This is a genomic window from Klebsiella sp. C283 (assembly GCF_048822555.1).
GTDB lineage: Bacteria > Pseudomonadota > Gammaproteobacteria > Enterobacterales > Enterobacteriaceae > Klebsiella > Klebsiella quasipneumoniae.
Genome location: NZ_JBMEZS010000011.1, coordinates 224,980 through 270,645, shown reverse-complemented (window position 1 = coordinate 270,645; position 45,666 = coordinate 224,980). Strand labels below are relative to the sequence as shown.

Here is a 45,666-nt window from a genome sequence, read left to right as displayed (position 1 = left end):
GGGCCGTGTTTTGCACGGACGCTGCCTCGGCCCGACCCGAAGCCTGCAGGGATAAGTCGAAGGCACCACGCAGTGGCGATTTTGCTGGCCGGAGCCCGGGGGTACAGGGGGCGGCGGCGACTGGCCGCCCCCTGTGCGCTCCCTGCGCCATGAGTGACATAACGCAGACAATTAACCGGGAGCGCAATACCCGCTGAAGCCACAGATAACATAAAAGCCTTCCCAGCAGTACTTTCCCGCCCCTGGCCCTCTCCCGGAGGGAGAGGGAACCGTCCGGCAGTCGTTGCCGCTGCCATACTGCTCCCTGCGCCACGGAAAACAGGGTGCAGCAACACGAAGCGGGAGCATAAAGTACGCTGAAGTCACGCGTGATAAACACTTTCCCCGGGCTGAGAACCTGTAAAACCGATAACAGTCTGCCCCGCCGCCGGGCAAGCTATCGCTCCGTGCCCGCCATGTTGCCGGGTGGCGGCTGCGCCTTACCCGGCCTACAAAGACCTCCCGTCAGCTCATATCCCCAGGCCCACGCTAACGCAGCGCCGCCGGGAAGGTATCAGGCTCCGAGCTCAACATGTTGCCGGGTGGCGCTTCGCTTACCCGGCCTACAAAGGCTGCCCGCGATTTGGCGCTCTATCCGCGCCCTTCGTAGGCCCGCGCAAGCGTAGCGCCGCCGGGCAAGGACAGCGGGCACGGAGCCGATTTTGTGCCGGGCGGCGGCTGCGCCTGACCCGACCTACAAAACCAGGGCTGTCCGTACCGTCCTCGCGGTAGACCCCACGTTCAGCGCCGCCGGGCAGTTACTGCGCCTGCTGCTGCGCCTGCGCCAGCTGGCGGACAATCGCCTCGCGCCGCGCATCCCCTTCCGGCAGCCGGGCCAGCAACGCCTGCAGGGCCGCCACGGCTTCGGGGTAATCTTCATTACGCACCGCGCTCAGGGCCAGCATCTCCAGCACCGGCAGGCTGGTCGGCTGTCGCTGATGCAGGTCGCGCAGCAGCAGCTCGCCCATCCGGACCTGACCGCTATCCCCCGCCCGCACCAGCGCGCTGGCATAATCGAAAGCCGCCGCCGGGTCGTCCGCCGCCAGCGCATGCGCCCGGCCAAAAGCGCCGATCGCCGTCTCGCCATCGTTCAACAACAGCCCCAGCCGCCCAAGCAGCTGCCAGCCGGCGAGGTCGTGCGGGGTATTCTGCAGATGGCTGCGCAGGCCAAGCCGCAGCTCCGCCAGTTCATCCATACGCAGCGGCGGCGCGGTCGGGTCCTTAACCTGCTGCAGCAGCGCAGGATAATGCCGCTCCGCCTGCTGCCAGAGCAGCACCTGGCCAATATCACTGGTTTTCAGATACAGGCCCAGGCTCAGGACCACCAGCAGCAGCGCGCCCGGAAACAGCACCCAGCGGCTTAGCGGCCGTTCGCCAGGCTGTGCCTGGGGCGGGATATCCGTCAGCAGCGTGCGCTGTAGCTCGACGACCAGCGCCGGGTTGTCCTCGCCGCGCTCCTGCGCCAGCTCCTGCAGGCGCGACTGATACAGGGCGCGGTTAAGGGTATCGCGGTCCACCGCCCCTTTGCCCGGCCACGGGTAATAAAGCAGCCCCAGCGCGCCAGCCAGCAGCAGCCCGGCGATAACCACCAACAGGCTCATCGTTCTTTTCCTTCTTTCAATAATGCCGCCAGCCGCTGGCGCTCTTCGACGCTGAGCGCCGCGTCAGGGATGTCGCGACGACGCGCGCGGGCGATAATCACCCCCGCGCCCGCCAGCACGAACAGCCCCGGCCCCAGCCACAGCAGCACCGTGCCCGCGGTCAGCGGCGGCTCGTAGCTGACAAAATTGCCGTAGCGGGCCACCATATAGTCAACGATCTGCCCTTTCGTTTTCCCCTGCTGCATCAGCTCGTACACCTTCTGCCGCATATCGGCGGCAATCATCGCGTTCGAGTCGGCGATGCTGTTGTTCTGGCATTTCGGGCAGCGCAGCTGGGAAGTGATCTCGCGGAACGCCTGCTCCTGGGCCTCGTCTTTAAACTGCCAGGTGTCGATGGCGGCCCACGCCTGGCCGGTCAGCATCAGCGCCAGCAGGATGCCTATGACACCTCTCATCAGCCCGCCCCCCGGTTGTATTGATTCCACAGCGGCTGGAGCTCCTCGCGCCACACCCGGTCGTTCAGGTCGCCGGCGTGCCGCCAGCGGATAATGCCCTGACCGTCGATGAGAAACGTCTCCGGCGCGCCATAAACCCCCAGATCCAGGCCGAGCATGCCGTTGCCGTCGTACAGGCTCAGCCTGTACGGATTACCCAGGCGCTGCAGCCAGCTGATCGCCTTCTGCCGATCGTCTTTGTAGTTCATCCCCACCACCCGCACGCCCTGCTGCGCCAGGCCGTTGAGAAACTGATGCTCGGCGCGACAGGTTGGGCACCAGGTGGCCCAGACGTTAAGCAGCAGCGGCTTGCCGTCAATCAGCGTCCGTCGGTCCAGCGTCTGGCCGGGGGTATTCAGCGCTTCAAGGCGAAATTCCGGCAGCGGTTTGCCAATCAGCGCGGACTCGAGGGTCGTCGGGTCGTCGCCATCGGCGTTACGCATCAGCTGCCAGAACAGCGCGGCGGCCAGCGCCAGAAACAGCACCAGCGGGATAAACAGCAGCTTCCGGTTCATGAGACCTCCTGCAGTTTCTTACGCATCCGGTAGCGCGGGTCGAGCATGCAGCACAGACCGCCGAGGGCCATCAGCACCCCGCCGTACCAGATCCAGCGAACGAACGGTTTGTAGTACAGACGCACCGCCCAGCTGCCGTCGCTCAGTTCTTCCCCCAGCGCGGCGTACAGATCGCGGGTCAGCCCGCCGCTGATCGCCGCCTCGGTCATCATCATCCGGCTGGCGGTGTAAAAGCGCTTCTCGGCATACAGCGTCGCTTCCGGGCGGCCGTTGCGGGTCACGGCAATAATGCCTTCCCCGCCGGTCCAGTTGGGGCCGACGATATTGCGCACGCCGTTAAACACAAAGTGATAGCGGTGGATATCGATGCTGTCGCCGGGGCGCATCCGTACATCGCGCTCCACGCTGTAGTTCTGGCTAAAGGTGATGCCGATAACGGTCACCGCCACGCCGACGTGACCGAGCACCATCCCCCACTGGCTGCGGGTCAGCGTCCGCAGGCCGCGCCAGAAGCCGTGGCGATGGGTGGCCCGTTCGTGAACCTCCATCAGGGCGAAGATCAGCACCCACAGGGCCATCATCAGGCCAATGACCGCCATCGCGGTGATACGATCCTGCAGCAGCCACGGCAGCGCCAGAGAAAGTGACAACGTCACCACCAGGGCGACCACCAGGCGCTTAATCTGCCTGCCGATGTCATCGCGCCGCCAGCGGATCAACGGTCCCAGCCCCAGCAGCAGCGCAAACGGCGCCATCAGGGCGGTGAACATGGTGTTAAAGAACGGCTCGCCGATGGAGATGCTGCCGAGGCCCAGCTCTTTATGCACCAGCGGCAGCAGCGTTCCGAGGAGCACCACCAGCATCGCGGCCATCAGCAAGATATTGTTGCCAAGCAGGAACGACTCGCGCGACCACAGCGTATGTTCCACCCGCGCGCGCACCCTGCCGCCCTTCAGGGCGTACAGCAGCAGCGACCCGCCGATGGCGACAATCAGCAGCGCCAGAATGAACAGCCCACGCGATGGATCCGAGGCAAAGGCATGCACCGAGACCAGCACGCCGGAGCGCACCAGGAAGGTGCCCAGCAGGCACAGGGAGAAGGCGGCGATGGCCAGCAGCACCGTCCAGGCGCGGAAGCTGCCGCGCTTCTCGGTCACCGCCAGGGAGTGCAGCAGCGCGGTCCCTACCAGCCACGGCATAAACGAGGCGTTTTCCACCGGGTCCCAGAACCACCAGCCGCCCCAGCCCAGTTCGTAATAGGCCCACGCCGAGCCCAGCACGATGCCGAGAGTGAGGAACATCCACGCCGCCTGGGTCCAGGGACGCGACCAGCGCGCCCACGCGGTATCCAGCCGCCCCGCCAGCAGCGAGGCGATGGCGAAGGCGAAAGCCACCGAGAAGCCGACGTACCCCATATAGAGGATCGGCGGATGAAAAATCATGCCGATATCCTGCAGCAGCGGATTAAGGTCACGGCCGTCAATGGGGTACTGCGGCAGGCCGCGGCTGAACGGGTTGGAGGTAAAGAGGATGAACAGCAGGAACCCAAAGGCGATCATCCCCATCACCGCCAGCACCCGGGCGACAGCGTCGAGCGGCATCCGGCGGCTGAAGAGGGCGACGGCGAAGGTCCAGACGCTGAGCAGCAGGACCCACAGCAGCAGCGAGCCCTCGTGCGCCCCCCAGGTCGCCGCCACCCGATACCACACCGGCAGCGCGCTATTGGAGTTTTCCGCCACGTAGCGGACGGTAAAGTCGTTGACCACGAAGGCGTGCACCAGCAGCAGGAAGGCGCCGCCGATGCAGGCGAACAGCCCGCAGGCCAGCGGCCGGGCCAGGGCCATCAGCCGCCGGTCCTGCCGCGCCGCGCCCCACAGGGGATAGACGCTCAGGAGCAGCGCCAGCCCCGCCGCCAGACACAATAAAAAGTTGCCCAGCTCCGGCATCATGGCTGCGCCTCCGCTTTCGCCGGCGTCATGGCGTTTTTCACCTCCGGCGGGGTGTAATTTTCATCATGCTTGGCCAGCACCTGCTGAGCGGTGATATGCCGCTTGCCGTCCAGAACGCCCTGGGCCACCACGCCCTGTCCTTCACGGAACAGGTCCGGCAGAATGCCCTTATAGCTGACGTCCACGACCCCGCGGGCGTCATACAGCTTAAAGCGCACCTCGAGGGTTTGCGGGTCGCGCTGCAGGGAGCCGGGCTGAACGTAGCCCCCCACCCGCAGGCGCTGCCCGGTATGGGGCAGCGCCCGGGTTTCCGTTTTACCGTAGATAATTTCCCCCGGGGTGTAGAACAGATCGATATTGCTGCTCAGGGCGTACAGCGTCAGGCTGACGGTCAGCCCAAGGCCGGCGAGCACCGCCAGCACGATATACAGCCGGGTTTTACGACGCGCTTGCATCCGCAGCCTCCTTGTCATGTTCGCGAGCGGCCGCGATCCGCCGCTCGCGCGCCTGCTGGCGTCGCACCTCCTGGAATAGCGCCCGCCGCGCCCACAGGGTATGAACCGTCAGCAGGCCAAAGGCGGCGATGGCCACGGCCACCGCCAGCCAGACGTACAGGGCATAGCCGCCCATATTCAGGAAGGCGGCGAACGAAGAAAAAGCGGGACTCATCGGGCGGCTCCTTTGTTAGCCAGCGCCACCACCCACGGCCGACGACGTTCCAGCTGGAGGATCAGGTTACGCAGGCGCATCAGGGTCAGGGTGACCGACAGCGCGAGGAAAGCAAAAATGCAGATCCGCAGCGGCAGACGCATGCTCGGGTCGATGGTTTGCTGCAGGTTGGTCGAGCCCTGGTGCAGGGTGTTCCACCAGTAAACCGAGTAATGAATAATGGGCAAATTGACCCCCCCAACCAGCACGAGGATCCCCGCCGCGCGCCCGGCCAGCCGCCGGTCGTCAAAGGCGTGCCACAGGGCGATGACGCCGGCATACAGAAACAGCAGCACCAGCTCCGAGGTCAGGCGGGCGTCCCAGATCCACCAGGTCCCCCACATCGGCTTGCCCCACGCCGCGCCGCTGACCAGCGCCACCAGGGTGCAGACCGCCCCTACCGGCGCCAGGGCGGCGATCGCCAGGTCGGCCATTTTGATCTGCCACACCACCCCGACGAAGGCCGCGACGGCCATCGCCAGGTACAGCCCCATCGACCACATCGCCGCCGGGACGTGAAGATACATGATCCGGTAGCTTTCCCCCTGCTGATAGTCCGCCGGGGCGAAGCCAAAGCCCCACCCCAGGCCGATGACCAGCAACAGCGCGCTCAACGCCGCCAGCCAGGGGATCCAGCATCCGCACAGGCGATACAGCCGCTCGGGGATCGCCAGTTGATGTAACGCTTTCCACATAGACGCTTACTCACACGGTTATGATGGCCGCGCCCGCAGGCGCAGCGAATTATTGCACGGTCAGCCGCAGCGCGGCGGCGGTGGCGAACGGGCACAGGGTGGCGCTGGCGGTTAAGAACGCCGCCAGCATCGCCAGATAGCCGCCGACCGGAAGCCCGGCGGCGGCCGCCTGGCAGGCCGCGGTGGCGAAAATCAGCAGCGGCACCGCCAGCGGCAGCACCAGCAGGCTCAGCAGGACGCCGCCGCGCTTCAGGCCGACGGTCAGGCCAACCCCCACCGCGCCAAGAAAACTGAGCGTCGGCGTGCCAAGCAGCAAGGTCAGCGCCAGCACGCCGGCGTCGTGCAGATTCATCCCCAGCAGCAGCGCCGCCAGTGGCGAGACGATCAGCAGCGGCAGGCCGCTCATCATCCAGTGAGCGACCACCTTCACCAGCACCACCGCCACCAGCGGCGTCGGCAGAAGCATCAGCTGCTCCAGGGAACCGTCCTGCCAGTCGTCGCGAAACAACCGATCCATCACCAGCAGCGCCGCCAGCAGCGCGGCGACCCACACCACGCCCGGCGCAATCTGCGCCAGCAGCTGCGGCGCAGCGCCGACGCCGAACGGAAACAGGGTGATGACGATCAGAAAGAACCATAGCGGATTGAGGATCTCCGCCCCGCTGCGCCACGCCAGGCGCAGTTCCCGGGCCAACAGCGCTCTCATCATTGCCGCCTCCCGCCGTCGTCTCCGAGGCGCAGGGTGCGCAACGGGCAGCCCAACGGCCGCAGCGGCTGATGGGTGGTGAGGATCGCGCTTCCCCCCTGCCGGGCGTGCTGCTCCAGACGACGGGTCAGGGTTTCTATCGCCGTGGCGTCGAGGGCGGTAAACGGCTCATCGAGGATCCACAGCGGCGCATCGGTTAACCACAGGCGGGTTAACGCCACCCGGCGCTGCTGCCCGGCGGAGAGCTGGCTTAAGGGGAGATCTTCATAGCCCGCCAGGCCGACGGCGGCAAGGGCGCGTTCCCGCTGCTGAAGGCGGCTGGCCGGAAAGAAGAAACGCAGGTTTTCATCGGCGGTCAGCGCCGCTTTGACGCCGGGCTTATGGCCCAGCCACAGCAGCTGCCGGTGAAATGACTCCCGCACCTGGGCCAGCGGCTGGCCCTGCCAGCTCACCACCCCGCTTTCCGGGCGCGCCAGGCCGCAGAGGATCCGCAGCAGCGAGGTTTTCCCCGAGCCGTTATCACCGGCGACCTGCAGCAGCTCGCCGGCAGCAAGGGACAGCGTCAGCTCCGCAAACAGCGGTCGATCGTCAACGATGCAGGTCAGTCGCTCTGCATGCAGCATGAAGGCAAACTCCTTGATTCAGACAGTATTTTACGTCCTGGCTAAGTATGGGTTGCGCCGCGCGGGCGACGCAACCCTGACGGTTACTGTCCGGCCCCCGGCAGCTTCGAGATATCGGCGTTGCCTAACGCCTTCTCATCGTGCGCCGCGGTCTCCTTACGCACCTTCGCCACATCGCTGGCGCTGACCGCCGGCGCGTTGTTGCCCCAGCTGGTGCGGATGAAGTTGACCACATCCGCCACCTGCTGGTCGTCCAGACGCCAGCCGAACGACGGCATGGTCAGGTTGGAGACCGCATCTTTCACCGCCGGCGTGGTGCTCCCGGTCAGAACGATGTGGATCAGCGAAGTGGCATCTTCGGTCTGCACCACCGGGTTGCCCTTCAGCGACGGGAAGGCGCGCTGATAGCCCGCGCCGTCGGTGCGGTGGCAGGCGGCGCAGTTATCGACGTATAGCGCGGCGCCGGTTTTGCTGTCGTTACCCTTCCACAGATCTTTCGCCACGCTGTCTTCCACCGGGGCTGGGGTCTGTTTGCCGCCGCGCGGCGGGAGCGACTTCAGATAGCGGGCGATGGCGGTGATGTCGTCATCAGAGAGATACTGCAGACTGTGCTCCACCACATCGCTCATGCCGCCGAAGACCACCGATTTATCGTTACGTCCGGTTTTCAGGAACTCAGCCAGCTCGGCTTCGCTCCAGGTCCCCAGACCGTCGCGATTTTCGCCGCGCAGGCTGGAGGCGACCCAGCCGTCAATCGGCGCATTGCTGCCCGCCAGGTAATCATCGCCTTCGCTTTCGCTGAGCGCTTTTTCCTGCATCGTCAGGCTACGCGGGGTATGACAGGCGCCACAGTGGCCCAAGCCTTCCACCAGATAGCGACCGCGCTCCAGCACCGGGTCAACCTGCGGGTTGGCGACAAAGTCGCTCGGCGTCGGGGCGAAGATGCCGCGCCAGAACGCCAGCGGCCAGCGCATCGACAGCGGCCACGGGATGTCGGTGTCCTTGTTGGCGACATTCACCGGCTCCACGCCATGCATAAAGTAGGCGTACATGGCGCGCATGTCCGCTTCACTGATCCGCGCGAATGAGGGATACGGCATTGCCGGATAGAGCGTGGAACCGTCTTTCCGCACACCCTTGCGCACCGCGTCGTCGAACTCTTCGAAGGTGTACCCGCCGATGCCGTGTTCTTTATCCGGCGTGATATTGGTGGAGTAGATGGTTCCGATCGGCGTCTCCATCGGCAGACCGCCGGCGAAAGGTTTGCCCGCTTTGCCGTTGGTGTGGCAGGCGACACAGTCCCCCGCCCGCGCCAGATACTCCCCTTGCTTAATCAGATTGCTGTCCGCAGGCGCCTCTTCGGCGAAGGCCGCGCAGCTCAATGCCCCAAGCACCAGGGCCGATAACCATTGCATTTTCATCATCTGCCTTCCTTTATGCCTGCACCAGGGGACCCGGATTTTTCAGATACTGCTCGCGGATCGCCTTCGCTGACCAGTACGCCAGCGCGGCCACCGTGCCGGTTGGGTTATAGCCCAGCCCCTGCGGGAAAGCGGAGGCGCCGATGACGAAGACGTTATGCACGTCCCAGCTTTGCAGATAACGGTTAACGGCGCTGGTTTTCGGATCCTCCCCCATCACCGCCCCGCCGTTCATATGGGTGGTCTGGTAGGTGGTGGTATCAAAGTGGCTGTTGGCGTTTTTCGGGCTGCCGAGGATATATTTCGGCTTCATCGCTTTGGCGATCGGCGCCATCTTATCGAACATAAACTGCGCCATCTTGATGTCGTTTTCCTGCCAGTCAAAGGTCATGCGCAGCAGCGGCTGGCCAAAGACGTTTTTGTAGTTCGGATCAAGATCGAGGTAGTTCTGCCGATAGGACTGGTGCGCGCCGTGAGCATCCATCGACAGGTGATGGGTGTAGGTATCGGCCACCGCCGCTTTCCATTTGCTGCCCCACGCCGGGGTGCCCGGCGGTACCGGGAAACCGGAGATGGGCTTGGTCCCGGCCTGGTTGACCCAGAATGGCGAACCGCCGACAAAGCCCGCCGCGCCGTGGTCGAAGTTGTCGGCGTTGAAGTCGTCGACGCCGACGCCGTTGCCGCCCGCGCCGATAAACGGGTTGGTGTAGGTGTCTTTGTCGAAAATGGCCTTAATGGTGGTCATGTTCTGGTAGGCGAAGTTACGCCCCACCACCCCTTCGCCGGTCTCCGGATTGTAGGGTTTGCCGATCCCGGAGAGCAGCATCAGGTGCACGTTATGGAACTGGAAGGCGCCGATGATCACCAGGTCCGCCGGCTGCTCCATTTCGCGCCCCTGGCCGTCGACGTAGGTCACGCCGGTGGCGCGGGATTTGTCGTCGGTCAGGTTGACCTTCAGCACGTTGGCGTTGGTCCGCAGCTCAAAGCGTTTTTCCTGGCGCAGCGCCGGCAGGATGTTCACGTTCGGCGAGGCTTTAGAGTACATGTAGCAGGCGTAGCCGCTGCAGAAACCGCAGAAGTTGCACGGACCCATCTGCGCGCCATAGGGGTTGGTATAGGAGTCGGAGGTGTTGGCCGACGGCAGGTTGTAGGGATGGTAACCCACCTCGAGCGCCGCTTTTTCAAACAGCTGCGCTGACCAGGTGTTTTTCTGCGCCGGCAGCGGGAAGTCGTCTGAGCGGTCCGGGGCGAAAGCGTTGCCGCCGCGGCCTTTGCCGACCACCTTGCCTTTGATCGACCACGCGGTCCCGGAGGTGCCGAACACTTTCTCCGCTTTATCGAAGAACGGTTCCAGCTCGTCGTAGGTGACGCCGAAATCCTGGATGATCATATCCTGGGGAATGAAGTTTTTGCCGTAGCGCTCTTCATAGTGGCTGCGCATCCGCAGTTCGATGGGATCGACGCGGAAATGGACGCCGGACCAGTGCAGCCCGGCGCCACCCACGCCGGTACCCGGCAGGAAGGCCGCCAGCTGGCGATACGGCACCGCCTGCTGGCTGGTGTTATGCCGGATGGTGACGGTGCTTTTCGACAGGTCCTGGAACAGCTTGCGGCGGATGTTGTAGGTCAGCTCATCAATCACCTGCGGATAGGCGCCGTCCGGCCAGGTGTCGCGCATCGGGCCGCGCTCCAGCGCCACGACGTTGAGCCCGGCTTCGGTCAGCTCTTTGGCCATGATCGCCCCAACCCAGCCGAAGCCGACGATCGCGACATCGGTTTTTTTCAATACGGTGGCCATGATTACGCCCTCTCCCCATTAATTGATACCGGCGGGAAGGGGTAGCGTTCGCCCCGTTCAACCCAATCCATAAAGTCGGCGCGCGCGCCGGGAAAATTAATCAGCGTCCAGCCGACCATGCCTTTGTTACCGCCATGGATCGGGTCGCTGAAGAAGCCTTCGCGGGTGTTCTGCAGCAGATAGGTGAAGAACAGCGAAGCCGGGAGCTGTTTGAACTCGGCTTTGCCCGATTCCCACAGGCCGAGCGCCTCGTCCTGCTGCTCGCTGCTCAGTTCAGCAAAGGTCTTGTGATACTTGTCCTGACACCAGGCCTCGGCATCGGCGATCCCGAGGTTATAGATCTGCTTGGGCACCAGCGGCAGCTGATAGCCCATCTCTTTCGGCACGTCGGGGTTGAAGGGCCCCTGCATATACCAGATGGAGCCGGTGGCGTAAGGGGTATTGAGCTGGCGGTCGATAAACTCCGGCACGCCGGCCTCTTTGGCGCCGGGACCAAGTTCATCCGCCGGGATTAAGCGAGCGACAGCGGCGTTGATAAACGCCCACTCACGATCGTTGAAGAACTGCGGCTTCCAGTCGCTGGCCGCCGCCGTGTTCCCGGAGGCTGGCTCTGAAGCGGGGGCCGCCTGCGCGGTCGCGCTGGTGGCCACGCCAATGGCCCCTGCTCCCGCGCCGCCGATCACCACCGTCGGGATCAGCGCCATCGATTTCACCAGGAAATCACGCCTGGAATTGTTTGTTTTCTCGCTCGACATCATCACATTCCTGTCATTGAAAATTACTGTTTTTGTCGCTGACAAAACCAGTGAATGTCGTGCTGGAACCGATACCATTGCGCTTTTAAACCGCTTAGCGTCTGGCCCGGACCGGCAAGTCGGATAAAACATCGCCAGAGGCGATATCATTTATAGGGTTATCGTTTGGATAGTAGACGATTCTCAACGAAACGCGGGAAATCGGAGAGAAATTCACCGGAATGTCATCGTGAGAAGGGTGCTGCCATAACCTTGAGGCGGTAAACCGGCGGCGTTCACACCGCGCTGAGCTTACCCATGCGCCAAAAAAGAGTGACTTGTATCACAAATGTTATTTTTTGTTTATGGTACATGGCAGATTAAACGTCTGTAAATACTCGTATTAGGAATAATTAAACATTTTGAGCTGTTAAAAAAGTTACTACCCGTTGTTAACTATTTTGCATCTATTTCCCGGCTAACGCGTTCGGCTGGCGATACCCCGTCCACAGGAGAAGAGAAGAGATGTTCGATCATGTGAAATTCGGCGTCAGCGACTATGCCGCCAGCAAAGCTTTCTTTTTACAGGCTCTGGCCCCGCTTGGCGTAACGCTGGTCGATGAAGGCGAGCCGACCTACGGCGCAGAGCTGGCCGGCAGCGGCGATGTCTCTTTGTGTCTCTATCAAAGTGCGGACAAACCGGCGCCGCTGCATATCGCCTTTCGCGCCGACAGCCGCGAGCAGGTGGATGCCTTCTGGCAGGCGGCGCTGGCCGCCGGAGGAAAGGACAACGGCGCGCCGGGGTTACGGCCCAACTACCACGCCGGGTACTACGCCGCCTTTGTGATTGCGCCAGACGGGCACAATATTGAAGCCGTGTGCCATCTGGCGTCTTAACAAACGGTTACCGCTGCGGAAAAATCCACACATCCTCCGCCGGAAGCGTCAGATGGCAGTGTTCAGCATCGCGCAGCGCGGTTCCGTAGGCGCGTAGCGGAAAGTCGTCGCCCTCGGTGCGGAACAGGTACTCCCAGCGGTCGCCGAGGTACATGCTGGTCAGCAGCGGTAACTGGAGACTGTTATCCTGCGCCGCGCCGTCAAGACGCAGGCGCTCGACGCGGATCACCGCCGTCGCCGGCTCGCCGACGCTGACCCCCTCGCCCGCTCGCCCCCACAGGCTCCAGCTGGCGCCTTCGATGCGCGCCCTGCCGTTCTCCAGCGCCATCACCTTGCCGTGCAGGCGATTATTGCTGCCCATAAACTCGGCGGCGAACAGCGTCGCCGGGCTGCCGTACATCTCCTGTGGCGTCCCCTGCTGCTCGATGACGCCATTGTTCAGCAGCAGAATACGATCGGAGATGGCCATCGCTTCATTTTGATCGTGGGTGACCATCAGCGCCGAGAGGCCCAGCTTGATGATCAGCTCGCGCAGAAACACCCGCGCCTCCTCGCGCAGCTTGGCGTCGAGGTTAGAGAGCGGCTCATCCAGCAGGATCACCGGCGGGTTGTAGACCAGCGCCCGGCCAATGGCCACCCGCTGCTGTTGGCCGCCGGAGAGCTGGTGCGGATGGCGGTTGCCAAGATGCCCCAGCCCCAGCTGATCCAGCACGCGCTGCACCCGCTCTTTTATCTCCCCGGCGGCGACTTTACGCAGCTTCAGCGGATAGGCCACGTTGTCGAACACCGTTTTGTGCGGCCACAGGGCATAGGACTGGAACACCAGGCCGAGGTTACGCTCTTCGGCCGGGATTTCGCTGCGCGGCGTGCCGTCGTACACCGTGCGGTTGCCGATGGCGATCCGCCCGCTCGTCGGCTTCTCCAGCCCGGCCACCGCCCGCAGCAGCGTGGTTTTGCCGCTTCCCGAAGGCCCCAGCAGCGACACCACCTCTCCCCGGCCGAGCGTCATCGACACCCCTTTCAGCACCGGGTTGTCGCCATAGGTGAGATGCAGATTTTCTACCGATAACTCAATCATGTAATTTCACTCCAAAGCGCAGGGCGATGCCAAGGCCAATCACCACCAGCAGAATATTGATAAAGGAGAGCGCCGCGACGATATCGATGGCCCCCGCCGCCCACAGCGACACCAGCATTGAGCCGATGGTTTCGGTACCCGGCGACAGCAGATAGACGCCGGTGGAATATTCGCGCTCAAAGATCAGAAACATCAGCAGCCAGGAGCCAATCAGCCCATAGCGCGACAGCGGGACGGTGACGTGGCGGGTGATCTGCCCCCGCGAGGCGCCGGTGCTGCGCGCCGCCTCCTCCAGCTCCGGGCCCACCTGCAGCAGCGTTGAGGAGATGAGCCGCAGGCCATAGGCCATCCATACCACGGTGTAGGCCAGCCAGACGCTGAAGATGGTATTGCGCAGCGCGCGCAGCTGCACGATAAGGTGCTCCCGCAGCCAGTCCGCCACCGGCAGCGCCGAGAGCCAGCCATGCTTCAGCGACTGATCGAGCCACATCGGCACAAACAGGAACACCCACAGGAAGGCCAGACCGGCCAGCAGCCCCGGCACCGCGCGCGGGACCAGCACGCTGTAATCAAGAAAGCGGGTGACGTTGTCCGCTTTGCGGTGCATGGCGATGCCGACAAACAGATAGCAGATCACCGCCAGCGCGCCGCCGACGATGCCGATAGCCATCGAGTTGACGATCGCCCGCAGCAGATTGGGCTGCTGCCAGATATTGTGGAACGTCGTCAGCGACAGCTCATCCCACAGCGACACGCCGACGCCCCAGTTGGAGATAAAGGCGCGCAGCGCCACGCCGAGCAGCGGGACGCCGATGGTCACCGTCAGCCAGGCCACCACCACCGCCCCGGCCACCCAGCGCCATTTGCCCAGCGGCAGCGCCCGCGCCTGCGATGCCTTGCCCTTCATGGTGACAAAGCGGTTGGCGGTGCGCATCAGCCGACGCTGGAGCATGACCAGCGGGATGGTGATGCAGATCAGCACCACCGCCACCGCCGCCATCAGATGGTAGGAGGGGGTGCCAAGCTTATTGGTCAGCTTGTAGAGATAGGTCGCCAGCACCATGTTGCCCTCGGGGTCGCCCAGCACCAGCATCAGACCGAAGACTTCCAGACCAAGGAAAAAGAGCAGCACGCAGGCGTAAAGAATGGAGGGCCGTACCATTGGCAGACTCACCGAAGTCATCACCTGCAGCGGCGTGGCGCCGACGGTGCGCGCCGCCTCTTCCACATCCGAGCCGACGCTGCGCAGCGCCGAGGAGATATAGAGATAGGCGTGCGGCACGTGGGTTAAGCCGGCGATGACCACAATGCTGAACATCGAGTAGATATTCCACGGCACAAAGCCGATCAGCTGCTGCGCCCACTGGGAAAAGAAGCCTACCGGCCCGGCGGCCACCACGTAGCCAAAGCCCAGCACCATCGGCGAGACGAAGATCGGCACCAGGATCAGCGGCTCAATGAACCGCCGGCCGGGTAAATCGGTGCGTACCATCAGAAAGGCCAAAATACCGCCCAGCGGAATGGCGATAATCACCAGGCCAAAGGCCAGAATAAACCCTGACCTTAACGCCAGATAAAAATCCGGGTCGGTAAAAATAAAAGCGAAGGCTTCCAGACTCCAGGATTTGGAGCGGGAAAAGAACGGCGCGGAGAGAAAACTCTGCACCACAATAAATAACAGCGGGACGTAAATCACCAGCGCCGTGATGCACACCACCACGCCGCGCGGCAGCCCCTGCCACTTTCTGCGTAATACATTCATGGTTCATCCCTTTGGTCAGGTGAATAAACCCGCCGGGTGTGAATAAGGGGCATCGGCGATGCCCCGGGGGAGGATTATTTCGCGGCGGCGCTGCGCCATTGTTTAATAAACTGCAGACGTTTTTGCGGCTGTAAATAATCCAGCAGCGTTTCGTTGACCGGGATCGGTTTTAACGCTTTGCCCAGCAGCGTGGTCATGCCGTCGATATCATTTTTGCCTTCAATATCGCGACGAAGAGAGGGAATATCCGCCTGGCTGGCGAGGATCTGTTGGCCTTTTTCCGACAGGACATAATCCAGCCACAATTTCGCCGCATTGGGATGTTCGCTCTCCTGGCTAATAAACGAGACGCGGGAGAGCACCAGCACGTAATCTTTCGGATAGGCGATGCCTAAAGAGGGATCGTTTTTCGCCCGCGCTTCGGCATAGGAGCCAAGAATGTTATAGCCGATCAGGTTTTCGCCAGAGGAGACGCGCTCCATCATCGTGCCGGTGGAAGACTGCACCGTCAGGCCGCCTTTAGCGATATTCGCCAGATCGGTAAAATAGTTCGCGTCGGCCTGGCTGTCCTGGACCGCCAGCATAAAGCCGAGGCCCGATTTTTCGATATCGTAGGTGGTGACTTTGCCTTTAAATTTATCGGCCTGGCTGGCGATCAATTTGGCCAGCGCGGTGTGCGAGTCCGGCACCTCATTCTGCGGGATCAGTCGTTTGTTATAGATAAATACCACCGGCTCGTAGGTGGTGCCATAGGCTTTCTGCTGCCACACCGCCCAGTCGGGTAATTGCTTCACCTCCGGCGAGGCATATTGTTCCGCGTACTCGGTGGCTAATTTCAGCGCGGTATCCATCGATGAGCTCCACACCACGTCCCCGCTGCCGCCCCCGGCGGCCTGCTCGCTGATATAGCGGTTATACAGCTCGGTGCTGTTCATGTCGTTATATTCGACTTTTACGCCCGGATATTGCGCTTCGAATCCTTTAATTAACGGCCCGGCCGCTTTGGTATCGGTTGTGGAATAGATCACCACCTTGCCCTCTTTGAAGGCGGCATCAACCGTTTTTTGATAATCCGCCGGATAGCCCGCAGGCACCTCCGCCCAGGCGGCACAGGCGAAAACGGCCGTCAGTGAAACCACTAAACCACTTATTTTCTTATACATTATACCAACCTTTAATCATCAATTAATAAACACAAATTTAACATATAGTGGTATCAGCTCCCCTTGCAACGCCGGGGCTGGCTTTTTTCTGGCTTTTGTGACAGTGGCAGAATTTAAAAATGTGGTGTTTATGACGTTAATTAAAACGCGATCCCGGACCGGTTTTTTATCGTCTGTCGTATAACCCAGGCGCTGGCGCAGGGGCCTGTCGCCGGGAGAGTCCGCCCTTGACCTTCTGCGCCGGGCGGCGCAGCATAAAACGGCAAACATAACAAAATAACAACAGACTACAGGAGAGAATCAGTGCCAACAGGACACCGCTTTCTGGCGACGGATCTGCATCAGTTTGTCGTCTCACTGTTTACCCATCTCGGCAGCCGCTCAGAAGAAGCGACGCTGGTCGCCGACCATCTCATCGCCGCCAACCTGGCCGGGCATGACTCCCATGGCGTCGGGATGATCCCAAGCTATGTGAAATCCCACGCCGGCGGCTTTCTGCAGCTGAACCGCCACGCCACGGTCACCAAAGACGCCGGCGCCGTGGTCACCCTCGACGGCAACGCCGGCTTCGGCCAGGTGGTCGCCCACGAAGCGATGCAGTTAGGCATCGAAAAGGCGAAGCAGCACGGCATGGCGGCTATCGCCCTGCGCAATGCGCATCACGTCGGACGCATCGGCTACTGGGCGGAGCAGTGCGCCGCCGCCGGGCTGATCTCCATTCACTTCGTCAGCGTGATCGGCGACCCGATGGTTGCCCCGTTCCGCGGAAAAGACAGCCGCTTCGGCACTAACCCGCTGTGCGTGGTGTTTCCCCGCGCGGGCCATCCGCCGCTGCTGCTGGACTACGCCACCAGCGCCATCGCCTTTGGTAAAACCCGCGTCGCCTGGCACAAAGGAGAAGCCGTGGCGCCCGGCTGCCTGATCGACGCCGAGGGGCTGCCCACCACCGACCCGGCGGTAATGCAGACCTCGCCGCTGGGCGCCCTGCTCACCTTCGCCCAGCACAAAGGCTATGCCCTGGCGACACTGTGCGAAGTGCTCGGCGGCGCGCTCTCCGGGGGGCAAACCACCCATCAGGAAAGTCTGCAGACCAGCGTCGACGCCATCTTTAACTGCATGACCACTGTGATCCTGCGCCCGGACGCGTTCGATGCCCCGGACAGCCAGGCGCAGACGGAGGCCTTTATCGCATGGTGTAAACAGTCGCCGCACGATCCCGATGCCCCGGTGCTGGCCCCCGGCGAATGGGAGGCCGCCAACCGCGAAGCGCGCCTGGCCGAGGGGATCCCGCTGGATGCGGGCAGCTGGCAGGCGATCTGCGCCGCCGCGCGCGACGTCGGCCTGAGCGAGTCGCATATCGCCCGCTGCCGCCCTCTCGCGTAGCGGCATTATCCCCTGCAGAGCGTCTGACGTCGGCGCTCTGCGTCATCGTCATTAGTGACGAGGTCACGCTCCCGTCATCCCTCCCCTGTTATTTTTCATTTTAAATCAATAAATTAAATTCTGGCACGAGACCTGCATAGCGCAGCGGGCCTGCGTCCGCATCACCACCAGGCGATACCGCGATCGTTGCCCGTCGGGCCCGGCGCGACAGCGATCCTCTGTTCACTGTTAACAGGTCTGTTACTGATGAAAAAAATCACGAGCGTGTGCCCCTACTGCGGGGCGGGTTGCAAACTTAAACTGGTTGTCGACAACAATAAAATCATTCGCGCGGAAGCCGCCGACGGCGTCACCAACCAGAACCAGCTGTGCCTGAAAGGCTATTACGGCTGGGATTTTCTTAATGACACGCAGCTCCTGACGCCCCGTCTTAAACAACCGATGATCCGCTACCAGAAAGGCGGCGCCTTCACGCCGGTCAGCTGGCAGGAGGCGATTCGCTATACCGCCAGCAAGCTCAGGGAGGTCAAAGAGAAGCATGGCCCGCGCGCCATCATGACCACCGGCTCCTCGCGCGGCACCGGCAACGAAACCAACTATGTGATGCAAAAGTTCGCTCGCGCGGTGCTGAACACCAACAACGTCGACTGCTGCGCCCGCGTCTGCCATGGCCCTTCCGTCGCCGGGCTGCAGCAGGCGCTGGGCAACGGGGCGATGAGCAACTCGATAAGCGACATCGAAAACTCGAAGTGCCTGTTGGTCTTTGGCTACAACTGCGCCGACTCCCATCCCATCGTCGCCCGCCGGGTGATCAAAGCCCGGGAAAACGGCGCCAAAATCATCGTCTGCGATCCGCGACGCATTGAAACCGCACGCATAGCCGACCGTCATCTGCAGCTCAACAACGGCAGCAACATGGCGCTGGTGAACGCCTTCGGCTATGTATTGCTGGAAGAAGAGCTGTACAACAAAGCCTATGTCGAACGCTATACCGAAGGGCTGGACGCCTACCGCGAGGCGGTGAAGGATTACGCCCCGGAAGCAGTGGAAGGGATTGTCGGAGTCAGCGCGCAGGCGATCCGCGAGGCAATGCGCATGTTTGCCGCCGCCCCTTCCGCCACCATTATGTGGGGCATGGGGGTCACCCAGTTTGGCCAGGCGGTGGACGTGGTGCGCGGCCTGGCAAGCCTGGCGCTGCTCACCGGCAACCTGGGACGGGCGAACGTCGGCGTGGGCCCGGTCCGTGGGCAAAACAATGTACAGGGCGCCTGCGATATGGGCGTACTGCCGAACCTGTTCCCCGGCTATCAGGAGGTCACCGACCCAGCCGTGCGGGCGAAATTCGCCGCCGCCTGGGGGATCAACCCGGCGCAGATGGATGACCAGGTCGGCACCCGCATCACCGAGGTGCCGCATAAGGCGCTGACGGGCGAGATCAAAGCCTACTACATCATGGGCGAAGATCCGTTGCAGACCGAAGCCGACCTCGGCCTGGTGCGCAAAGGCATCGAGGCGCTGGACTTCGTGGTGGTGCAGGATATCTTCATGACCAAAACGGCGGAGATTGCCGATGTCCTGCTGCCGGCCACCTCCTGGGGCGAGCACGGCGGCGTCTTCACCTGCGCCGACCGCGGGTTTCAGCGGTTTGAACAGGCGATCCCGCCGGCGGGGAATGTGAAGCGCGACTGGGAGATCATCAGTCTGCTGGCCAGCGAAATGGGCTATCCGATGCACTATGAGAACAACCAGCAGATCTGGGACGAGATGCGCGAGCTCTGCCCGCTGTTCTACGGCGTGACCTGGGAGAAAATGGGCGATATGGGCCATGTTCAGTGGCCATGCCCGACCCTCGACCACCCCGGCACGCCGTGGCTGTATAAAGACAACCGCTTCGACACCCCATCGGGTAAAGGGCAGCTTTTCGCCACCGCCTGGCGCGCGCCGGCGGAGCGTCCGGATGATGAATGGCCGCTGGTGCTCTGCACGGTGCGGGAGGTGGGGCACTACTCCTGCCGCTCGATGACCGGCAACTGCGCCGCGCTGCAGTCGCTGGCCGACGAGCCGGGACGGGTGCAGATGAACCCCGTGGATGCGCAACGGCTGGGGATCGCCGACAAACAGCTGGTGTGGGTTAGCTCCCGGCGCGGAAAGGTCATCACTCGCGCCGACCTCAGCGATCGCATCAACCCGGGCGCGGTCTATATGACCTATCAGTGGTGGGTGGGCGCCTGTAATGAGCTGACCCAGGATAACCTGGATCCGATCTCCAAAACGCCGGAGACCAAATACTGTGCGGTGAAAGTGGAAGCGATTGCCGACCAGCAGTGGGCGGAGCGCTATGCCTGGACTGCCTACAGCGACATGAAGGCGCGACTGAAAGCCGCCGCCGACGTCTGACCTCAGGGAGCGCGCGCTCCCTTCCCTCCTGCCGCTGCCGGCGGGTTACGCCGCCGGCAGCTGTTTCTCCACCAGCGCCACCCACATCGCCACCCCGTGGCTAATCAGCGCGTCGTTAAAGTCATAGCTGGCGTTATGCAACGGCTTCGACGGCGTTTCGCCATCGGTGCCGATCCAGAAATAGGCCCCCGGACAGACCTCCAGCATGCAGGCAAAATCCTCCGAGGCCATCGACGGCGCCTGGTTCCAGCGCACCGCCTCCGCGCCGAGGGTGGCGACCGCCACCTCGCGCAGCAGCTGCGCCTGCGGCGCATGGTTTTTAGTCACCGGATACCCGGGAAACCAGCTAATCTCGCCCCGGACATCGGACACCTGAGGCTGGGTGGCCACATAGCTTTCGATAAGCTCCCGCACGCGGGCGCGAACGCGATTGCTCAGGCAACGGAAGGTGCCGCGCAGCACCACGGTGTCCGGCAGGACGTTGATCGCCTCGCCGCCGTTTATCTGGGTGATGCTGACCACCGCGGAATCCTGTGGCGACAGGCGACGGGAGGGGATGGTCTGCAGCGCCATAATCAGCTGCGCCGCGGCGACGATGGGATCGGCCCCGCTCTCCGGCATCGCCGCATGGCAACTTTTGCCGCGCAGGGTGATCTCGAAGGCGTCGAGGGAAGCCATCATCGCGCCATCGCTGAGCGCCACTTCGCCGAGGGGGATCCCCGGCCAGTTATGCAGCGCGTAAATCGCATCCATCGGGAAGCGTTCGAATAACCCCTCTTCCACCATTTTGCGCGCGCCGCCGAGGTTCTCTTCCGCCGGCTGGAAGACAAAGTGGACGGTACCGCTGAACTGGCGGGTCTGCGCCAGATGGGCCGCGGCCGCCAGCAGCATCGCGGTGTGGCCATCGTGGCCGCAGGCGTGCATTACCCCGGCGCGGCGCGAACGGTAGCTGACGCTCCCCAGCTCGGTGATCGGCAGGGCGTCCATATCGGCGCGCAGGCCGATGACCGGCCCGGGGCCGTTTTCCAGCGTCGCCACGACGCCGGTGCCGGCCAGCCCGCGATGAACCTGCAGGCCAAACGAGACCAGCAGCTCGGCGACGCGGCGCGAGGTCTCCTGCTCCTGATATCCGAGCTCAGGCGCGGCGTGAAACTCACGTCGCCAGCCTGTGGCTTCGGCGATCAGTGACGGCGATACGGCCATGTATTACTCCTTTCCTGCATAGCGTAATGCTGAATAATTGGGTCATGCGCTGCGTTTTTCCCCGTCGCTCACCGGCGCCGGGTCGCTGCCGCTCCCTCCGTTATATCCTGTCGTTAACACGCTGACAACGTCACGAAATGCGGCGGCGGCGCGGCGTACACGCCAGCCGCCGCCGGGCGGACCTTTTTTGGGAGTGATTTCAACGGTGACAACGGCCAGGCGATTAATTATTATGCAACTCAGGACGGCAATTTGCCGAAGGATCCACTACTGACCTCTCCGTCATCGGAAATAAAATGTTTAACCCAGACCAGAATCGTCTTGCCCCCACGCTGGCGATGATCATGGCCGCGTCGCTCGTGGGATTTATCACCGGCTATACGGTGCCGTTAATCAGTCTTGAGCTGGCGCAGCAGCAGGTTGCGCCGCTGTACGTCGGCCTGCTGGCCGCCCTGCCGCCCGCCGGTATGATGATCTCCTCTTTCCTCTCTCCTGCGCTGTGCCGGCGCGTTGAAATGGGCGTGCTGCTGAGCGGCAGTCTGATCCTGCTGGCGCTGGCGACCATCGCCTCATGCATGACCACCGATATGACGCTGCTTCTGCTGCCGCGCCTGCTGACCGGCCTGGCCTCCGGGGTCATTATCGTACTGGGCGAAAGCTGGATCACCGGCGGCGCGGCGGGCAGCCAGCGCGCCACCCTCACCGGCATCTACGCCTCGGCCTTTACCGGCTGCCAGCTGGCCGGGCCGCTGCTGATCTCCGTCGGCCCCGCCTGGCAGGCCTCGGCGCTGATGGCGATCGTCGCGGTCACCGCCGTCTGCCTGCTGATGCTGCGCCATCTGCCCACCGGCACCCGAGAAAGCCTTGGGGAGCGCGCCAGCTGGCGCAGCCTCGGCGCCTTCCTGCCGGTACTGGCCTCCGGGGTCTTCTGCTTCGCCTCCTTCGACGCCAGCATCCTCGCCCTGCTGCCGCTGTACGGCATGGACAAGGGGCTTAATGAAGGAATGGCGGTGCTGCTGGTGACCGTGGTGCTTACCGGGGATGCGATGTTCCAGACCCCGCTCGGCTGGCTGGCCGACCGGGTCGGCATTCGCCGCGTGCATCTGGCCTGCGCGGTGGTCTTCAGCCTGTCGCTGCTGGCCCTGCCGCTGATGCTCGGCTCACGCATTCAGCTGATGGCCATTTGTCTGCTGCTGGGCGCCGCGGCGGGGGCGCTGTATACTCTGTCGCTGGTGCGGGCGGGGAAAACCTTTAGCGGGCAGAAGCTGATTATGATTAACGCCCTGTTCGGCTTTTTCTGGTCCGCCGGCAGCGTCGCCGGACCGGTAGTCAGCGGCATGCTGATCGGCATCACCGGCTACGATGGCCTGATCGCCACCCTGGTGGCCAGCGGCGGGCTGTTCCTGCTGATCCAGTGTCTGTGTAAAAACGAGAAAACCCTGCTCGCCAGCGAGCAGGAAGAGGACATGGACGAAGCGACGGAGTCCGCGCAGTAGTCCTGACGGGCTGGCCTGGCGCCAGCCTTTTTTATGGCCCTTACCGGAGGGTATCCTGTTTTTGCTGGCTCACTGCTGTTAACCATTGCCGGCCCCCCTGCCAGGAGGAAATCCTATGGAAAGCAATACCTTACATCGTGGCAGATTGATCGATCATATTCTGCTGGTTGTCGAAGACTTTGAGGCAAGCAAAAACTTCTATACCGCCGTACTGTCGGCGCTGGAGATCCCGGCGATCGCCACCGCCAATGAATACTTGCTGGCTGACGAACTGGTGGTGGCCTCACGCCACAGCCCGGAGGCCGCCGGGAAACTGACAGGGCGCCACCATCTGGCGTTCCAGGCCAGAGATCGCGACATGGTGGACGCTTTTTACCATGCAGCGCTGACCCATGGCGGCCGCGATAACGGCGCGCCTGGCGAACGACACTATCATCCTGGTTACTATGCCGCTTTTGTGCTGGATCCGCAGGGGAATAATATTGAGGCGGTGTACCATGGCGAGGCTGTGCGCAGCGCCGGGTCTGTTGCCATCCGCTTCACGCAGTAAGCGGGCGAGAGTCACCTTTTTGCCGCTACAGGAGGACACTATGTTTTCATACATTATGCTGGGAACGAACGATCTACCACGCGCCATCGAGTTCTATGACCCGTTAATGGCATTGTTGGGGCACGCCAAAGCCGGCCGTAACGAACAAGGCGCCTCATGGGGCACCTTCAACGGCAACCAGACCTGCGGGCTGTGCGTGGGCGTCCCCTTTGATCAGCAGCCTGCCGGGGTGGGCAATGGAACGATGGTGGCGCTTAACGCTCGCTCCGTCGAACATATTGCGGAACTGCATGCCCTCGCCCTGCAACTCGGCGGGCGTGACGAAGGCGCGCCCGGTCACCGACCGCAGTATGGCGACGGCTTTCACAGCGCCTACGTCCGCGATCCCGACGGCAATAAGCTGGCGTTTGTTTATTATGCGCGGTGAGCCTCATTTCTCACCCTGCATATTCGCGGTTAAGTTTGACCCGGACGTTAAGGGATAAACGCCGTTTATCTCGGTATTCGTGGCGATTTTTGCATCATCCACAACAGCCAGCAGACCAGTCCTGCAGGCGCGTATCGTTGACTGGGAGCAACAGGCGCCGCTGATGTTGTCCAGCTTTCGCCGGGATTTTACCCGCGCCAGCCAAAGTACCGACATTCCTGAACTGGTCAACGATCTGGAACGGATCTCGCCAGCGTTTAAATTATGGTGGCGGCAACATCAGGTGCAGGTCCCGTGCCATGGTGTCCGTCATTGACTGGTCGACGAGCAGCCCGTCCCTTTCGAATTCACCTCACTGACCGTTGATGAAGACCGACACCTGCGGCTGGTGGTGTATGCCCGACAGGAACAGGAAACCGGTCTTTCGGGATAAATGTTTAACAGAAGACAGGCGTTGTGGAGTTTAAAAGCTGATGGCACTTCTGTGAATGATTAAAGCAGAACATAACAAGGTAAAAAACAGTGGGATCGCTCACATCATAAGGTGAAATATTCCCGGTCGCTTAAGGCCATTTCGGTATTTCCATTTGGAGCAAAAGCTCTCCTTCGCGGGCGAAACGGCCATTCTAAAAAAATGGGACCACGCACTCGCTTTGACCGGTGGCAGAAAATCCAGGCGATGGTGGCTTTGGTGAGTTTCAGCGCTGAGCGAAGGGTTGACATTGAAAGGCAACAGGAAACTCAAATTTATAGTGCAATAGACATGTCCATACCGCGTACATCTGTCTGGGCAAGTCTTGATGGATATTTACTTTCCTGATAAACATAAAGCCATGCTTTTCGTAGAAGGTTTGCGCATTGGGTGTTGAGGTCAGGGTTGACTGTTTCAGCCCTCTTTTAATCGCTTCTACGCTTCCCCGGTAAGATCCAGATACCCCGTTGCCACCAATCCGCCATCGGGCATTTCGACAACAAAGAAAGGATTACCGTAATAACCTCTGTAATGTTCAGGCATAGCTTCAGGCGTCCAGTGGTCCCGTCGCCTCTGGTCAGGGTATGATATGCTTCAGGATACTTAAAATACTCAAAGGTAAGTCCGGATGGAAAAGAATTTCACGCCTGAGCAAATTGACTTTATCAATCGCGTTGTCTTCAAGCATATCGATAAAATGACTGCGGAAGTCGCTAATATTGTTGAACAAACAGAAAAAGCCGCACACCAGGAACTTGCGGAGCATGGCATTGATATGACAGAGTTTTATCCTGCCAATCAGCCTTTTTTGATGATGACAATCGTCCAGACGTTGATAGACCGGGTGCACGGTGGGGACATGGCGATTGCGCAAAAAATGATAACGATGGAAGCCAAAAGATTAAATGTCAGCGTAAATGTCGAGGCGGATAAATCACGTGTATCGGGGCGTTAACCATGTCAATGGCCGATATGGTCCGCTCCTGGGCCAACTCTGCCCCACCCTGACTCCCACACCTTCCCCAACCACGCTAAAAGCAGCCTACACTCCCTCACGCTCCCCAGCCCGCTGAGTGTGGGCTGGGCTGGCCTGGCGCCAGCCCGCCCGGTTTACAGCACCTTGCTGAGGAACGCGGCGGTGCGCGGGTTGGTCGGCGCGCTAAAGATCTGCCCCGGCTTGCCCTCTTCCTGAATCACGCCCTGGTCGATGAAGATCACCCGGTCGGCCACTTCGCGGGCAAAGCCCATTTCGTGGGTCACGATCACCATGGTCATCCCCTCGCTGGCAAGGTTTTTCATCACCTCCAGTACGTCGCCCACCAGCTCAGGATCCAGCGCCGAGGTGGGCTCATCGAACAGCATTATCGACGGCTTCATCGCCAGCGCGCGGGCAATCGCGACGCGCTGCTGCTGGCCGCCGGACAGGCTCGAGGGCCAGGCGTCGCGCTTATCGCTTAAGCCCACCTTCGCCAGCAAGGCTTCCGCCAGGTCGACCGCCTGCTGGCGCGGCATATTGCGCAGATTCATCGGCGCCATAATCAGGTTTTCCAGCACCGTCATGTGCGGGAACAGGTTAAAGCGCTGGAACACCATGCCGACGCTTTCGCGCATCTTGTTGAGGTCGGTAGTGCGGTCGAGGGCGGCAAAGCCGTTGACCACCACCTCGCCTTCGCTGACCGTCTCGAGGGCGTTCATACAGCGCAGAAAGGTACTTTTCCCCGAGCCGGAGGGGCCGATGATGCACACCACTTCCTGCGGTTTAATGTCGCAGCTGATGCCGCGCAGCACGTGGCTGTCGCCGAAGCGCTTATGTAAGTTATTAATGTGAATCACTTTTGCCAAACCTCTTTTCCAGACGGTTAACCAGCTGCGCCAGCAGGAAGGTGATCACCCAGTAGACCAGGGAGATGGTCAGGTAGGGTTCCCAGTAGGTGGCGTAGGCGCCGGAGACGGTGCGCGCGGCGTAGGCCAGATCGGCCAGGCCTATCGCCGAGGCCAGCGACGAGTCTTTGACTATGGCGATGGCGTTGTTGCCCAGCGGCGGCAGAATGCGGCGAAACGCCTGGGGCAGGATCACCTTGCGCATGGTTTTCCACCACGGCATGCCCAGCGCGCGGGAGGCCTCCATCTGCCCTTTGTCGATCGACTGGATGCCGGCGCGGAAAATCTCCGACACATAGGCGCCAGCGTTAAGGGTGATCGCCACAATGCAGGAGAGGAACGCCCCGTAGCTGGCGCGCAGCTCGCGGGCAAAGTCGGCGCTCATCAGGCCGCTGGTCACCAGCAGGCCATCGCGCGGGTTAATAAACAGCGGCACCAGCGCAAAGTGCACCACCATGATCTGCACGAACAGCGGCGTACCGCGGAAGGCGCTAACGTAAAAGCGCACCGGAAACTGCACCAGGTAGCGGAGAATATATTTCCATGGCCCGTGCTCGGCCTTCGCCATCCGTCCGAGACCGAGGGTTAACCCCCACAGCGTCCCGAGGATTACGCAGATAATGGTACATTTAATCGTCATCAGGGCGCCGTCCACAAACAGCGGGCCGTACTCCTCGATGATCTCCCAACGGAATCCCGTCATAGTCCTTCCCTAAAAAATACGGCTATCGCCTGGGCGATAGCCGTGGTCACTGAAAAAGGTGGGTTATTGCGCTGGCAGCGTCGGCACGTTGTCGTCGAACCAGGTTTTATAGATTTTGGCGTAAGTTCCGTCGGCAACAATCTTCTGCAGACCGGCGTTGATTTTGCCCAGCAGTTCGCTGTTGCCTTTCGCCACCGCGATACCGAAATACTGGCGTTCAAATTTGGCATCCGGCACCAGCTTGAACTGCTTCTCCGGGTGCTGTTTGATGTAGTACTTCACCACCCCGACGTCACCCACCGCGGCGCTGACGCCGTCCTCGAACAGCTCCTGGAGCATCAGGGGGGTATTGTCGAAGCGCTTGATCGCCGTGCTGTTTTTGCCCAGTACCTCAGAGACCACGATATCGCCGGTGCTGGAGTTCACCACCCCGACCTTCTCGTTTTTCAGGGCCGCCAGGGAATCGACCTGCGAATCCTGGGCGACGACGATAGACTGCTCGGCCGGGAAGTACGGCGCGGAGAAATCGACCATCTGTTTGCGTTTATCGGTGATGGTGATCCCGGAGATGATGATGTCGCGGTCGCCGGTGTTCAGCGTGGCGAAGATGCCTTCCCATGGGGTATTGACCAGTTTGACGTCAAAGCCTTCGGCTTTGGCGATGGCTTTGATGATGTCGATATCAAAACCTTCCAGCTGTTTCTGGCTGTTTTCAAATTCAAATGGCCGGTAGGTGCCGCCGGAGCCGACGGTGTAGGTTTCCGCAGCCGCCTGTCCGGCTGCCGTCAGCGCGGCCATCATGAAACACGCTTTGAGCAAATTCTTAACCATGAGATATCCTTTTTATGCATTTATTTTGCATAAAAATACACACACTTACTTTTGTATGCAACCGGAAACCTTCCCGCTGGTGAATTATCTTATCAACTGGCCCGTTTACCGCCGGATTTACCGATGGCCCGGTGCAGGTCGTTGATTCGCTTCAGGGATTTCACCGTTTTTTGTGGCGTGGTCGAGGCCACCGACAGGACAATCATCTCCAGACAGACCAGCACCGTGCCGTGCAGCGGCATCCGGCTACTGTCCCCGCCGCGCGGGACGTCGATCACCACCTGTGCCTCCTGGCTGAAGCGCGAGTCCACCGCCTGGGTCAGCAGGATGGTCGGAATTCCCAGCCGTTTCGCCTCGCGCAGGGTGGTCATCCCTTCGCGATGGGGGGATTTTTGCCCCATCATGATCAGCACATCGCCGCGCTGCAGGCCGATAAGCTGTTCGGCGAGGCTAAAGCCCGTGCGGTTCATCACGTAAGCCGGCAGGCCAATGCGGCTGAACAGCCGGGCGGTGTACTCGGCGAGGATCCCCGAGGCGCCGATGCCGAAGATCCCCACCTGGCGCGCGTCGCTGAGCAACGCCACCGCCTGGGCCACCGCCGCGCGATTGTCGGCCCGCGACAGGACCTCGCAGACCCGCTGGTGCCCTTCAAGCACAAAATCAATACTGGAATTGACGTCGCTGGCGAGTGCAGTGACCGTCGAGCGCATCTTTTCCGCCGAGGTGACCGAGGTGCCGAACCAGCGCTCCATAGTCTGCTTAAGCTCGCGCAGCCCGGCGAAGCCCAGCGCCTGGATAGCGCGGACCACCGTGGCGTCAGAGGTCTGGGTCGCGGTGGCGATCTCCATCGCCGTCTGCTCCAGCACCACCTCGCGGTTGTCGTTGATATAGCTGACCACGGCCCGCAGGCGGGGAGAGAGCTGATGCGCCCGGGCGCGATAGCGTTCGCCGAACAGGTCGACCCGCCCCTTCTCTTTTTTTACCGCGCTTTTCATTTGGCCACCGCCGGGATCGGCCTGCCGGCAATATGCGACTGCACCTGGGCCACCATCAGAGAGAGCGCGGCGTAGGAGTTGGAGATCACCTCCTCCCGCGGCAGCAAAATATAGCGCCCGGTGCGGCAGGCGCGCATAAAGTCGCACCAGCCGGGCATCACCCCTTCCATCGCCTGCAGCTCATCCTGCGGCTTACCGCCGGTATCCGACCGCCAGGTGGCGAAGACAAAATCGGCGTCCAGCTCCGGCAGTTGTTCCGCGCTGACGTCAATTCGCTGGCCGTCGGGGATCCGCTCAATCAACGGCGGAAAGCGGAACCCGGCGTCGCGCAGCACCCGGCCCAGCGCGTGGTAAGAATGATGCACCGTGACCTTGCCGTTGTTCGCCTGGATCACCGAGACGCTGTACTGCGACGGGTTGACCATCGCTTTCAGCTGCTTGATTTGCTCCTGATAGCGGCGCTCGAGGATCGCCAGCCGCGGCTGGGTGCCGGTCAGCTGCGCCAGCTTGCGGTAAATCTCCGGGGCGCTGCCCTGCAGATGGTCGATGCTCACCGTCGGGGCAATCTTCTCCAGCTGCTCCACCGACACGTGACGGCTGGGCTCGGTGATGATCAGATCCGGCCTGGCGGCGGCCACCGCTTCCAGATCGATATCGGCGGTGCCAATAAAGCGGATATCGCTATTGTCGAAATCGACGCCGGTGAGCTGGGCGCTGGAGCGCAGATAGTGGCTGCCGTCCGGCCGCGTCCGGCCGTGGCTGGCGATGGGCGGCGCCCCGAGCTCAATCAGCGGAATGGTAATGTCGAGATCGTGCATCGAAACGATACGCTGCGGATGGAGCGGGACGGTGACCGTGCGGCCTAAATCATCGGTAAAAGTCTGAGTTTGTGGGTCGGCGGCGCTGACGGCCCCCGTCAGCAACAGCAGCAATGAGACGAACCAACGCATAATACCTTCCTGGTTAAAGGGCATCGCGGCGACGCCAGAGCAAGACAACAAAAAACGGGCAGCCCACCAGGGCAATAACAATCCCCGCCGGGATCTGCAGCGGCGCAAACGCCAGCCGGCCAAGGGTATCGGTCACCAGCACCAGCAAGGCGCCAATCAGCGCGCTTCCGCTCAGCAGCGATACCTGGCCGCCGCGCAGCACAAAACGCGCCATATGCGGCGCCATCAGGCCAACAAAGCCCAGGCTGCCGACGCAGGAGACACTGGCCGAGGTCAGCAGCACCGGGGCGAAAAAGCGCAGCAGCGTGAGCTGCTGCAGACGCACCCCAAGGCCGATGGCGGTCCGGTCGCCCAGCAGCGCCGCGTCCGCCGCCCGGGCGGTACAGAACAGGATGATGGCCCCGGGCAGCGCCCAGCAAAAGGCCACCGCCAGCAGCGGCCAGGTGGCGGCCTGCAGGCTGCCCGCCAGCCAGATCATCGCCGTCTGCACGTCGCGAACGTCGGCGGTGGTCATAAAGATGCCGACCGCCGCCGCCAGGGTCCAGGAGACGCCGACGCCAATTAAAATAAAGCGCGGTCGCGAGCAATCGCGCGCCAGCGTCAGGACCAGCAGGGCCACCGCCACGCCGCCGACCATTCCCGCCAGCGGCCGCCAGACCAGGCCTACCGCCGGGAAAAACAGCACCAGCGCCAGGACCACGATGCTGGCCCCCTCTTTGACGCCGATCAGCCCCGGGTCGGCCAGCCCGTTGCGGGTGATGCTCTGCATCGCCGCGCCGGCCAGCCCCAGCATAGCCCCGCACAGCAGCGCCATCAGGATCCGCGGCAGGCGGATATCAAACAGAATAAAGCGCGGCTGCTCGCCAATCTCCTGCGGCGCCAGCAGGGCCCGCGCCAGCGTCGACGCGGGCAGTGGATAGCTGCCGCGGCTGAGGCTGTACAGCCCCAGCGCCAGCAGCATCAGCAGCATTAAGGCGGCAATGTTAAGCGCCGCCGGGCGCAGCAGCAGCTGGCGGGAAGCGAAAACCAGCGGCCGAAAGCCGGCCCGATGGACGGCGCGCATCATTTAAAAAACCTCGCGGCGATAAAGATAAACAGCGGCGCGCCCACCAGGGCGGTCATCGCCCCGGTGGCCAGCTCCTGAGGGGCGACCAGCGTCCGGGCGGCGATATCCGCCAGGAGCAGCACCAGCGCCCCCACCGGCGCCGCCAGTGGCAGCGCCAGGCGGATATCTTCCGTCACCAGACGACGCACCACGTGCGGCACCACCAGCCCGACGAAGCCGATCGGCCCGGCCACCGCCACCGCCGCGCCGCAGAGCAGCGCAATCGCCAGCAGGCCCAGCAGCCGGGTCTGGATGAGGTTCACGCCGAGGCCCAGCGCTACCTTATCCCCCAGCGCCAGCACGTTGAGGCGCGGGGCAAGGAACAGCGCAACGCCAAGGCCGATCAGCGCCGGGACCAGCGCCGTCCGCAGCGTGCTCCAGTTCAGCCCGGCCAGATCGCCCGCCAGCCAGGTGCGCATCGCCAGCAGCGTTTGTTCATCGAGAATTAATATCGCCGCCGTCACCGCCGACGCAAACGCCGACAGCGCTACCCCGCACAGCGTGATGCGCAGCGGCGTCGCTCCGCCGCGACCGGCAGAGGCCAGCGCCATCACCCCGCCGAACAGCAGCGCCGCGCCGCAGGCGGCGGTCAGCGGCCGCGCGGCGGGGAAAGCGCCGAAGGAGAGCCCCAGCGCAGAGGTCGCCACCACCGCCAGCGACGCGCCGGCGTTAAGGCCGAGGATATGCGGCTCGCCCAGCGGGTTGCGGATCACCGTCTGCAACAGCAGCCCGGCGACGCCGAGCGCCGCGCCGGTCAGCAGCGCCGCCGCCAGCCGCACCAGGCGCAGTTCGACGATTATCCGCTGATCGAAGTTACGCGGGTTGTACTCCAGCAGCGCCTGCACCACCGTCTGCGGGGCGATCCAGCGGGCGCCCAGGCCAAGATGCACCAGCGAGCCGGCAATAAGCAGCAGCGTAAGCAGGAGCAGCGCCAGCCGGGGACGGGCGCGCCGCCGCGCGGGATGCAGGCTAACCACGCTCATTGTGCCGCCGCCTGGCGGGCGCGAAACGGCATAAAGAACGGTTTGCCGGTTTGCGGGTTAATCGACATCTGCACGTCAACATCAAACACGCGTTTAATCAGCTCAGGGCTACAGACTTCACCGTCGCTAATCGTGCCGGCGATGCGCCCCTGTTTAAGGAATACCAGCAGATCGGCATAGTTGACGGCAAAGTTAAGATCATGGAGCACCGTCACCACCGTGCGGCCATGATCGCGGGTCAGGGTCTGTAGCAGTTCGAGAATATCGACCTGATAGCGCAGGTCGAGCCAGGTGGTCGGTTCATCCAGCAGAATGGTCGCCGTTTGCTGGGCCAGCGCCATGGCGATCCAGCAGCGCTGACGCTGGCCGCCGGAGAGGCTGTCCACCGGCAGATGAGCGAACTCGCGGGTGCCCGTTAAGCGCAGCGCCTCTTCCACCGCCAGCTCATCGGCGTCGGACCACTGGCGCATCAGCCCCTGCCACGGGAAGCGACCGCGCGAGACCAGTTCGAAAACCGTTAACCCTTCCGGCGTCAGCGGCGATTGCGGCAGGATGCCGAGCTGGCGCGAGACGGCCTTCGTCGGCATCTGATGAATGGCTTGCCCGTCCAGACGCACGCAGCCGCCGAGCGGTTTCAGCATCCTGGCGATGGTCGACAGCAGCGTGGATTTGCCGGATCCGTTCGCCCCGGCCAGCACCGTCATTTTGCCGGTGGGGATGGTCAGGTTGATGTCGTCAACGATCAGGGTCTGGCCGTAGCCGGCCGACAGGGCATCCAGTACGATCCCCTGCTCTGCAGGTGTCACCCGCTGTGGCATAACTCGCTCCTGCGCCGCAGCGTTCCAGGCGATGGCTGGACATTCTGCAGTCAAATCAAAATAAATCTCATTCTCTTTTGATCATGACGGGGATGAATGTAGTAGTCAATAGTCGCCATCGTCTTCAGGCGCGGACGATGACTACAGCGAAGCCGCGCCAACGCAATAGAATCAAAATAAAATAATATCAAAGAGATAACCACATGACATTCCCTGATGGAGGTGTTTAAAACGCCCTGTTCCCCGCCGCTGATTTTTTATCTTATATAACGTTTACTACTACATTCCTTCATGGTTGAATGATTCTCAATTACACACATAAAGGCGCGTTCAGACGCTAAATCGCGTGTTTTTATTATTCAGGGCAATGATTTTATTGGCTTTATCTGACCGCAAAGGCAGATTCGTTCACGAGAAAAAGATAATGACTCAACCCCATGTCGCCTTCACCTCGTTGCAAGGGCGGGCGCTTTTTTCGCTTCTTTTTTTAGCCTCACCGGGATTAATGGCCGCGGAAAATAACGCGGCGAAAGGTAACAACGACGCGGAAGAGACCATCACCGTGGTGGCCGACGGCGCCCAGCAGAGCGCCACCAGCGGCTATCAACCGCTCAGCTCCTCTACCGCGACGCTGACCTCGATGCCGCTGCTGGATATTCCGCAGGTGGTGAATACCGTCAGCGACCGGGTTCTCGAAGATCAGCACGCCACCTCGCTCGACGAGGCGCTGTATAACGTCGCCAACGTGGTGCAAACCAACACCCTCGGCGGCACCCAGGACGCCTTTACCCGCCGCGGCTTCGGCGCTAACCGCGACGGCTCAATCATGACCAACGGTCTGCGCACTGTTCTGCCGCGCAGCTTTAACGCCGCCACCGAACGGGTGGAAGTCCTGAAGGGGCCAGCTTCGACGCTGTACGGTATCCTCGACCCCGGCGGGCTGATCAACGTCATCACCAAACGTCCGGAGCGGCAGTTCTCCGGTTCGGTTTCCGCGACCTCCACCAGCTTTGGCGGCGGCACCGGCAGCGTCGACATCACCGGCCCCATCGAAGGCACAAATCTGGCGTACCGGCTGATTGGGGAATATCAGAATGAAGATTACTGGCGCAATTTCGGTAAAAACAAAAGCCGCTTTATCGCCCCTTCCCTGACCTGGTTTGGCGACCGGGCGACGGTGACCGCGTCCTATTCGCACCGCGACTACAGCGCGCCCTTTGACCGCGGCACTATTTTCGATCTGAATACCGGCCATGCGGTGAACGTCGATCGCAAAACCCGCTTCGATGAAGCGTTTAATATTACCGATGGCTATTCCGACCTCGCCCAGCTCAACGCCGAGTATCGCCTTAACGACGCCTGGACCGCGCGCTTCGATTACAGCTACAGCCAGGATCACTATAACGATAACCAGGCGCGGGTAATGGCCTATGATTCGGCGACCGGCAACCTCACCCGCCGGGTCGACGGTACCCACGGTTCAACGCAGAAGATGCACTCCACCCGCGCTGACCTGCAGGGCAACGTGGTGGTGGGCGGCTTTTATAACGAACTGCTGACCGGCGTCGCCTATGAGAATTACGATCTGCTGCGCACCGATATGCTGCGCTGCAAGAACGTCAAAGGCTTTAACATCTATCATCCGGTCTATGGCACCCTCGACACCTGTAATACCGTCTCCGCGTCCGACAGCGACCAGCGGATCCAGCAGGAGAGCTATGCCGCTTATGTGCAGGACGCGCTGTACCTGACTGACAACTGGATCGCGGTCGCTGGCGTGCGCTACCAGTACTACACCCAGTACGCCGGTAAAGGCCGACCGTTTAACGTCAATACCGACAGCCGCGATGAGAAATGGACGCCAAAGGCCGGCCTGGTCTACAAGGTGACGCCGAACGTCTCCCTGTTCGCCAACGTCGCCCAGTCGTTTATGCCGCAGTCGTCGATCGCCAGCTATATCGGCGAGCTGCCGCCGGAAGAATCCACCTCCTACGAAGTGGGCGCCAAATTCGACCTGCTGGAGGGCATTACCGCCAATATCGCGCTGTTTGATATTCATAAGCGCAATGTGCTGTACACCGAGAGCATTGGCGATGAGACGGTGGCCAAAACCGCGGGCAAGGTGCGTTCCCAGGGCGTGGAAGTGGATCTGGCGGGGTCCATCACCGATAACCTCAGCGTGATCGCCAGCTACGGCTACACCGACGCCAAAGTGCTGGAAGATCCGGATTACGCGGGGAAACCGCTGCCAAACGTACCAAAACATACCGGTTCGCTGTTCCTGACCTATGACATTCATAACGTCTATAACAGCAACACCCTGACGGTGGGCGGCGGCGGCCATGCGCTCAGCAAGCGCTCCGGCACCAACGGCGCGGATTATTATCTACCGGGCTATGCGGTGGCGGACGTGTTTGCCGCCTATAAGATGAAGCTGCAGTATCCGGTGACGCTGCAGGTGAATGTGAAGAATCTGTTTGATAAGACCTATTACACCTCTTCCATCGGCACCAATAACCTCGGCAATCAGATTGGCGATCCGCGTGAGGTACAGTTCACGGTGAAGATGGATTTTTAAGCCGTACATGGCGTCGCGCCGGATGCTCATTGCCGGGCGGCGCTGCGCTTGCACCGGCCTACGTTCTTTCCCCTTCTGTGGAGATTGCAGGCCCGGTAAGGCGCAGCCGCCACCGGGCAAAACGTGGCGCATGGCGCCGGATACCCGTTGCCGGGCGGCGCTGCGCTTGCACCGGCCTGCGGTCCTTCCCCCTTCCTCTCGAGTTCGCAGGCCCGGTAAGGCGCAGCCGCCACCGGGGAGTGCGTTTACCCTACCAGTCCTCCTCCTGGCCGAGGATGCGCAATATATCCTGACGATGCTGCAGCAGCTGCGGGTTATCGCGGTGGCGGGGAAAGGCCAGCGGCAGCGCGAACTCGGCGATAATCCGCCCCGGACGCGGCGACATCACCAGCACCCGCTCGCACAGCAGCAGCGCCTCTTCGATATCGTGGGTCACCAGCAGGCTGGTATACCCCTGCTGCTGCCAGAGGGCGATCAGCTCCCGCTGCATGCTGATGCGGGTCAGCGAGTCCAGCTTGCCCAGCGGCTCGTCGAGCAGCAGCAGGCGCGGCTCGTTCAACAGCGCGCGCGCCAGCGCGGCGCGCTGCGCCATCCCCCCTGACAGCTGCCGCGGCCACGCCTCGCTGAAGGCCTGCAGACCGATGCGGTCAATCAGCGCGTCGGCCTTTGCTTCCAGCCCTCTTTTGCCCTGCGCCTGCGGGCCCAGCAGCACGTTCTGCCGCACGGTCAGCCAGGGATAGAGCGTCGGGTCCTGAAACACCAGTATGCGCTCCGGCCCCGGAGCGCCGAGCGGCGCGCCGTCGAACTGCATCTGTCCGCTCTGCGGCGCTTCCAGCCCGGCCAGCAGCCGCAGCAGGGTGGATTTACCGCAGCCGGAAGGGCCCAGCAGCGCCACGCTTTCCCCTGGCCGCAGCTGCAGGCTGATATTCTCCAGCACTGGCACCGCCTGTTTGCCGAGCGTAAACGCGTGATGAAGATGGCTTATCGATACCGCCGCGCCGCGCACTATCGTCTGCGAACCTGACGTCGCGGTTACCATTGCATCCCTCCCCGCTGCCAGCTCAGCAGCTTATCGCGCAGCATAAATAATCCGCTGATCAGGCCGGAGCACAGCAAGGCCATCACCAGCAGCGCGGCGTACATATTGGGATAGGCCGCCCAGCCCTGGGCCCACTGGAGGTAAAAGCCGATCCCCGACTTCACCCCCACCATTTCAGCCACAATCAGCACCGAAAACGACGCGCCAAGCCCCATAAACAGGCCGACAAAGACGTTCGGCAGCGCGGCGGGGATCGCCACCCGCAGGATCAGGAAACGCTGGCTGGCGCCGAGGGTCCGCGCCACGTCGTACCACGCCCTGTCAATGCCGATGACCCCGGACCAGGTCAGCACCGTGACCGGGAACCAGGTGCTCAGCGCAATCAAAAACACGCTGGCGCCGAAGCTTGACGGAAAGATAAACAGGCACAGCGGCAGCAGCGCGGTGGACGGCACCGGCCCCAGCAGGCGTAACACCGGATGGACCCAGTAGCCTATCCGTTGCGACCAGCCAATGGCCAGACCGGTGACGAACCCGCTGCTGGTGCCGAGCAGCACCCCAAGCCCCAGCAGCCCCAGGGAGTGCAGCAGGCTGTCGAGCAGACGCGGCCAGTCGTCGTGCAGCACCTCGATCAGCGCCTGCGGCGGCGCGAAAAACGGCACCGGCAGCACGCCGCTCTTGGCGGTCAGCCCTTCCCAGGCAGCGAACAGCACCGGCAGCAGCGCCAGCCACTTGCCGGCATGCAGCACGCGCGCGCCGCGCGCTCGCCAGTAGCGATAGCTCAGCGACAGCAGCAGCAAGCCGCCGCCGAAGGCGAACTGCGCCAGCGCCCAGCCCTCGCTAAACGGCCAGCGCCGCCCGGCATCGGGCCAGGCCAGGGTGAACAGACCGCCCAGCAGCCACAGCGCGGCGGCCAGCAGCCCTTCTCCCCACAGCGGCGCGCGGCCGGTTGGGCGCGCCAGCGCCTGCTCAGGCGAATACGTTGGCATAGATACTCTCCGCAAACTGATGGGGATCGGTGCCCGGTTTGATCACCTGCACCCGCTGCAGGTCGACCGCATACTGCGTCAGCTCTTTCACGAACGCCTCCCCCACCGCGTGGTGGCCGTGCCCCTGTCCGTGCAGAATGCCGCTTACCTCCGCTTCACTGGTGTTGAGCGCATGGGCGAGGAAAGATTGCGCCACGCTTTCCGGGTGTTCGGCGGCATAGCTGTGCGCTTCAAGGATTGCCTGGGTGAGCGCCGCGGCGGCCGGTTTATGATCCCGCGCCAGGCTCCCGCTCACCCCCAGCACGCAGCAGCTCAGATTGGCATAGTCCCCGGTCATATTGCTGGCGATCAGCTGATACTTGCCGGTCTCCAGCAGCCGATAGCTGAACGGCTCGCTGCCGCTGATGGCGGCGATCTCGCGCTTATCCAGCGCCACGCTGAGCAGATCCGCCGGGTAGACTTTCCACTGCACGTCGCTTATCGGATCGATACCGTGGCGCTTAAGCAGGATGGCGAAGAAGTTTTTATCCGGCCCGGCCATGTCGGTGACGCCGATGGTTTGCCCTTTCAGGCTCTCAAGGCCGTTGAACGGCGACGCTTTGGCCGTCAGCAGGTTCAGGCAGCCGCCATGGGTCCCGGCGGTGAGCTTGACGTCAAAGCCCTGCTCCAGCGCCTTCAGCCAGCGCAGCGCCATCCCCACCCCGGCGTCGGCCTTGCCGGTGGCGATCGCCTCCAGCAGCACATCGGTGGAGTTGCCGAAGTTAACAAACTCAACGTCGAGGTTATATTTACTGAAAATCTTTTGCTGCTCGGCGACGGCGACCGGCGCGAGGCAAACCGCGCTTTTGTTGATCGCCAGCTTGATCTTGTACGGCTGCGGTAGGCGCAGCGCCGGATGAGCATCGCCGCTGGCCATCTCCGCCATATCGTGAGCCCACAGCGGCAGGGAAACCCCGGCCAGCACCAGGCCACCGCTGAGCTTTAAAAAACGACGACGGGAAAAAGCGGACGGGGTCATGGCGTTACCTCCGCGTGGGCCGGCCCGGCGGGCACGCTAAAGCTGGGGTCAAAGGTCGGTTTCACGTCCAGCCGGGTGCGGATCAGACCGTTGGCGAGATAAAAGTCGGCCGTCGCCTGCTGCTGGGTCACCGTTTCCTCCGCCAGCGGCTGCCACTGCGACTGACGGTTGGCAAACTGCGCGCGGGCGATCTCCGCCGGGAAGCGGATGATCTCCCCCAGCGTTTTGCCGTAGCTGTCGAGATTGGCGTAGGCCCAGCGCTCGGCGCCGGCAAGGCGCTGGAGATAATCCTGCAGCGCGGCGCGCTTTTGCGGGTCGTTAAGCGCTGAATCCGTTGCCGCAAGGAAGGTATTCCCCGGCAGCAGCCCTTTGCCGCTCACCAGGATCTGCCCCTCGTTGGTCTTCACCATCTGGGTGGTGTAGGGCTCCCAGGTCGCCCAGGCGTCCACCGAACCGTTAAGCAGCGCCACTTTGGCGTCCACCGGACCGAGGAACACCCACTGCACCTCCTTCGGCGAGATGCCCGCCTGCTCGAGGGCTTTCAGCGCCACGAAATGGCCAATCGACCCTTTACCCGTGGCAATGCGCTTGCCTTTTAACCCGGCGGCGGTTTTTATCGCGCTGCCGGGAGAAACCAGCACCGCGGTCCCCGCCGGGTTGCTTTTGTCCACGGCGATCGCTTTTACCGGCGCGCCGTTAGCCAGGGCGAAGAGCAGCGGCGCATCGCCGATGATCCCCGCGTCCACCGCGCCAGCGTTAAGGGCTTCCGCCAGCGGCGCGGCGGCCGGAAATTCGGCCCACTTAATGTCGTAGGGGAGGTTTTGCAGGGCGTTGGCCGCCTCCAGCTGCGAACGCATGCCGCCTTTTTGATCGGCGATGCGCAGGGTAAGCCGCTCCTGCGCCGTCGCGTAACCGCCCAGCGCCAGCAGCATCAGCGCTGCCGCCACCCGGCCTGAGAATGATAGACGCATCGTGATTATCCTTGTGATTGAAAGACGAAGTGGCCGGCTGCCAGCCAGGCGCTGTCGCTCTGCGGGGTATGCACCCGGCCGCAGAGCACATTGCGGTAGTGGCGTTCCAGCGGGTTTTGTCGGCTGAGGCCATGATTGCCGGTCAGCTCGAGCGCGATATCCACCGCCTGAATGGCGTTGTCGGTGATAGTGACTTTCGCCAGGTTGGCCTCAATGGCGGAAAAGCGCAGCGCAGCGGCCTGCTCCAGCAGGCTGCGGTTAACCAACAGCAGTTCGGCGATCTGCCCGACCTTCTCCTGCACCCGCGGCAGGCGGGAAAGCGGATGGCCGAGACCCGCGGGCACCCGCCCCGCCAGCCACCTCACCAGCCAGTCGTGAGCGGCGCGGGCGATGCTGTCATAGATCGCCGCCAGCAATGCCGTCTGTCGGTTGGCGAACAGGCGCAACGGTTCCGCCTGAGCGGCGGGTGGCGCATCGACCGGCCAGACATCCACCGCATGCTCTGCCGCCACCCGCACGTGGCGAAAAATCACCTCATGGCTGCCGGTAGCCCGCATCCCGGCGTGATCCCAGCTTTTCACCACGCTAATCCCCGGGCTGTCGCCAGGCACCAGCCAGGTGCCCACCCGCGGCGGGTTCTCATCGCTTCTCGCCCAAACCGCCAGCCAGCGCAGCCCTTCAATGCCGGTGGTATAGATTTTATGGCCGTTGATGTCCCAGCCGTCCGCGCGGCGGCTCGCCACGGTGTCCGGCAGGCCGCCGCGCGCCGGGGAGCCCAGATCCGGCTCAACGCGCAGACTGTTGATCAGGCCGCCGTGTTCGACGGCATCATGAAAAACCTGCTGGCGCAGCGGCGCGTGCCAGGCGTCGTTTTCCGCCAGCCGCAAATGGTGCAGATACTGCATGCAGACGATCAGCGCCGTCGCCGGCTCACCCCAGGCGATGGCGGCGATGGCCTGCTGCAGCTGGGCCAGGCTGGCGCCCGCGCCGCCGTAAGCACGCGGCACGGCGAGGCTTAACCAGCCCCCCGCGCGCAGAGGGTCGATATTGCGCCAGGGAAAGTCGCCGCTGGCGTCAAGACTGGCCGCCTGCTCCGCCATCTGTTGGCGTACCGCCGTCAGCTGCTGCGCCCAGTCGTCGCGCTCAGGATGGATCACGATGCGCGCTCCGCCACCGCACGCCGCGCGGCTTTTTCACGAGCGATCGGCAGCAGCGCCCGGCCGTAGTCTGCCGCATCGTTCAGCGGGTCGAATCCGCGGATCAGGAAGTTGCGCACCCCGAGGTCGTAGTAGTCGAGCAGCGCATCGGCCACCTGCTCCGGGGTGCCTACCAGCGCGGTGGAGTTATGCCCGCCGCCCACCAGCTGGGCGATGCCGGTCCACAGGCGTTTGTCCACCACTCTGCCCTGCGCGGCGGTGGCCCGCAGCCGCTGGGCGCCGATGCTGTCCGGTTTGGCCTTGAACCCGCCCCCGCGCTGCGCCGCCTGCTCGGTGGCGACGTGCAGGATATGCTCGGCTTTCTCCCAGGCCTCGGCTTCGCTGTCGGCGATAATCGGCCGGAACGAGACGCTGAAGCCAATATCACGCTGGTGTTTCGCCGCTTCGGCGCGCACGCGCTGGATGGTCTCGCCGGTTTGCGCCAGCGACTCGCCCCACAGGGCGAAGACGTCGGCGTGTTTGCCGGCGACAGCGATAGCCGCTTCCGACGAACCGCCGAAGTAGATGGGAAGATGCGGCTTTTGCAGCGGACGAATGGCTGACCAGGCCTGTTCGGCCTGATAAAAATCGTTGTGAATATCTACCGGCTGCTCACTGGTCCACACACGGCGTACGACGTCAAGGAAGGCGTCGGTGCGGGCATAGCGCTGGTCGTGATCGAGGTAATCGCCGTCCCGGCGCTGCTCGGCGTCATTGCCGCCGCTGATGATATGCACCGCCAGCCGGCCCCCCAGCAGATGCTCAAGGGTGGCGAATTTGCGCGCGGCAAGGGTCGGCGAGACAAAACCGGGGCGATGGGCCAGCAGGTACTGAATTTTCTGCGTCGACAGTCCGGCCAGGGCGGTCACCAGAAAGCCGTCGGGTTGATCGGACCAGTGACCCACCAGCAGGCGATCGAACCCGGCGGCTTCATGGGTTTGCGCAAAGCGAACGATATAGTCGCGGTCAAAGATCGGCCCCACCGGGGCAATCGTTTCGGAAGAGAGGCGATGGCCAATCATGCCGAGAAACTGAATGCTCATGAACAACTCCTTGCGTCAGGGTAATGGAGTGGCCGCGACGGCGGCGCTGGTCATTACCCTATACAGGGTGTGTTAATGAACAAAATGCATTTTTATCATATCTTAATATGCAAGACTGGCATTAAACAAAAATACATAGTGCTTTCAGTCGGATACTGTCAGCTGTTGCACCACTTTGCTGGCGAAAAAGGTCAGCGGCGACTGCAGGTTTGCCAGATACCGGGCGTGGATCAGCCACAGCGACACAGCAGGCTGAAAGTCGCTGAGGTTGACGACCTCGAGCTCGTCCCGCCACGGGCTGGCCGCCAGCGCCGCCCGCGGCACCAGACCCAGCCCCAGTCCCTGCGCCACCAGCGCCATCTGCAGCTGGGCGCCCGCGCTCTCGACGTTAAGCTTCAGGCGCAGACCCTGGCTTTGCAGCTCGCGGATGAGCCCGGCGCGTAGTCCACAGCCGTCGGGGTTAAGGATCCAGCCCTGTTCGACGCACTCCCGCAGCGACGACGCCCGCAGATTCAGACGCCGGGCGGCAATCGGCACCACCTCCAGGGGACACAGCAGCCGCCCGCTGTAGCCCTCGGCGAGGGTCTGCTGGGCGGGGCCCATCGCCAGCATGGCGTCCAGTTCGCCGTTTTCCAGCCGGCGCTGCAGCTCTCCGCTCCAGCCGCAGGCGACCTGTGGGGACAGTGCGGGAAACTGCTGGCTCAGCGCCGCCAGCGCCGCCGGCAGCGCGATCTCGCTGATACTCTGCGGTACGCCGAGACGCAGCGCGCCGCGCGGCTCGCCTTGCGGATCCAACAAGCTGTAGAGCTTTTTCGTCTCGCGCTTAATGCTCAGGCACTGCTCGTACACCCGCTGACCGGCGGCGGTCAGGGTCAGCGGGCGGGTCTGACGCGCCAACAGCGTGACGTTCAGCTCCTGCTCCAGACGCTGCAGGCGCCGGGTGATAGCCGACTGGGTGATCCCCAGATAGTCCGCCGCCTGATTGAGGGAAGAAAACTGCACCGTGGCCAGCAGAGCGTCAATATCGTCGATGCGCATAGGATCCTTATGTGTAATTTGCATATTAATATATGCGTAAATTGCATTTAAATAATATTAACGCCTCTGTTAGCGTTTTGACCAGTCCCTCTGACAGGAACCGCACATGACTGGACCACGACTGGAAAAATTACGCCATTTTATTCATGAGGTTGATCGCCTGCACCGTGAACACCACCAGACCGCGCCGCTGCTTGACGCCGTGGCCCAACGGCTGGCGGCGCTGGTACGTCACGACGACTGGCTGCCGGAAGAGTACACCCTGCCGCACCCGCACCATTACCAGCAGTATCTGCTGCATGCCGACTCCGGGGAGCGCTTCTCGATCGTCAGCTTCGTCTGGGGGCCGGGACAGGCGACGCCGATCCATGACCACCGGGTATGGGGGGCCATTGGTATGCTGCGCGGCGCAGAGGAGAATCAACGCTACCAGCTGGATGCAGACGGCATACCGCGGTCGCTGGGCGCCGCCACGCTCCTGCAGGCAGGCCAGGTGGAGAAAGTCTCCGTTGACGATGGCGATATTCATCGCGTCAGCAATGCGCTGGCGGATCGCGTCTCCATCAGCATTCATGTTTACGGCGGCAACATCGGCGCGGTGAAGCGCGCGGTGTATACCCCGGAAGGCCAGCAAAAACCGTTTATCTCCGGCTACGCCAACCGCCACGTGCCCAACATCTGGGATCCCTCCCGCGAACACCAAGGATAACCATTATGTCCACTTACGCTTACCGTCAGGCCGCCGGGATCCGCCAGGCGCTGCTCGACCGTCGTGAACTGGCGCTGCTCGACGTCCGTGAAGAGGCCGATTTCGCCACCGCTCATCCGCTGTTTGCCGTCAATCTGCCGCTCAGCAAACTGGAGCTGGAGGTGCGCCGGCGGATACCGCGCTTCACCACCCCGATCACCGTCTACGACAATGGCGAAGGGCTGGCGGCGATCGCCGTCGAACGACTGCGGACCTGGGGCTATCAGGATGTGGCCCTGCTGGCCGAGGGTCTCGCCGGCTGGCGCCGCAGCGGCGGCGAGCTGTTTCAGGACGTCAACTCCGCCAGTAAAGCCTTTGGCGAGCTGGTGGAAAGCGTGCGTCACACGCCGTCGCTCAGCGCCCGGGAGGTTCAGGCGCTCATCGACAGCCGGCAGGAGGTGGTGATCGTCGACGCCCGGCGCTTCGATGAGTACCAGACCATGAGCATCCCCGGCAGCATCAGCGTGCCCGGCGGCGAGCTGGCCCTGCGGGTGGAGAGCCTGACGCCCTCCCCGCAAACGCCGGTGATCGTCAACTGCGCCGGACGCACCCGCAGCATCATCGGCACCCAGTCGCTGATCAACGCCGGCGTGCCGAACCCGGTCCATGCCCTGCGCAATGGCACTATCGGCTGGACGCTGGCCGGCCAGACGCTGGCGCACCAGCAGCAGCGGCAATACGATCCCTCCGCCCGCGCCTCTGGCGCCCGGGCCGCCGAGGTGGCGCATCTCGCCGAACGGGCCGGGGTGGCGGTCATTGATGAGGCGACCCTGCAACGCTGGCTGCAGCAGAGCGACCGCACCACCTTTCTGTTTGATGTGCGCAGCCCTGAGGAGTACGCGGCGGGCCACTATCCTGGCAGCCTGAGCGCGCCAGGCGGCCAACTGGTGCAGGAGACCGATCACTTCGCCAGCGTACGAGGGGCGCGAATGGTGTTGCTGGATGACGATGGCGTCCGGGCGGCGATAACCGGCTCGTGGCTGGCGCAGATGGGCTGGGAGACGGCGCGGCTGAGCGCGCTGTCGGCCAGCCAGCTGAGCGAGCGCGGGATACCGGCCGCCGAAGTGCCCCCCGCCCCGCAGGCGGAGGAGATAAGCCCGGCGCAGCTGGCACAACAGCTGGACGACCCCGGTACGGTGGTGCTCGATTTCACCACCAGCGCCAACTTTGTCGCCCGCCATATCCCCGGCGCGTGGTGGCTGACGCGCTCGCAGCTGCGCCAGGCCCTGGACGCGATCCCTCCCGCCCAGCGTTACGTGGTGACCTGCGGCAGCAGCCTGCTGGCCCGCTACGCGGCGCCCGAGGTGGCAGTCTTAACCGGTAAGCCGGTACAGGTATTGCGCGGCGGGACGCTGGCGTGGATCGCCGCCGGTCTGCCGCTGGCCCATGGCGATGCCGGCCTCGCTGTCGAGCGCCGGGACCGCTATCGCCGTCCCTATGAAGGGACCGATAATTCCGCAGAGGCGATGCAGGCCTATCTGGAGTGGGAGTACGGCCTGGTGGATCAGCTGGCCCGCGACGGCACCCACGGTTTTCGGGTGTTCTAACGCCAGCGCGACTCAGGCCTCACGCATGATCCACGAGTATTGAAAGCTCTTCGGCGCCGGAAAATGGGTCCGGCGCCGGTAGGAGCCCAGCGACTGCGGCGTGCAATAGGTGCAGCTCCCCAGCCATTCAACGCTCGTTGACGCCATCCCCGCCTCTGCGAAGATCGCTTCAGCGAAAGCGCGCAGATCAAACCACAGATTATCGCTGCCGCGCGCCGCGGCTTTGAGCGGATCGCTGACCGGGCCAGAACGGGAATGGAACAGCCGCTGGCGGTGCCGGGCCACCCGGTCACCGCCGGGCTGGTCCAGCAGTTGCTGATAAAATCCGGCGGAGACTTCGTAACAGCAAGGGTGAATATGCGGCCCCACGGCGATGACCAGATCGGCCAGCGCCGCCCCCTGCTGGCGAAAAGTCGCCAGACTGTTGTCGATAATGCCGCTGGCCAGCCCCTGCCAGCCGGCATGCACGCTGCAGATGAAGCGACCGTCGCGCGAGGCGATCAGTATCGGCAGGCAGTCGGCGGTTACCACCCCCACCTTTTGCCCGGCGACGGCGGTAAACACCGCGTCGGCATGCGGGCGCGTCGGCAGCGGCTGCTGATAATGATGAACCTCATTGCCATGGACCAGCTTCACCGGCGCCATTTCGGCATAGGGAAAGGCGGCGGTTTCGTGGACATCGAGAAACGCGTGGCGGATGCCAGGGATAGCGTCGAGCAAGCGGGAGCGGTAAGCCATAGAGACGATAAGCGACAGAGAATGATGTCTTACCTTAGGCCAGGGCACGCGCAGAGGCAAGGCGGCGGCCCGGCATTTTTTCGCCGGACCGCCGGACAGGCTTCAGACAATGGCCGCGCGCTGCTGGCGATGCATCAGCCAGAACACCGCCACGCCGGCCAGCACAATGCCCGGCGCTGAGGCCGCCATCACCCCGACGGTGCCGGTGCCGAGGGCCAGCATCTTGCCGGCCAGCAGCGGACCGCTCATCGCCCCGAGGCGTCCCACCGCCACGGCGGTGCCGACCCCGGTGGCGCGGATCGCCGCGGGATAGAAGAGCGGCGCCAGCGCGTAGAGCACGCTCTGGCCGCCGGTGGCGAACAGCCCGGCGACAAACCCCGCCAG

General features: G+C 62.8%; 41 protein-coding genes and 3 pseudogenes (1 of these 44 only partly in view). 11 read left to right on the top strand and 33 right to left on the bottom strand.

From position 1 onward, the window contains the following. Window positions 1–797: 797 nt before the first annotated feature. From ccmI to ACOI7Z_RS22010, 12 genes are all read right to left on the bottom strand, one after another. Complete coding sequence (gene ccmI / locus ACOI7Z_RS22065) at window positions 798–1,640, bottom strand: c-type cytochrome biogenesis protein CcmI (RefSeq protein WP_087849294.1); 843 nt, start codon at window positions 1,638–1,640, stop codon at window positions 798–800. Further along, window positions 1,637–2,083 carry a cytochrome c-type biogenesis protein gene (locus ACOI7Z_RS22060; RefSeq protein ID WP_170927849.1) on the bottom strand — a complete coding sequence of 149 codons (447 nt, stop codon included), beginning with the start codon at window positions 2,081–2,083 and terminating at the stop codon, window positions 1,637–1,639. Before ACOI7Z_RS22060 ends, ccmI begins: the two co-directional genes overlap by 4 nt. 11 nt (window positions 2,084–2,094) lie before the next feature. After that, a complete protein-coding gene (locus tag ACOI7Z_RS22055) occupies window positions 2,095–2,649 on the bottom strand; it encodes a DsbE family thiol:disulfide interchange protein (protein WP_023290021.1) in 555 nt (184 codons plus the stop codon). Further along, window positions 2,646–4,598 carry a heme lyase CcmF/NrfE family subunit gene (locus tag ACOI7Z_RS22050; RefSeq protein ID WP_087849296.1) on the bottom strand — a complete coding sequence of 651 codons (1,953 nt, stop codon included), beginning with the start codon at window positions 4,596–4,598 and terminating at the stop codon, window positions 2,646–2,648. Before ACOI7Z_RS22050 ends, ACOI7Z_RS22055 begins: the two co-directional genes overlap by 4 nt. After that, the gene (gene ccmE / locus ACOI7Z_RS22045; RefSeq protein WP_087849297.1) at window positions 4,595–5,053 is read right to left on the bottom strand and encodes a cytochrome c maturation protein CcmE; all 459 of its coding nucleotides are present in this window, start codon (window positions 5,051–5,053) and stop codon (window positions 4,595–4,597) included. The genes ACOI7Z_RS22050 and ccmE overlap by 4 nt, the downstream gene beginning before the upstream one ends. After that, window positions 5,037–5,267 (bottom strand): heme exporter protein CcmD, encoded by a 231-nt coding sequence (gene ccmD / locus ACOI7Z_RS22040; RefSeq protein ID WP_023290024.1) that lies wholly within the window; start codon window positions 5,265–5,267, stop codon window positions 5,037–5,039. The genes ccmE and ccmD overlap by 17 nt, the downstream gene beginning before the upstream one ends. Continuing rightward, a complete protein-coding gene (locus ACOI7Z_RS22035; protein WP_087849298.1) occupies window positions 5,264–6,001 on the bottom strand; it encodes a heme ABC transporter permease in 738 nt (245 codons plus the stop codon). Before ACOI7Z_RS22035 ends, ccmD begins: the two co-directional genes overlap by 4 nt. Before the next feature lie 49 nt (window positions 6,002–6,050). After that, the gene (gene ccmB, locus ACOI7Z_RS22030) at window positions 6,051–6,710 is read right to left on the bottom strand and encodes a heme exporter protein CcmB (protein WP_023290026.1); all 660 of its coding nucleotides are present in this window, start codon (window positions 6,708–6,710) and stop codon (window positions 6,051–6,053) included. Beyond that, entirely contained in the window at window positions 6,707–7,330 is a 624-nt protein-coding gene (gene ccmA, locus ACOI7Z_RS22025; protein WP_087849299.1) for a cytochrome c biogenesis heme-transporting ATPase CcmA, read from the bottom strand. The genes ccmB and ccmA overlap by 4 nt, the downstream gene beginning before the upstream one ends. Before the next feature lie 83 nt (window positions 7,331–7,413). After that, window positions 7,414–8,754, bottom strand: coding sequence for a c-type cytochrome (locus tag ACOI7Z_RS22020; RefSeq protein ID WP_072096551.1), 1,341 nt, complete (start codon window positions 8,752–8,754; stop codon window positions 7,414–7,416). Window positions 8,755–8,764: 10 nt separating this feature from the next. After that, the gene (locus tag ACOI7Z_RS22015) at window positions 8,765–10,549 is read right to left on the bottom strand and encodes a GMC family oxidoreductase (protein WP_002908285.1); all 1,785 of its coding nucleotides are present in this window, start codon (window positions 10,547–10,549) and stop codon (window positions 8,765–8,767) included. A gap of 2 nt (window positions 10,550–10,551) precedes the next feature. After that, a complete protein-coding gene (locus ACOI7Z_RS22010; RefSeq protein WP_004175724.1) occupies window positions 10,552–11,307 on the bottom strand; it encodes a gluconate 2-dehydrogenase subunit 3 family protein in 756 nt (251 codons plus the stop codon). 501 nt (window positions 11,308–11,808) lie between these two features. On the opposite strand from ACOI7Z_RS22010, the gene ACOI7Z_RS22005 reads away from it, so the two are divergent. Next, a complete protein-coding gene (locus ACOI7Z_RS22005) occupies window positions 11,809–12,180 on the top strand; it encodes a VOC family protein (RefSeq protein ID WP_048335932.1) in 372 nt (123 codons plus the stop codon). Between the two features lie 7 nt (window positions 12,181–12,187). On the opposite strand, the gene ACOI7Z_RS22000 is transcribed toward ACOI7Z_RS22005, so the two are convergent. The 3 genes from ACOI7Z_RS22000 to ACOI7Z_RS21990 form a co-directional block, all read right to left on the bottom strand. After that, window positions 12,188–13,258 (bottom strand): ABC transporter ATP-binding protein, encoded by a 1,071-nt coding sequence (locus tag ACOI7Z_RS22000; RefSeq protein WP_002908292.1) that lies wholly within the window; start codon window positions 13,256–13,258, stop codon window positions 12,188–12,190. After that, window positions 13,251–15,020, bottom strand: coding sequence for an ABC transporter permease (locus ACOI7Z_RS21995; RefSeq protein ID WP_004189548.1), 1,770 nt, complete (start codon window positions 15,018–15,020; stop codon window positions 13,251–13,253). The genes ACOI7Z_RS22000 and ACOI7Z_RS21995 overlap by 8 nt, the downstream gene beginning before the upstream one ends. Window positions 15,021–15,094: 74 nt before the next feature. Beyond that, on the bottom strand, window positions 15,095–16,183 hold the full coding sequence (locus tag ACOI7Z_RS21990; protein WP_137916248.1) for an ABC transporter substrate-binding protein: 1,089 nt from the start codon (window positions 16,181–16,183) through the stop codon (window positions 15,095–15,097). 303 nt (window positions 16,184–16,486) lie between these two features. On the opposite strand from ACOI7Z_RS21990, the gene ACOI7Z_RS21985 reads away from it, so the two are divergent. Both ACOI7Z_RS21985 and fdhF read left to right on the top strand, forming a co-directional pair. Further along, window positions 16,487–17,566: a malate/lactate/ureidoglycolate dehydrogenase gene (locus ACOI7Z_RS21985; protein WP_065812952.1), complete on the top strand. Its 1,080-nt coding sequence runs from the start codon at window positions 16,487–16,489 to the stop codon at window positions 17,564–17,566. Window positions 17,567–17,812: 246 nt separating this feature from the next. Beyond that, a complete protein-coding gene (gene fdhF, locus ACOI7Z_RS21980; protein WP_137916247.1) occupies window positions 17,813–19,963 on the top strand; it encodes a formate dehydrogenase subunit alpha in 2,151 nt (716 codons plus the stop codon). Between the two features lie 45 nt (window positions 19,964–20,008). Here the strand turns inward: fdhF and ACOI7Z_RS21975 are convergent, their stop codons facing one another. After that, entirely contained in the window at window positions 20,009–21,166 is a 1,158-nt protein-coding gene (locus ACOI7Z_RS21975) for a M20 aminoacylase family protein (RefSeq protein ID WP_023290035.1), read from the bottom strand. Between the two features lie 296 nt (window positions 21,167–21,462). Here ACOI7Z_RS21975 and ACOI7Z_RS21970 point away from each other — a divergent pair, with 296 nt between their 5' ends. From ACOI7Z_RS21970 to ACOI7Z_RS21950, 5 genes and pseudogenes are all read left to right on the top strand, one after another. Then, complete coding sequence (locus ACOI7Z_RS21970) at window positions 21,463–22,662, top strand: MFS transporter (protein ID WP_137916246.1); 1,200 nt, start codon at window positions 21,463–21,465, stop codon at window positions 22,660–22,662. Window positions 22,663–22,777: 115 nt separating this feature from the next. Beyond that, a complete protein-coding gene (locus ACOI7Z_RS21965) occupies window positions 22,778–23,212 on the top strand; it encodes a VOC family protein (protein ID WP_087849305.1) in 435 nt (144 codons plus the stop codon). Window positions 23,213–23,252: 40 nt separating this feature from the next. Then, complete coding sequence (locus ACOI7Z_RS21960) at window positions 23,253–23,639, top strand: VOC family protein (RefSeq protein WP_086075655.1); 387 nt, start codon at window positions 23,253–23,255, stop codon at window positions 23,637–23,639. Window positions 23,640–23,754: 115 nt separating this feature from the next. Continuing rightward, window positions 23,755–24,072: pseudogene (locus ACOI7Z_RS21955) on the top strand (transcriptional regulator); the annotation flags it as partial. 667 nt (window positions 24,073–24,739) lie between these two features. After that, a complete protein-coding gene (locus ACOI7Z_RS21950; protein ID WP_087849306.1) occupies window positions 24,740–25,066 on the top strand; it encodes a nitroreductase in 327 nt (108 codons plus the stop codon). A 155-nt stretch (window positions 25,067–25,221) separates the two neighbouring features. On the opposite strand, the gene ACOI7Z_RS21945 is transcribed toward ACOI7Z_RS21950, so the two are convergent. The 8 genes and pseudogenes from ACOI7Z_RS21945 to ACOI7Z_RS21910 form a co-directional block, all read right to left on the bottom strand. Beyond that, window positions 25,222–25,944, bottom strand: coding sequence for an amino acid ABC transporter ATP-binding protein (locus ACOI7Z_RS21945; protein WP_087849339.1), 723 nt, complete (start codon window positions 25,942–25,944; stop codon window positions 25,222–25,224). Then, the gene (locus ACOI7Z_RS21940; protein WP_004151161.1) at window positions 25,931–26,695 is read right to left on the bottom strand and encodes an amino acid ABC transporter permease; all 765 of its coding nucleotides are present in this window, start codon (window positions 26,693–26,695) and stop codon (window positions 25,931–25,933) included. Before ACOI7Z_RS21940 ends, ACOI7Z_RS21945 begins: the two co-directional genes overlap by 14 nt. Before the next feature lie 63 nt (window positions 26,696–26,758). Beyond that, window positions 26,759–27,526 (bottom strand): basic amino acid ABC transporter substrate-binding protein, encoded by a 768-nt coding sequence (locus tag ACOI7Z_RS21935; RefSeq protein ID WP_008804504.1) that lies wholly within the window; start codon window positions 27,524–27,526, stop codon window positions 26,759–26,761. A gap of 92 nt (window positions 27,527–27,618) precedes the next feature. Then, window positions 27,619–28,552 (bottom strand): annotated as a pseudogene (locus ACOI7Z_RS21930) (MurR/RpiR family transcriptional regulator). After that, window positions 28,518–29,495: an ABC transporter substrate-binding protein gene (locus ACOI7Z_RS21925; protein WP_072413321.1), complete on the bottom strand. Its 978-nt coding sequence runs from the start codon at window positions 29,493–29,495 to the stop codon at window positions 28,518–28,520. Before ACOI7Z_RS21925 ends, ACOI7Z_RS21930 begins: the two are co-directional and overlap by 35 nt. Next, a complete protein-coding gene (locus tag ACOI7Z_RS21920; protein ID WP_048297701.1) occupies window positions 29,485–30,537 on the bottom strand; it encodes a FecCD family ABC transporter permease in 1,053 nt (350 codons plus the stop codon). The genes ACOI7Z_RS21925 and ACOI7Z_RS21920 overlap by 11 nt, the downstream gene beginning before the upstream one ends. Next, window positions 30,534–31,559, bottom strand: a complete 1,026-nt coding sequence (locus ACOI7Z_RS21915; protein ID WP_087849307.1) for a FecCD family ABC transporter permease — start codon at window positions 31,557–31,559, stop codon at window positions 30,534–30,536. Before ACOI7Z_RS21915 ends, ACOI7Z_RS21920 begins: the two co-directional genes overlap by 4 nt. Beyond that, complete coding sequence (locus tag ACOI7Z_RS21910) at window positions 31,556–32,377, bottom strand: ABC transporter ATP-binding protein (protein ID WP_065881379.1); 822 nt, start codon at window positions 32,375–32,377, stop codon at window positions 31,556–31,558. The genes ACOI7Z_RS21915 and ACOI7Z_RS21910 overlap by 4 nt, the downstream gene beginning before the upstream one ends. A 505-nt stretch (window positions 32,378–32,882) precedes the next feature. Here ACOI7Z_RS21910 and ACOI7Z_RS21905 point away from each other — a divergent pair. Further along, complete coding sequence (locus ACOI7Z_RS21905; RefSeq protein ID WP_087849308.1) at window positions 32,883–34,955, top strand: TonB-dependent siderophore receptor; 2,073 nt, start codon at window positions 32,883–32,885, stop codon at window positions 34,953–34,955. A gap of 250 nt (window positions 34,956–35,205) precedes the next feature. Here the strand turns inward: ACOI7Z_RS21905 and ACOI7Z_RS21900 are convergent, their stop codons facing one another. The 7 genes and pseudogenes from ACOI7Z_RS21900 to ACOI7Z_RS21870 form a co-directional block, all read right to left on the bottom strand. Then, on the bottom strand, window positions 35,206–35,994 hold the full coding sequence (locus ACOI7Z_RS21900) for an ABC transporter ATP-binding protein (protein ID WP_050533327.1): 789 nt from the start codon (window positions 35,992–35,994) through the stop codon (window positions 35,206–35,208). After that, window positions 35,988–36,983, bottom strand: a complete 996-nt coding sequence (locus ACOI7Z_RS21895) for an ABC transporter permease (RefSeq protein ID WP_087849309.1) — start codon at window positions 36,981–36,983, stop codon at window positions 35,988–35,990. Before ACOI7Z_RS21895 ends, ACOI7Z_RS21900 begins: the two co-directional genes overlap by 7 nt. Then, on the bottom strand, window positions 36,964–38,001 hold the full coding sequence (locus tag ACOI7Z_RS21890; RefSeq protein ID WP_072413325.1) for an ABC transporter substrate-binding protein: 1,038 nt from the start codon (window positions 37,999–38,001) through the stop codon (window positions 36,964–36,966). The genes ACOI7Z_RS21895 and ACOI7Z_RS21890 overlap by 20 nt, the downstream gene beginning before the upstream one ends. Then, window positions 37,998–38,972: an ABC transporter substrate-binding protein gene (locus ACOI7Z_RS21885; RefSeq protein WP_048335943.1), complete on the bottom strand. Its 975-nt coding sequence runs from the start codon at window positions 38,970–38,972 to the stop codon at window positions 37,998–38,000. Before ACOI7Z_RS21885 ends, ACOI7Z_RS21890 begins: the two co-directional genes overlap by 4 nt. Before the next feature lie 5 nt (window positions 38,973–38,977). Next, the gene (locus ACOI7Z_RS21880; protein ID WP_170927843.1) at window positions 38,978–40,129 is read right to left on the bottom strand and encodes an acyl-CoA dehydrogenase family protein; all 1,152 of its coding nucleotides are present in this window, start codon (window positions 40,127–40,129) and stop codon (window positions 38,978–38,980) included. Further along, a pseudogene (locus ACOI7Z_RS21875) lies at window positions 40,116–41,211 on the bottom strand (LLM class flavin-dependent oxidoreductase). The gene ACOI7Z_RS21880 and the pseudogene ACOI7Z_RS21875 overlap by 14 nt, the downstream one beginning before the upstream one ends. 144 nt (window positions 41,212–41,355) lie before the next feature. After that, window positions 41,356–42,249, bottom strand: coding sequence for a LysR family transcriptional regulator (locus ACOI7Z_RS21870; RefSeq protein WP_087849310.1), 894 nt, complete (start codon window positions 42,247–42,249; stop codon window positions 41,356–41,358). Window positions 42,250–42,355: 106 nt separating this feature from the next. On the opposite strand from ACOI7Z_RS21870, the gene ACOI7Z_RS21865 reads away from it, so the two are divergent. Both ACOI7Z_RS21865 and ACOI7Z_RS21860 read left to right on the top strand, forming a co-directional pair. Next, entirely contained in the window at window positions 42,356–42,958 is a 603-nt protein-coding gene (locus ACOI7Z_RS21865; RefSeq protein WP_087849311.1) for a cysteine dioxygenase, read from the top strand. 5 nt (window positions 42,959–42,963) lie between these two features. Beyond that, on the top strand, window positions 42,964–44,544 hold the full coding sequence (locus ACOI7Z_RS21860; RefSeq protein ID WP_087849312.1) for a rhodanese homology domain-containing protein: 1,581 nt from the start codon (window positions 42,964–42,966) through the stop codon (window positions 44,542–44,544). Window positions 44,545–44,556: 12 nt separating this feature from the next. On the opposite strand, the gene ACOI7Z_RS21855 is transcribed toward ACOI7Z_RS21860, so the two are convergent. Further along, window positions 44,557–45,282, bottom strand: a complete 726-nt coding sequence (locus ACOI7Z_RS21855) for a polyphenol oxidase family protein (RefSeq protein ID WP_087849313.1) — start codon at window positions 45,280–45,282, stop codon at window positions 44,557–44,559. Window positions 45,283–45,384: 102 nt separating this feature from the next. Beyond that, a protein-coding gene (gene mhpT / locus ACOI7Z_RS21850) for a 3-(3-hydroxy-phenyl)propionate transporter MhpT (protein WP_065881353.1) crosses the window boundary here: on the bottom strand, window positions 45,385–45,666 show its end. 915 nt of this gene lie beyond the right edge of the window; only the last 282 of its 1,197 coding nucleotides appear in the window; its start codon lies off the right edge, out of view — the gene reads right to left on this strand; its stop codon occupies window positions 45,385–45,387.

Coding starts and splice junctions, on each gene's coding strand:
- ccmI (WP_087849294.1), bottom strand. CDS start 1,640: ATGAGCCTGTTGGTGGTTATCGCCGGGCTGCTGCTGGCTGGCGCGCTG.
- ACOI7Z_RS22055 (WP_023290021.1), bottom strand. CDS start 2,649: ATGAACCGGAAGCTGCTGTTTATCCCGCTGGTGCTGTTTCTGGCGCTG.
- ACOI7Z_RS22050 (WP_087849296.1), bottom strand. CDS start 4,598: ATGATGCCGGAGCTGGGCAACTTTTTATTGTGTCTGGCGGCGGGGCTG.
- ccmE (WP_087849297.1), bottom strand. CDS start 5,053: ATGCAAGCGCGTCGTAAAACCCGGCTGTATATCGTGCTGGCGGTGCTC.
- ccmD (WP_023290024.1), bottom strand. CDS start 5,267: ATGAGTCCCGCTTTTTCTTCGTTCGCCGCCTTCCTGAATATGGGCGGC.
- ACOI7Z_RS22035 (WP_087849298.1), bottom strand. CDS start 6,001: ATGTGGAAAGCGTTACATCAACTGGCGATCCCCGAGCGGCTGTATCGC.
- ccmB (WP_023290026.1), bottom strand. CDS start 6,710: ATGATGAGAGCGCTGTTGGCCCGGGAACTGCGCCTGGCGTGGCGCAGC.
- ccmA (WP_087849299.1), bottom strand. CDS start 7,330: ATGCTGCATGCAGAGCGACTGACCTGCATCGTTGACGATCGACCGCTG.
- ACOI7Z_RS22020 (WP_072096551.1), bottom strand. CDS start 8,754: ATGATGAAAATGCAATGGTTATCGGCCCTGGTGCTTGGGGCATTGAGC.
- ACOI7Z_RS22015 (WP_002908285.1), bottom strand. CDS start 10,549: ATGGCCACCGTATTGAAAAAAACCGATGTCGCGATCGTCGGCTTCGGC.
- ACOI7Z_RS22010 (WP_004175724.1), bottom strand. CDS start 11,307: ATGATGTCGAGCGAGAAAACAAACAATTCCAGGCGTGATTTCCTGGTG.
- ACOI7Z_RS22005 (WP_048335932.1), top strand. CDS start 11,809: ATGTTCGATCATGTGAAATTCGGCGTCAGCGACTATGCCGCCAGCAAA.
- ACOI7Z_RS22000 (WP_002908292.1), bottom strand. CDS start 13,258: ATGATTGAGTTATCGGTAGAAAATCTGCATCTCACCTATGGCGACAAC.
- ACOI7Z_RS21995 (WP_004189548.1), bottom strand. CDS start 15,020: ATGAATGTATTACGCAGAAAGTGGCAGGGGCTGCCGCGCGGCGTGGTG.
- ACOI7Z_RS21990 (WP_137916248.1), bottom strand. CDS start 16,183: ATGTATAAGAAAATAAGTGGTTTAGTGGTTTCACTGACGGCCGTTTTC.
- fdhF (WP_137916247.1), top strand. CDS start 17,813: ATGAAAAAAATCACGAGCGTGTGCCCCTACTGCGGGGCGGGTTGCAAA.
- ACOI7Z_RS21975 (WP_023290035.1), bottom strand. CDS start 21,166: ATGGCCGTATCGCCGTCACTGATCGCCGAAGCCACAGGCTGGCGACGT.
- ACOI7Z_RS21970 (WP_137916246.1), top strand. CDS start 21,463: ATGTTTAACCCAGACCAGAATCGTCTTGCCCCCACGCTGGCGATGATC.
- ACOI7Z_RS21965 (WP_087849305.1), top strand. CDS start 22,778: ATGGAAAGCAATACCTTACATCGTGGCAGATTGATCGATCATATTCTG.
- ACOI7Z_RS21960 (WP_086075655.1), top strand. CDS start 23,253: ATGTTTTCATACATTATGCTGGGAACGAACGATCTACCACGCGCCATC.
- ACOI7Z_RS21950 (WP_087849306.1), top strand. CDS start 24,740: ATGGAAAAGAATTTCACGCCTGAGCAAATTGACTTTATCAATCGCGTT.
- ACOI7Z_RS21940 (WP_004151161.1), bottom strand. CDS start 26,695: ATGACGGGATTCCGTTGGGAGATCATCGAGGAGTACGGCCCGCTGTTT.
- ACOI7Z_RS21935 (WP_008804504.1), bottom strand. CDS start 27,526: ATGGTTAAGAATTTGCTCAAAGCGTGTTTCATGATGGCCGCGCTGACG.
- ACOI7Z_RS21925 (WP_072413321.1), bottom strand. CDS start 29,495: ATGCCCTTTAACCAGGAAGGTATTATGCGTTGGTTCGTCTCATTGCTG.
- ACOI7Z_RS21920 (WP_048297701.1), bottom strand. CDS start 30,537: ATGATGCGCGCCGTCCATCGGGCCGGCTTTCGGCCGCTGGTTTTCGCT.
- ACOI7Z_RS21915 (WP_087849307.1), bottom strand. CDS start 31,559: ATGAGCGTGGTTAGCCTGCATCCCGCGCGGCGGCGCGCCCGTCCCCGG.
- ACOI7Z_RS21910 (WP_065881379.1), bottom strand. CDS start 32,377: ATGCCACAGCGGGTGACACCTGCAGAGCAGGGGATCGTACTGGATGCC.
- ACOI7Z_RS21905 (WP_087849308.1), top strand. CDS start 32,883: ATGGCCGCGGAAAATAACGCGGCGAAAGGTAACAACGACGCGGAAGAG.
- ACOI7Z_RS21900 (WP_050533327.1), bottom strand. CDS start 35,994: ATGGTAACCGCGACGTCAGGTTCGCAGACGATAGTGCGCGGCGCGGCG.
- ACOI7Z_RS21895 (WP_087849309.1), bottom strand. CDS start 36,983: ATGCCAACGTATTCGCCTGAGCAGGCGCTGGCGCGCCCAACCGGCCGC.
- ACOI7Z_RS21890 (WP_072413325.1), bottom strand. CDS start 38,001: ATGACCCCGTCCGCTTTTTCCCGTCGTCGTTTTTTAAAGCTCAGCGGT.
- ACOI7Z_RS21885 (WP_048335943.1), bottom strand. CDS start 38,972: ATGCGTCTATCATTCTCAGGCCGGGTGGCGGCAGCGCTGATGCTGCTG.
- ACOI7Z_RS21870 (WP_087849310.1), bottom strand. CDS start 42,249: ATGCGCATCGACGATATTGACGCTCTGCTGGCCACGGTGCAGTTTTCT.
- ACOI7Z_RS21865 (WP_087849311.1), top strand. CDS start 42,356: ATGACTGGACCACGACTGGAAAAATTACGCCATTTTATTCATGAGGTT.
- ACOI7Z_RS21860 (WP_087849312.1), top strand. CDS start 42,964: ATGTCCACTTACGCTTACCGTCAGGCCGCCGGGATCCGCCAGGCGCTG.
- ACOI7Z_RS21855 (WP_087849313.1), bottom strand. CDS start 45,282: ATGGCTTACCGCTCCCGCTTGCTCGACGCTATCCCTGGCATCCGCCAC.